The 54,606-nt window shown below is 65.5% G+C and carries 51 protein-coding genes and 1 pseudogene; 24 read left to right on the forward strand and 28 right to left on the reverse strand.

Translation table 11 applies throughout. The annotated features are described in order from the left end of the window. The 16 genes from ACVK00_RS33450 to ACVK00_RS33525 all read right to left on the reverse strand — a co-directional run. A partial coding sequence (locus ACVK00_RS33450) for a biotin carboxylase N-terminal domain-containing protein (RefSeq protein WP_456826987.1) occupies positions 1-182 on the reverse strand: 182 nt, incomplete at its 3' end. Positions 183-449: 267 nt separating this feature from the next. Further along, positions 450-1,451 carry a LysR substrate-binding domain-containing protein gene (locus tag ACVK00_RS33455; protein ID WP_228910548.1) on the reverse strand — a complete coding sequence of 334 codons (1,002 nt, stop codon included), beginning with the start codon at positions 1,449-1,451 and terminating at the stop codon, positions 450-452. A 431-nt stretch (positions 1,452-1,882) separates the two neighbouring features. After that, positions 1,883-3,376: an aldehyde dehydrogenase gene (locus ACVK00_RS33460; protein WP_284901246.1), complete on the reverse strand. Its 1,494-nt coding sequence runs from the start codon at positions 3,374-3,376 to the stop codon at positions 1,883-1,885. 16 nt (positions 3,377-3,392) lie between these two features. After that, positions 3,393-4,724, reverse strand: coding sequence for an NAD(P)/FAD-dependent oxidoreductase (locus ACVK00_RS33465; RefSeq protein WP_284901248.1), 1,332 nt, complete (start codon positions 4,722-4,724; stop codon positions 3,393-3,395). 6 nt (positions 4,725-4,730) lie between these two features. Next, on the reverse strand, positions 4,731-5,618 hold the full coding sequence (locus ACVK00_RS33470; protein WP_284901250.1) for a dihydrodipicolinate synthase family protein: 888 nt from the start codon (positions 5,616-5,618) through the stop codon (positions 4,731-4,733). Between the two features lie 160 nt (positions 5,619-5,778). Next, a complete protein-coding gene (glyA, locus tag ACVK00_RS33475) occupies positions 5,779-7,074 on the reverse strand; it encodes a serine hydroxymethyltransferase (protein ID WP_354123391.1) in 1,296 nt (431 codons plus the stop codon). Positions 7,075-7,211: 137 nt separating this feature from the next. Continuing rightward, positions 7,212-8,090, reverse strand: a complete 879-nt coding sequence (locus tag ACVK00_RS33480; RefSeq protein ID WP_354123390.1) for a glycine betaine ABC transporter substrate-binding protein — start codon at positions 8,088-8,090, stop codon at positions 7,212-7,214. Positions 8,091-8,242: 152 nt separating this feature from the next. Continuing rightward, positions 8,243-9,130, reverse strand: coding sequence for an ABC transporter permease (locus ACVK00_RS33485; protein ID WP_228910543.1), 888 nt, complete (start codon positions 9,128-9,130; stop codon positions 8,243-8,245). Continuing rightward, positions 9,127-10,416 (reverse strand): quaternary amine ABC transporter ATP-binding protein, encoded by a 1,290-nt coding sequence (locus ACVK00_RS33490; RefSeq protein ID WP_228910542.1) that lies wholly within the window; start codon positions 10,414-10,416, stop codon positions 9,127-9,129. Before ACVK00_RS33490 ends, ACVK00_RS33485 begins: the two co-directional genes overlap by 4 nt. A gap of 361 nt (positions 10,417-10,777) precedes the next feature. Next, positions 10,778-11,119 (reverse strand): hypothetical protein, encoded by a 342-nt coding sequence (locus tag ACVK00_RS33495; protein WP_435521300.1) that lies wholly within the window; start codon positions 11,117-11,119, stop codon positions 10,778-10,780. A 47-nt stretch (positions 11,120-11,166) separates the two neighbouring features. Next, complete coding sequence (locus ACVK00_RS33500) at positions 11,167-12,018, reverse strand: hypothetical protein (protein WP_284901257.1); 852 nt, start codon at positions 12,016-12,018, stop codon at positions 11,167-11,169. A gap of 474 nt (positions 12,019-12,492) precedes the next feature. Beyond that, positions 12,493-13,344, reverse strand: a complete 852-nt coding sequence (locus tag ACVK00_RS33505) for a 3-hydroxybutyryl-CoA dehydrogenase (protein ID WP_228910540.1) — start codon at positions 13,342-13,344, stop codon at positions 12,493-12,495. A gap of 38 nt (positions 13,345-13,382) precedes the next feature. After that, positions 13,383-14,576 carry a beta-ketothiolase BktB gene (gene bktB / locus ACVK00_RS33510; RefSeq protein ID WP_006754548.1) on the reverse strand — a complete coding sequence of 398 codons (1,194 nt, stop codon included), beginning with the start codon at positions 14,574-14,576 and terminating at the stop codon, positions 13,383-13,385. 48 nt (positions 14,577-14,624) lie between these two features. After that, positions 14,625-16,253 (reverse strand): 4Fe-4S dicluster domain-containing protein, encoded by a 1,629-nt coding sequence (locus ACVK00_RS33515; RefSeq protein ID WP_435521306.1) that lies wholly within the window; start codon positions 16,251-16,253, stop codon positions 14,625-14,627. 79 nt (positions 16,254-16,332) lie between these two features. Then, the gene (locus ACVK00_RS33520) at positions 16,333-18,123 is read right to left on the reverse strand and encodes an acyl-CoA dehydrogenase (RefSeq protein ID WP_228910537.1); all 1,791 of its coding nucleotides are present in this window, start codon (positions 18,121-18,123) and stop codon (positions 16,333-16,335) included. Between the two features lie 476 nt (positions 18,124-18,599). Continuing rightward, positions 18,600-19,517, reverse strand: coding sequence for a LysR family transcriptional regulator (locus ACVK00_RS33525; protein ID WP_284901262.1), 918 nt, complete (start codon positions 19,515-19,517; stop codon positions 18,600-18,602). 139 nt (positions 19,518-19,656) lie between these two features. Here ACVK00_RS33525 and ACVK00_RS33530 point away from each other — a divergent pair, with 139 nt between their 5' ends. Together ACVK00_RS33530 and ACVK00_RS33535 are read left to right on the forward strand one after the other, a co-directional pair. Then, a complete protein-coding gene (locus tag ACVK00_RS33530) occupies positions 19,657-20,421 on the forward strand; it encodes an SDR family NAD(P)-dependent oxidoreductase (protein ID WP_284901264.1) in 765 nt (254 codons plus the stop codon). 74 nt (positions 20,422-20,495) lie between these two features. Beyond that, on the forward strand, positions 20,496-21,200 hold the full coding sequence (locus ACVK00_RS33535) for a pirin family protein (protein ID WP_284901266.1): 705 nt from the start codon (positions 20,496-20,498) through the stop codon (positions 21,198-21,200). Positions 21,201-21,278: 78 nt separating this feature from the next. Here ACVK00_RS33535 and ACVK00_RS33540 read toward each other — a convergent pair whose 3' ends face one another. The 3 genes from ACVK00_RS33540 to ACVK00_RS33550 are packed head-to-tail and all read right to left on the reverse strand — an operon-like array spanning position 21,279 to position 23,418. After that, positions 21,279-21,875 carry an NADPH-dependent F420 reductase gene (locus ACVK00_RS33540; RefSeq protein WP_284901268.1) on the reverse strand — a complete coding sequence of 199 codons (597 nt, stop codon included), beginning with the start codon at positions 21,873-21,875 and terminating at the stop codon, positions 21,279-21,281. A 27-nt stretch (positions 21,876-21,902) separates the two neighbouring features. After that, on the reverse strand, positions 21,903-22,670 hold the full coding sequence (locus ACVK00_RS33545) for an SDR family NAD(P)-dependent oxidoreductase (protein ID WP_228910533.1): 768 nt from the start codon (positions 22,668-22,670) through the stop codon (positions 21,903-21,905). Positions 22,671-22,683: 13 nt separating this feature from the next. Then, positions 22,684-23,418 carry an SDR family NAD(P)-dependent oxidoreductase gene (locus tag ACVK00_RS33550; protein WP_284901271.1) on the reverse strand — a complete coding sequence of 245 codons (735 nt, stop codon included), beginning with the start codon at positions 23,416-23,418 and terminating at the stop codon, positions 22,684-22,686. Between the two features lie 106 nt (positions 23,419-23,524). Between ACVK00_RS33550 and ACVK00_RS33555 the strand changes: the two genes are divergently transcribed. The 5 genes from ACVK00_RS33555 to ACVK00_RS33575 all read left to right on the forward strand — a co-directional run bounded on the left by ACVK00_RS33555 (position 23,525) and on the right by ACVK00_RS33575 (position 30,195). Beyond that, the gene (locus ACVK00_RS33555; protein ID WP_284901273.1) at positions 23,525-24,466 is read left to right on the forward strand and encodes a LysR family transcriptional regulator; all 942 of its coding nucleotides are present in this window, start codon (positions 23,525-23,527) and stop codon (positions 24,464-24,466) included. 381 nt (positions 24,467-24,847) lie between these two features. After that, positions 24,848-25,438 carry a dimethylsulfoniopropionate lyase gene (locus tag ACVK00_RS33560; protein WP_354123415.1) on the forward strand — a complete coding sequence of 197 codons (591 nt, stop codon included), beginning with the start codon at positions 24,848-24,850 and terminating at the stop codon, positions 25,436-25,438. A 546-nt stretch (positions 25,439-25,984) separates the two neighbouring features. Further along, complete coding sequence (locus ACVK00_RS33565) at positions 25,985-27,586, forward strand: Re/Si-specific NAD(P)(+) transhydrogenase subunit alpha (RefSeq protein WP_175661096.1); 1,602 nt, start codon at positions 25,985-25,987, stop codon at positions 27,584-27,586. 13 nt (positions 27,587-27,599) lie between these two features. Then, positions 27,600-29,012 (forward strand): Re/Si-specific NAD(P)(+) transhydrogenase subunit beta, encoded by a 1,413-nt coding sequence (pntB, locus tag ACVK00_RS33570; protein ID WP_012371937.1) that lies wholly within the window; start codon positions 27,600-27,602, stop codon positions 29,010-29,012. 109 nt (positions 29,013-29,121) lie between these two features. Then, positions 29,122-30,195: an NAD-dependent epimerase/dehydratase family protein gene (locus ACVK00_RS33575; protein ID WP_284901278.1), complete on the forward strand. Its 1,074-nt coding sequence runs from the start codon at positions 29,122-29,124 to the stop codon at positions 30,193-30,195. 183 nt (positions 30,196-30,378) lie between these two features. Here the strand turns inward: ACVK00_RS33575 and ACVK00_RS33580 are convergent, their stop codons facing one another. Both ACVK00_RS33580 and ACVK00_RS33585 read right to left on the reverse strand, forming a co-directional pair. Next, complete coding sequence (locus ACVK00_RS33580) at positions 30,379-31,542, reverse strand: AraC family transcriptional regulator (RefSeq protein WP_284901280.1); 1,164 nt, start codon at positions 31,540-31,542, stop codon at positions 30,379-30,381. Continuing rightward, positions 31,542-33,176, reverse strand: a complete 1,635-nt coding sequence (locus ACVK00_RS33585) for an AMP-binding protein (RefSeq protein ID WP_284901282.1) — start codon at positions 33,174-33,176, stop codon at positions 31,542-31,544. The genes ACVK00_RS33580 and ACVK00_RS33585 overlap by 1 nt, the downstream gene beginning before the upstream one ends. A gap of 319 nt (positions 33,177-33,495) precedes the next feature. Here ACVK00_RS33585 and ACVK00_RS33590 point away from each other — a divergent pair, with 319 nt between their 5' ends. Continuing rightward, entirely contained in the window at positions 33,496-34,596 is a 1,101-nt protein-coding gene (locus ACVK00_RS33590) for an AraC family transcriptional regulator (RefSeq protein WP_284901284.1), read from the forward strand. 41 nt (positions 34,597-34,637) lie between these two features. Here ACVK00_RS33590 and ACVK00_RS33595 read toward each other — a convergent pair whose 3' ends face one another. The 4 genes from ACVK00_RS33595 to ACVK00_RS33610 all read right to left on the reverse strand — a co-directional run bounded on the left by ACVK00_RS33595 (position 34,638) and on the right by ACVK00_RS33610 (position 39,028). Next, a complete protein-coding gene (locus ACVK00_RS33595; RefSeq protein ID WP_284901321.1) occupies positions 34,638-36,131 on the reverse strand; it encodes a sensor histidine kinase in 1,494 nt (497 codons plus the stop codon). Continuing rightward, positions 36,131-36,850 (reverse strand): response regulator transcription factor, encoded by a 720-nt coding sequence (locus ACVK00_RS33600; RefSeq protein WP_011660683.1) that lies wholly within the window; start codon positions 36,848-36,850, stop codon positions 36,131-36,133. The genes ACVK00_RS33595 and ACVK00_RS33600 overlap by 1 nt, the downstream gene beginning before the upstream one ends. A gap of 312 nt (positions 36,851-37,162) precedes the next feature. Beyond that, a complete protein-coding gene (locus tag ACVK00_RS33605) occupies positions 37,163-38,200 on the reverse strand; it encodes a LysR family transcriptional regulator (RefSeq protein ID WP_284901287.1) in 1,038 nt (345 codons plus the stop codon). 84 nt (positions 38,201-38,284) lie between these two features. Continuing rightward, positions 38,285-39,028: an SDR family oxidoreductase gene (locus ACVK00_RS33610; RefSeq protein WP_284901288.1), complete on the reverse strand. Its 744-nt coding sequence runs from the start codon at positions 39,026-39,028 to the stop codon at positions 38,285-38,287. A 204-nt stretch (positions 39,029-39,232) separates the two neighbouring features. Between ACVK00_RS33610 and pdxR the strand changes: the two genes are divergently transcribed. The 3 genes from pdxR (at position 39,233) to ACVK00_RS33625 (ending at position 42,640) form a co-directional block, all read left to right on the forward strand. Further along, positions 39,233-40,732 carry a MocR-like pyridoxine biosynthesis transcription factor PdxR gene (gene pdxR / locus ACVK00_RS33615; protein ID WP_284901290.1) on the forward strand — a complete coding sequence of 500 codons (1,500 nt, stop codon included), beginning with the start codon at positions 39,233-39,235 and terminating at the stop codon, positions 40,730-40,732. Positions 40,733-41,021: 289 nt separating this feature from the next. Further along, positions 41,022-41,522 (forward strand): Ohr family peroxiredoxin, encoded by a 501-nt coding sequence (locus ACVK00_RS33620; protein WP_284901292.1) that lies wholly within the window; start codon positions 41,022-41,024, stop codon positions 41,520-41,522. 116 nt (positions 41,523-41,638) lie between these two features. Further along, entirely contained in the window at positions 41,639-42,640 is a 1,002-nt protein-coding gene (locus ACVK00_RS33625) for a bestrophin family protein (RefSeq protein WP_354123389.1), read from the forward strand. Positions 42,641-42,722: 82 nt separating this feature from the next. On the opposite strand, the gene ACVK00_RS33630 is transcribed toward ACVK00_RS33625, so the two are convergent. The 3 genes from ACVK00_RS33630 to ACVK00_RS33640 all read right to left on the reverse strand — a co-directional run bounded on the left by ACVK00_RS33630 (position 42,723) and on the right by ACVK00_RS33640 (position 47,262). Continuing rightward, on the reverse strand, positions 42,723-44,276 hold the full coding sequence (locus ACVK00_RS33630) for a DHA2 family efflux MFS transporter permease subunit (protein ID WP_284901296.1): 1,554 nt from the start codon (positions 44,274-44,276) through the stop codon (positions 42,723-42,725). 103 nt (positions 44,277-44,379) lie between these two features. After that, positions 44,380-45,705, reverse strand: a complete 1,326-nt coding sequence (locus ACVK00_RS33635) for an HlyD family secretion protein (RefSeq protein ID WP_284901298.1) — start codon at positions 45,703-45,705, stop codon at positions 44,380-44,382. A 39-nt stretch (positions 45,706-45,744) separates the two neighbouring features. Next, on the reverse strand, positions 45,745-47,262 hold the full coding sequence (locus ACVK00_RS33640) for an efflux transporter outer membrane subunit (protein ID WP_354123388.1): 1,518 nt from the start codon (positions 47,260-47,262) through the stop codon (positions 45,745-45,747). A 424-nt stretch (positions 47,263-47,686) separates the two neighbouring features. Here ACVK00_RS33640 and ACVK00_RS33645 point away from each other — a divergent pair, with 424 nt between their 5' ends. The 13 genes and pseudogenes from ACVK00_RS33645 to ACVK00_RS33705 all read left to right on the forward strand — a co-directional run bounded on the left by ACVK00_RS33645 (position 47,687) and on the right by ACVK00_RS33705 (position 54,422). Then, positions 47,687-48,187 (forward strand): Ohr family peroxiredoxin, encoded by a 501-nt coding sequence (locus ACVK00_RS33645; protein WP_284901324.1) that lies wholly within the window; start codon positions 47,687-47,689, stop codon positions 48,185-48,187. 179 nt (positions 48,188-48,366) lie between these two features. Continuing rightward, entirely contained in the window at positions 48,367-48,846 is a 480-nt protein-coding gene (locus ACVK00_RS33650) for a carboxymuconolactone decarboxylase family protein (protein ID WP_284901300.1), read from the forward strand. 4 nt (positions 48,847-48,850) lie between these two features. Next, positions 48,851-49,255 (forward strand): cupin domain-containing protein, encoded by a 405-nt coding sequence (locus tag ACVK00_RS33655; RefSeq protein WP_284901301.1) that lies wholly within the window; start codon positions 48,851-48,853, stop codon positions 49,253-49,255. A 378-nt stretch (positions 49,256-49,633) separates the two neighbouring features. Continuing rightward, a pseudogene (locus ACVK00_RS33660) lies at positions 49,634-49,792 on the forward strand (S-(hydroxymethyl)glutathione dehydrogenase); the annotation flags it as partial. A gap of 22 nt (positions 49,793-49,814) precedes the next feature. After that, on the forward strand, positions 49,815-50,390 hold the full coding sequence (gene gfa, locus ACVK00_RS33665; protein ID WP_166725426.1) for an S-(hydroxymethyl)glutathione synthase: 576 nt from the start codon (positions 49,815-49,817) through the stop codon (positions 50,388-50,390). Positions 50,391-51,294: 904 nt separating this feature from the next. Continuing rightward, a complete protein-coding gene (locus tag ACVK00_RS33670; RefSeq protein WP_006754718.1) occupies positions 51,295-51,498 on the forward strand; it encodes a cold-shock protein in 204 nt (67 codons plus the stop codon). Between the two features lie 244 nt (positions 51,499-51,742). Beyond that, complete coding sequence (locus tag ACVK00_RS33675) at positions 51,743-51,898, forward strand: hypothetical protein (protein ID WP_166725427.1); 156 nt, start codon at positions 51,743-51,745, stop codon at positions 51,896-51,898. 340 nt (positions 51,899-52,238) lie between these two features. Further along, positions 52,239-52,523: a hypothetical protein gene (locus tag ACVK00_RS33680; protein WP_006754720.1), complete on the forward strand. Its 285-nt coding sequence runs from the start codon at positions 52,239-52,241 to the stop codon at positions 52,521-52,523. Between the two features lie 46 nt (positions 52,524-52,569). Beyond that, positions 52,570-52,779 carry a hypothetical protein gene (locus ACVK00_RS33685; protein ID WP_284901308.1) on the forward strand — a complete coding sequence of 70 codons (210 nt, stop codon included), beginning with the start codon at positions 52,570-52,572 and terminating at the stop codon, positions 52,777-52,779. Between the two features lie 33 nt (positions 52,780-52,812). Further along, positions 52,813-53,025, forward strand: coding sequence for a 30S ribosomal protein S21 (gene rpsU / locus ACVK00_RS33690; protein WP_006754722.1), 213 nt, complete (start codon positions 52,813-52,815; stop codon positions 53,023-53,025). A 9-nt stretch (positions 53,026-53,034) separates the two neighbouring features. Continuing rightward, positions 53,035-53,241, forward strand: a complete 207-nt coding sequence (locus tag ACVK00_RS33695) for a hypothetical protein (protein ID WP_041491760.1) — start codon at positions 53,035-53,037, stop codon at positions 53,239-53,241. A 545-nt stretch (positions 53,242-53,786) separates the two neighbouring features. Further along, positions 53,787-54,002 (forward strand): hypothetical protein, encoded by a 216-nt coding sequence (locus ACVK00_RS33700; protein WP_081467260.1) that lies wholly within the window; start codon positions 53,787-53,789, stop codon positions 54,000-54,002. Between the two features lie 135 nt (positions 54,003-54,137). Next, positions 54,138-54,422, forward strand: coding sequence for a hypothetical protein (locus ACVK00_RS33705; RefSeq protein ID WP_284901317.1), 285 nt, complete (start codon positions 54,138-54,140; stop codon positions 54,420-54,422). Positions 54,423-54,606 lie beyond the last annotated feature (184 nt).

Consider the following 54,606-nt stretch of genomic DNA (forward strand, 5'->3'; position numbering starts at 1 on the left):
ATCGCGACCGTGCGGATGTTCAGCTCGGCGGCGGCACGCATCACGCGGATCGAGATTTCCGAACGGTTCGCGATCAGGATGGACTGGATGGGGGTAAGCATCACGGCAGCCATGGATAGTGAATGGTTGAATTGAACTCGCCGATGTGCCGTCCGCCATGCGCTCGCCTCACTGGGCGGCATGCAGATCCTCGCATCGGTCATTCGCGGTGGCATCGTCCCGGCTCTCGCCAGCCAACATGTTCGCCATATCGCGCGACAGCCGCTATCGACATCGCGACGGCGAATAGCATCCAGCCGACCAGCAGGAAATAAGGGACCGGCTCGCGGGCCGGTCGTCCAGCCGGTTCATTTCACTCGGAACGGCCGGTCAACTCATCGACATCGATCGAGAACGTCGCTCGTTGATGCAAAAAGCACGCCACATCGAATACCCGACGGGCCAGCCGGTTATTGCTCGATCTCGACGCCGGCATCGAGCCAGCCGCGCATCATCACGCCGACCTCGTCGTTCAGCCACTGCCGGAACTGCTGATATTCGGGGCGCGGCTGCGCATTCCGGTGCGTGATCAGATAGTGATGGCGATCGCGAAACACCAGCACGTCCTGTACCGGCCGCATCAGGATGCCCTGGTCGATCTGCCGGTGCACGAGGTGATGCCAGCCCAGCAGCGTGCCCTCGCCGGCCTCGGCCTGCGCGACGAGCAGCCGGTAGTCGTTGCTTTCCAGATACTTGTTCTCGATCAGCGTGTCGGTGCCGTCGCTCTGCTGGAACCAGTTGCGCCACACGCGCCAGTCGACGTGCTCGCACACCTGCGCGCGGCCGAGCATCGACAGGTTCAGGGTCGGACGCGACAGCAGGTCCAGCGGCTTCAGCGACCGGCCATGAAAGTGACGTTCGTGAAAGGCGGGGCTGCACACCGGATACACGATGTCGTGAAACAGCGGCTCGACTTCGAACTCGGGCTCGCGCGGCGGGTTCTTCGTGATGATCACGTCGGGCTCGATGAGCCCGTCGAGTTCCATGAAGTGCTCGGTGACGATCAGGTGCAGCCGGATATCCGGAAACTGCTCGCGAAATGCCGGCAACCGCGACGACAGCCAGAGCGCCGAGAACGTGTGCGACACGCAGATCATCAGCGCGTGCTTGTCGGTGCGGCGCACCGCCTCCGCCGCCTCGGCGATGTTCATGATCGACAGGTACGACGCGTTGTAGAGAATCCGCCCGGCATCCGTCAGCGCGATATGCCGGCCGGTCCGCTCGAACAGCGCGACGTCGAGCGAATCCTCGAGTTCCTTGATCTGCCGGCTGACCGCGGCCTGCGTCACGCACAGCACCTCGGCCGCCTGCGTGAAGCTCTCGTAGCGCGCCGCCGTCACGAAACACCGCAGCGCCCGAAGCGACGGCATCTGCGCGAGGAGTCGGTCTGCAAACAATTGCTTCTTCAACATGGCTTTCACTCTCAAAACGGAGGTCGGACGCGGCGCCGACGAACCCGTCGTCCGCAGCCCGCGTTGCCTGCGGGCCGTGTCATCGCAAACCTTTCAATTATCAGAATAGTGCAGCTTGCGAGTCAGCCGGGCGGCTGGCAACGATAACACCGCCGAAGCGGCGTCACGATGACGCTATTGTCGATCGATTGTGCACCGCATCGCCATTATCGGAAGCGATGAGGGGCAGTGCAAGGCGAACGGCGGACCGGCATACCCCGTCGGCCGCGCCGCCCCCCCGCACCGCGCATTTGCGCGGCGCACCACATGCCAGGCCGGCCCGTCATGGCAGGCGCCGGACGCACCGCCGTTGGTTGGCGCACGCAGTTGGCGCGCGTTGCGCCGGCCGGGCCGCGCGGGTCCGGCGTGCCACGCTGGCGCGGCGCGCGCGCTCAGTCGAGCTTCAGCCAGGTGGTCTTCAGCTCGCAATATTGATCGTGCGCGTAGACGGACTTGTCGCGCCCGCCGAACCCCGACTGCTTGAAGCCGCCGAACGGCGTCGACAGGTCGCCCTCGCCGAAGCAGTTCACCGTGACCGTGCCCGCGCGAATCCGCGCGGCGACCTTGTGCGCGCTGTTCACGTTGTCGGTCCACAGCGACGCGGCCAGCCCGTAGCACGTATCGTTCGCAGTCCGCACCGCATCGTCGACGTCGTCGTATTCGATGAAGCAGACGACCGGCCCGAACACCTCGTCGCGCGCGATGCTCATCTCCGGCGTCACCTGATCGAAGATCGTCGGTTCGACGAACCAGCCGCCCGTCTCGGCGAGGATCGCGCGTCCGCCGCATACCACGCGTGCGCCTTCCGCCTTCGCCTTCTCGATATGGCCGAGCACCTTCTCGTAGTGCTTCTGCTCGATCAGCGCGCCGAGCTTCACATCCGGATCGAGCGGATCGCCGGTCTTCCACCCGGCGAGCACGGCCTGGACCTTCTCCAGCAGTTCCGCCTTTCGGCTCGACGCAACGAGGATCCGCGAGCCGGCGCTGCAGTTCTCGCCCATGTTCCAGAACGCGGCCGCGACGGCCTGTTCCGCCACCGCATCGAGGTTCGCGACGTCCGGCAGGATGACCTGCGGATTCTTGCCGCCGCACTCGAGCACGACGCGCTTGAGGTTGGTGTCGGCCGAGTAGTGCAGGAACCGCTTGCCGGTCGCGGTCGAGCCGGTGAACGCGACGAGATCGACGTCCGGATGGCGGCCGATCGCCTCGCCGGCTTCGCTGCCGAACCCGGTGACGACGCTGAACACGCCCGGCGGCACGCCGGCCTCCAGCGCGAGATCGGCGATCCGCAGCGTCGACAGCGACGTCTGTTCGGCCGGCTTCACGACCACGCTGTTGCCGACCGACAGCGCGGGGCCAATTTTCCATGCGAGCATCAGCGCCGGAAAATTCCACGGCAGCACGGCGCCGACGACGCCGATCGGCTCGCGCGTGATCATGCTCACGACGCCCGCGCCGGACGGCGACAACGCGTCGTAGCGCTTGTCGGTCACTTCCGCGTGCCAGCGAATGCACGCGGCCGACTCGGGAATATCGAGCCCCAGGCATTCGCCGATCGGCTTGCCGGCTTCCAGCGCCTCCAGCAGCGCGAGTTCCTCCGCATGCTCGTCGATCAGTTGCGCGACGCGCAGCAGTACCGCCTTGCGGTGCGCGGGCGCGGCCTTCGACCAGACACCCGATTCGAACGCGTCGCGCGCGGCCGCGACCGCCCGGTCGACATCCCGCTCGTTGCATCGCGCCACCTCGGCGAGCACCTTGCCCGATGCGGGATTGAGCGTGGCAAACGTCTCGCCCGACGCCGCCGCGCTGCGTTGCCCCGCGATGAACGCGCGACCGTCGAGCGACAACGCGCTCGCCTTCTGTTTCCAGCCCTGATGGTTCGTCATGTCGTTTCCTCAATAATCAAAGCTCGGCACCGGCCGAGAACTCCTTGGCCCAGATCGTCGCCGACACGGCCAGGTCGACGATCGGTCGAACCGGCAGCGGACGCGGATGCGGCTGCTTCAGCAACTGCTGCACGAGACTGTTCGATTCGCCGAGCGCGTACTCGGCGATCAGCTTGCCGGAGGACGACCCGCGGCTCAGGCCGAGGCCGTTGCAGCCGATCGCCTCGTAGAGGCCGTCGTCGCGCTTGCCGAACAGCGCGCCGTTGTTGGCGGACAGGCACAGCGGCCCGCCCCACGTATATTCCAGCTCGACGCCGCCGAGCATCGGAAAGCGGCGCTCGAACGAGCGCTGATGCAGATGCCGCGACTTCGCGAGATCGGCCTGCGACACCTTCACGTCCGGCCGGAACGCGAAATGGTTGCGCACGCAAATGCGATCGGTGCCCAGGCGCCGCACCGTCGTGCCCATCGGGTCGGCCGGAATCAGCGACCACGAACGCGTGCCGCCGAGTTTCGCCACTTCGTCCGGGGTCATCGCGCGCGTGAGCGATGCGAACGTATAGACCGGCAGCAAGCCGTTCGAATGCATGCCGAAGGTCGCCGCGTACGCGTTCGTGCACAGAATCACCTGCTTCGCGACGATCTTGCCGCCGGCGAAATGCAGCACGCGCGTGTCGCCGCGATGCTCGATGCGCGTCACCGCGCTGAGCTCGAACACCGTCACGTTGTCCGGTTGCGTCGCCGCCAGGCCGCGCATCAGCGCGGCCGGCTGCGCCGTGCTGCAACCCGGCGTGAACAGCGCGCCCGTGTAGAAGTTCGTGCCGGTCACGGCCCGGATCCCGGCCTGGTCGAGCCATTCGAACGCTTCGCCGATGCGCGACAGCCCATCGGCGAAATGCGCGAGCGCGGCCGCGCCCTTCGGGTTGACCGACGCATGGAATTTACCGTCGTCGCGCCAGTCGCAATCGATGCCGAAGCGCCGCACGATCTCGCGCACATAGTCGATCCCGTGCCGCTGAAACCGCACATCGGCGCGATCCTCCTCGATGCTGCGCGAGTAGCTTTCGCTGCTGATGTCGTGCGGCAGGTCGACGAAGAATCCGGAATTGCGCCCGGCCGTCGTGCGGCCGATCCGATCGGCCTCCACGAGCGCGACGGACGCACCGGGCGCCAGCTCCGCGAGCCGGCGCGCCGCGCAAAGCCCGGTGATGCCCCCGCCGACCACCACCCAGTCGAACCGGCAGTCGGACGTGACGGTGCGGGCGTCCTGCGCGGGCGGCAGGCTCTCCCACCATCCGTTCACCCCGTCGGGCGCCGGAAACCGCGCGAATTCCAGATTCGAGCCCATGATGGATTACCGGCCGTCGCGCAGCAGCGGCTTCACGAGCTTCGCGAACGCGTCACGCTCATCGCCCGACAGCGCGCCGAGCGGTGCGCGGGCCACACCGACCGGCAGGCCGGCCAGCTCGCAACCGTAACGCACGTACTGAATGAACTTGCCGCTGCGTTCGAGCAGTTCGAGCACCGGCAGCAGTTGCGCCATCAGCTTGCGGCCGGTCGCGAAATCGCCGCGCTTCACGCAGGCGTCGAACAGGTCGGTGTGCGCTTCCGGCAGGAAGTTCGACGCGCCGCCGACCCAGCTGCGCGCGCCCCATGCGAAGAACTCGAGCGCCTGATCGTCCATCCCGCAGCTCAGCACGAGCCGGTCGCTGAAATGCGTCGACAGATGATGCAGATGCGCGATATCGCCGGTGCTTTCCTTCATCGCGACGAAGTTCTTGCGCTCGAGCAGCGTCGCGAGAATGTCGTCGCCGATTTCGGTGCCGGTGCGTGCCGGGAAGTTGTACAGCATGATCGGCATGTCGAGCGCGTCGTCGACCGCGAGCAGGTGCGCGAGCAATTCCTGCTGGGTCGGCTGCGCGTAGTACGGCGCGGCCACCAGCAACGCGTTCAGTCCCGCGCGTTTCGCCTCGCGCCCAAGCCGCAGCACTTCCTTCGTCGTCGTCGCGTTGATGCCCGCGGTCAGGAACGTCTTGCCGCCGGCCGCGGCGGCGACCGTGTCGAACGTGCGCACACGCTCGTCGAAGCTCAATGCGTAGTATTCGCCGGTCGTCCCGCCGATACCGAGGCCCGACACCCGGCCCGCGAGATCGGCCGCATGACGGCCCAGCAATTGATGATCGATTTCGCCGTCCGCGTCGAACGGGGTGACCAGCGGTGTGTGTACGCCCTCAAAGCTCATTTCGATTCCTCACTCAGGTGGATGCGCCAGGTTCCCGCCGTCGAGCGGGAAACCGGCAATTCGACAAAAACGTCGTCGGCGCGTCGCGGCATTCGTGCAGCCACGCCGACCGATTCGCTACGTGATCCGAACGATGTTGCGCGGCCGGACCGATGCGGTGTCAGGCGAACGCCTCCGCTTGCGCGTAAATGGGGAACTGGCTGCACAGATCGCGCACGCGGGTCCGCACCGACCGCTCGACCGCCTGGTCGCCGCTCGGATCGCGCTTGAGCGCCGCCAGCACTTCGACGATCATTTCGCCGATCTGCTCGAACTGCGCGGAACCGAAGCCGCGCGTGGTGCCGGCCGGCGTGCCGAGCCGGATGCCGGACGTGACCATCGGGTTTTGCGTATCGAACGGAATCCCGTTCTTGTTGCAGGTGATACCGGCGCGCTCCAGCGCCTTCTCGGCTTGCGCGCCGGTCATGCGCTGCGAACGCAGGTCGACCAGCAGCAGGTGGTTGTCGGTGCCGCCCGTGACGAGCGAGAGGCCACCGGCCGTCAGCACGCTGGCGAGCGTCTGCGCGTTGCGCAGCACCCAGTCGATATGGCGGGCGAACTCCGGGCGCAGCGCCTCGGCGAACGCCACGGCCTTGCCGGCGACGACATGCATCAGTGGGCCGCCCTGCAGCCCCGGAAATACTGCCGAATCGATCTGCTTCGCGACCTCGGCATGGTTCGTCAGGATGAAGCCGCCGCGCGGGCCGCGCAGCGTCTTGTGCGTGGTGGACGTCACGACGTCGGCGAACGGCACCGGGTTCTGATGCCGGCCGGCCGCGACGATGCCGGCGAAATGCGCGATGTCGACCATCAGCTTCGCATCGACGCTGTCCGCGATCGCGCGGAACGCGGCGAAGTCGAGCGCGCGCGGATACGCGGAGTAACCGGCGATGATCAGCTTCGGGCGATGCCGCTCGGCGAGCCGGCGCACGTCGTCGTAATCGATGCGCAGCGTGTCCGGGCTCACGCCGTATTGCACCGCGTTGAACCACTTCCCCGACAGCGCGGGTCGCGCGCCGTGCGTGAGATGGCCGCCCGCGTCGAGCGACATGCCCATCACCGTGTCGCCGGGTTTGACGAGCGCGAGCATCACCGCGCCGTTGGCCTGCGCGCCCGAGTGCGGCTGGACGTTCGCGTGCGCGGCGTCGAACAGTGCGCACGCGCGGTCGATCGCGAGCGACTCGATCCGGTCGACATGGTCGCAGCCGCCGTAGTACCGTCGGGACGGATAGCCTTCCGCATACGTGTTCGTCAGCACGGTGCCCTGGGCTTCCAGCACCGCCGCCGACGCGATGTTTTCGGACGCGATCAGTTCGATCTGGCTCTGCTGGCGACGCAGCTCCAGTGCGATCTCCGATGCGATCACCGGATCCCGGCTCTGGAGCGTTTCGGAAAAAAAGCGGGCGTTCTCGTTCACTTGGTGACTCCGCGGCGCGATTCGTGATGTGCTGCATGGACTGCATGAACTGCGTGTACCGCACACCGCAAGGCCGGTGCCCGCGTTGCGGCCCCGGCCGTCGGCATCGGTCGATGTGCGTCGCCGGTGGCGCGGCTTTACTGTTGCAGCCAGGCCTTCAGCTTCTCCGGATGGGCCTCGACGAACTTCTTCGCGGCCGTCGCGTAGTCATTCGTGCTGTTCCCTTCGAACTCGATCGCCTCGACGTCGGCCAGCGTCAGCTTCAGGTGCTTGAAGAACACGTCGGCGCGCGGGAACTTGCCTGCGAACTTCTTCGATGCGAACGCGTGGATCTGCTCTTCGCCGCCCAGCGTGCCCTTCGGATCCTTCAGGTAACGCATCTGCCACTTCTGGAACAGCCAGTGCGGGCTCCAGACCGTCGCGACGATCCACTGCTTCGACTGGTACGCCCGCGACACGCTCGCCAGCATGCCGGCCTCGCTCGACGCCTGCAGGTTGTAGCCGTCCAGGTTGTAGGCCTTGATGGTTTTCTCGGACGCCTGCATCAGCCCGCCGCCCGGCTCGATGCCCTGGATCGTGCCGTTCAGCTTGCTCTTGACATCGGGCTTGCTCAGGTCGGCGATCGACGACAGCTGCGATTCCGGAATGTAGGTCGGTACCGCCCAGCCGTTCCTGCCGCCGGTGTAGATGATGCCGACGTCATCCAGGTCGTTCTTGTACTTCGCGTAGTACGTCGCGTGCGTGACCGGCAGCCAGCCGCCAACCATGATGTCGAGATCGCCGCGGGCGACGCCCTGGTACTGGATGCCGATGTCGGCCTGGACGAACTGCACCGGCTGCTTGAGGTTCGTCTCCAGCACGTACTTCGCGACGTTGGCCACCGCGAGCACGTCGGCCCAGTTGGTCACGGCGATCTTGACCGGCTCGGCCGCCGCCACGCCCACACCGGCGCTGCAGGCCACCACCGTCGACACCGCAAGTTTCGCCAGAAGCGATTTGAACGTATGGGTATTCATCTAGTACTCCTTGTTAATCACGCGAGTCTTTCAAGGATGAGGAACGCCTCGATCGGCGTTTCTGGTCTCCACGCACTGCTACACCGGTTCTGCCGCGGCACCGTGGCCGCGGCGCTTCATCGTCCGTCAACTGCCTTCGACTGCTGTTTCGCTCAGGTGCGAGCCGCGCCCTGCGGGCCGGTCTTGCCTGCACGCGCGGCCGGTCGCGCCTTCTTTTTCTTCGCCTTCACGCCGAAGCTCTCCGTCAGCCGGTCCAGCACGATCGCGAGCAGCACGACGCCCAGCCCGCCTTCGAAGCCGATCCCGATGTCGAGGCGCTGGATCCCGCTCAGCACATACTCGCCGAGGCCGCCCGCGCCGATCATCGACGCGACCACCACCATCGACAGCGCCATCATGATCGTCTGGTTCACGCCGGCCATGATCGACGGCAGCGCGTTCGGCAGCTGGATCTTCCACAGCAGCTGCCAGTCGGTGCTGCCGAACGAGCGGCCGGCTTCGATCAGTTCCTCGCGGACCTGCCGGATGCCGAGTGTCGTCAGCCGCACGACGGGCGGCATCGCGAATACGATCGTCGCGATCACCGCCGGCACGCGTCCGAGCCCGAACAGGATCACGGCCGGGATCAGGTACACGAATGCGGGCATCGTCTGCATGAAGTCGAGCAGCGAGCGCAGGATCATGCCGATCCGGTTGTTGCGCGCCCCCCAGATCCCGAGCGGCACGCCGATCACCAGGCTGAAGAACGTCGCCGCGGTCACGAGCGCGAGGGTCGAGACCGTCTGCGCCCACAGGCCCATGTAGTGAATGACGAGCAGCGCGAGGCCGACGAAAATCGAGAACGCGATGCCGCGACGCCAGAGCGCGAGTCCGACCAGGATCACGACCATCGCGATGAACGGCACCGCGGCCAGGCCGTCTTCGAGCAGCTTCACGACCGCGCCGAGCCCCGCCGAGAACGTGTCGAAGCCAACGCGGAAATGCAGAAACAGAAAGTTGACGACATTTTCCGCAAACTTCCCGATCACCGACGAATTCATGCTGCCCTCCGTTGCATCATCTGCTTGAGTATCGTCCGGCAGGACACGACGCCCGCCAGTTGTCCCGCCGCGTCCGTCACCGGCACGTCGTGTTCCTGGGTCAGCGCGATCGACGCGAGCCGGTGAAGATCCGTATCGATCGAAACCGCGTTGAAGTCGTGCAGGAAGGCTTCGCGGATCGGTCGCGCACCGGAGCGGTGCAGCGTGGCGGGCGTGACGCAGCCCAGGTAATGGCCGGCCTCGTCGCACACGTAGCCGCATTCCGCGCCGCTGTCGATCAACTGGTTCAGGTAGCGCTCGGACGGCGTCCCCGCATCGCACCGGAGCAGCCCGCGCTCGATCGTCGTCATCAGGCTGGATGCCTTCAGGAAGCGCGACACGTCGACATTGCGGAAGAAGTCCTGCACGTACGCATCCGCCGGCGTCTGGATCAGTTCGGCCGGCGTGCCGACCTGGATCAGGCAGCCGTCCTTCATGATGCCGATGCGCCCGCCGATCTTCACCGCCTCCTCGATATCGTGGGAGATGAACACGATCGTGCGCTGCTCTTCCTTCTGCAGGCGCAACAGCTCGTTCTGCATTTCGAAGCGGATCAGCGGATCGAGCGCCGAGAACGCCTCGTCCATCAGCAGGACCGACGGATTCACCGCCAGCGCGCGAGCCAGCCCCACGCGCTGCTGCATGCCGCCGGACAACTCGCTCGGCAGCAGCTTCTCGTACGACCCGAGGCCGACGCGCTCCAGCGCGGCACGCGCCACCTCGTAGCGCTGCGCCTTCTTGATCCCCGCGACCTCGAGCCCGTATGCGATGTTGTCGATCACGGTCCGGTTCGGCAGCAGTGCGAACGACTGGAACACCATCGCCATCTTCTGGCGCCGCACGTCGCGCAGTTCCGGCGTCGACATCGGTGCGATGTCGCGGCCTTCGAGCACGACCTGCCCGGACGTCGGCTCGATCAGCCGGTTGAGCAGTCGAACCAGCGTCGATTTACCCGAGCCCGACAGCCCCATGATCACGAAGATCTCGCCGGCCCTGACGCTCAGGCTCACGTCGTTGACCGCCACCATGTTGCCGGTTTCCGCGAAGATCTCGTTGCGTCCGACACCGCGCTCGAGCAGCTCGATCGCCCGCTCGGGCTTCGGACCGAAGATCTTCGACAGGTGCTTGACGGTCAGGATGTCGGTTCCGGTCGCGATGCTCGACCGGGCGATCGACGGCGCACCGTCGGTATGGATTGCTCCGGGGGGAAGTACGTCGCCCGGCGCAAACGTCAGATTTGGGGCCATTCTGTCATCCCGACTAGCTGGTAATGGAAACCGCGAACTTCAGGCGAGTCGCCTTCGATTGCCCGCTTGCCGCGTGGGCTCGATGCGCTCCTGCGTTGGTTGACGGCGCTGATTCAGTGAATGCAGCGTATCAATCCAATTAGATCGGTCCCGATACATTTTCTGTGCGCTTTTCCATACCTTTGGTAATGCATCGAAAACGTGCGGAAAAGCGGGAATGGAGCGGAATGGTGCGAACGACACGGGCGAGCAATGCCGGCGCGGCTGCGCGGGGTTTCGCGGTGACTGCGGCACGGTGATGTACGCGGTGCGCGGGAGGGTGCGCTAGGGGAAAATCCCGACGGGGGGTGCGTAGGGGAAACTACCGATAAAAGCGGCGCGCGACGCAGGCTGATTGCGCGCGGCAGGCGCCCGACCGGGCGGACGGGGCGTTCCTGGCCGGCCTGCCCGCGGATGCGTCGGGAGAATTGGCGCCCGACACGACGCGTGCGCAGCGCAGTGCATTCGCGGCGCTGATGATGATCCGGATCGCCGCGGCCTCGCCGCATGTGATCACGTTACCGCCAAAGGCGGCGCGGCAGATTCTTGCGATGTTCAAGCGAACGCTGACGATATTGCCCCGGATCAGCGACGGCTTCGTTTTGCTCGTGAACCGGTTGACGATCGTGCGCGCTTCATTGGCAGCATTGAAAGAAGCGCGCATGACCCGCTCGATTTCATCGGCTTTGCACGAGCCACTCCGGCGTTTTCTTACTTCTGGCCGGCACTCGCCGATTGAGATACACCCCGACCGGTCAGCAACGCGTTGCGGAACTGGGGCACGAAGCTCATGAGCGCCTCGTCGATGCCCTTGATCGCGTTGGGCAAATCCTTTACCAGATCGGTATAGAACGGATAGACATAAGGGCCATCCGCCTTTGCGTCGTGAGCGGAGCTGATGCCTGCATTTTTGTTCACGCCGCCACCACCCGAAGTCGGGCTGAGATGAGTGGGGATCGGATAGAAGATATTTTGTGAAAAAACAGGTTCAAGCGTCTTCGCCGAAAAAATCCGGATCTGGGTATTGACCGATCGAACGTACGGCCAACCCAGTCCGTTGGCGCCATAACCCGTATTGGCCGGCGCAATGAGAATGGCATCGGCTCCCGTATAGGCGTCGCCCTTCAGTGTCGGATGCAGCCAGTCCCCTGCAAGCTTGGGCATGCCGGGCTGGGTGAGATCGATTTCCGTCACCTGGTAGCCTTGCGCCCGGAGTTCGCCTTCCAGCGCGTCGATGTACTTGCGGTTCAGCCCGGTATCGCCAAGCTCGCTCTTGACGAGACTATTGAAATCCTTGTTGGTACGAGCCGACATCGCCGTCGCCCCGCTGATCGCGCCGCCGATGGCGGCCGCCAACAGACCTACCCCAGGAAGCGGAACGATCACCGGCCCCCCGGCCGACACAGCAAAATACGTGGTTGGCCTCGACACATCGACCGCAATGGTCTTGATCGACGACATTTGTTGCGTGTCGAGTTCGAAAGGTTTCGATGCACATGCACCGAGCATCAAGCTCGACACAATGATCGCAACTGAACAGCGCCCCTGAATTTTCTTTTTCATTTGAATACTCACCGGTTCTTCATTCGATGTTGAAGCCCACAACGCTCTGCCGCCGCGTGATCGCCGATGGCATCGCGGCGCAACGCAGAGACCGCCGTCAGAAGCACGGCCGGACTGAAATCTCTATCGGGTATTTGCAGCAGATCATTGCACGGACGAAACCGTGAGACGGTCAAGAATTGTCACGGCATGCAATTGGCCTCCGCGGGCGAAAAAATAGCAGAGAGGGCATGCCCGGCAAACCACGATAAGGCGTCAATCGTCCCGCTTCATCGATCATTCAAATCGACGTGAACGGGAGACGAACGGGATAACTCACACGAGTCGCCGCGTCCGCGCGTGCCTTTCCTTCAACATCGCGCATACGCGTTCCCCGCGCTCCAAATAGAAAACGCGGATAACCAGCCGACACCGGACACGATCTCCGGCGCGGCTCGTCATCCGCGTTGATGCCCTGACCTGCGTTGCAGTACGTCAGCTGTAGTCGTACACCCCACGCCCCGTCTTGCGCCCCAGCCGCCCGGCCGACACCATCTCGCGCAGCAGCGGGCACGCACGATACTTCGTGTCGCCGAAGTCCTTCAGGAACACGTCCATCACCGCGAGGCACACGTCGAGCCCGACGAGATCGGCCAGCGCGAGCGGCCCGATCGGATGGTTCGCACCGAGCTTCATCCCCGCGTCGATCTCCTCGGCCGACGCGATGCCTTCGGCCAGCACGAAGAACGCTTCGTTGATCATCGGCACGAGGATCCGGTTCACGACGAAGCCCGGCGCGTTGCGCACGCCGATCGGCGACTTGTCGAAACGCTCGGTGAGCGCGCGCACCGCCGACGCGGTCGCGTCGCTCGTCTGCAGCCCGCGGATGATCTCGACGAGCGGCATCAGCGGCACCGGATTGAAGAAGTGCATGCCGACGAAGCGCGACGGCTCGGCAAGCAGCGCCGCGAGCGCGGTGATCGAGATCGACGACGTGTTGGTCGCGATGATCGCATCGGGCCGCGCGACCGACTCGATCTGCTTCAGGATGCGGCTCTTCAGCTCGACGTTTTCGGTCGCGGCTTCGATCACGATGTCGACCGCGGCGAGCTTCGCGTAATCGGTCGACGTCGTGATGCGCGCGAGCGCCGCGTCGCGTGCGCCGGCGGTGAGCTTCTCCTTCGACACGAGCCGCTCGAGGCTGCCCTTCAGCGCGGCGACGCCCTTGTCGAGCGCCGCATCGCTGACGTCGATCATCACGACGTTGAGTCCTGCAACGGCGGCGGTTTGCGCAATGCCGTTGCCCATGGTTCCGGCGCCCACGACGCCGACGGTTTCGATGGCCATGACGATTCCTGTATGTTCGGGTGCTGAGCGTTCGATTATCAGATGTTCTCGAAGATCGCCGCAATGCCCTGGCCGCCGCCGATACACATCGTCACGAGCGCATAACGCCCGCCGATGCGCTTCAGCTCGTACAGCGCCTTGACCGTGATCAATGCGCCCGTCGCGCCGATCGGGTGACCGAGCGAAATGCCCGAACCGTTCGGGTTGACCTTGGCCGGATCGAGACCGAGCTCCTGCGTGACCGCGCACGCCTGGGCCGCGAACGCCTCGTTCGCCTCGATCACGTCGAGATCGCTGATCTTCAGGCCCGCGCGCTCGAGCGCCTTCTGCGTGGCCGGCACGGGGCCGATGCCCATGTACGCCGGATCGACGCCCGCATGCGCATACGCGACCAGACGCGCGAGCGGCTTCACGCCCTGCGCACGCGCGGCATCCGCGCTCATCATCAGCACCGCGGCGGCCGCATCGTTGATCCCCGACGCGTTGCCGGCCGTCACCGTGCCGTCCTCCTTCACGAACACCGGCTTCAGCTTCGAGAAATCGTCCGGGCCCGCATCGTGACGCACGTGCTCGTCGGTGTCGAACGCGACCTCACCCTTCTTCGTGCGGATCGAGATCGGCAGGATCTGATCCTTGAAGCGGCCTTCGGCGATCGCGCGCGCCGCGCGACGATGCGATTCGAGCGCGAGCGCATCCTGCGCATCACGCGAAATGCCGTACTTGCGTGCGACGTTCTCGGCCGTCACGCCCATGTGGATCGTCTGGAACGGGTCGTGCAGCGCGCCGAGCATCATGTCGACGAGCTTGGCGTCGCCCATGCGCTGGCCGAAGCGCGCAGCCGGCACGGTGTACGGTGCGCGGCTCATGTTCTCCGAGCCGCCGCCGATCGCGACGTCGGCATCGCCGAGCATGATCGTCTGCGCGGCCGACACGATCGCCTGCAGGCCCGAGCCGCACAGACGGTTCACGGTCAGCGCCGGCGTGTGCTGCGCGACGCCGCCGTTGATCGCCGCGACACGCGCGAGATACATGTCCTTCGGCTCGGTGTTCACGACGTGGCCGAACACGACATGCCCGACCGCGTCGCCCGGCACGTTCGCGCGCGACAGCACTTCGCTCACGACCTTGGCACCGAGATCGGTCGGCGAGAAATCCTTCAGGCTTCCGCCGAAATCGCCGATCGCGGTACGGACACCGCTCACCACCACGACTTCCTTCGCTGCATTGCTCATCGTCTCACTCCGGTTCGTTCGCGCCCGCGGGCGCGGGGATGCGTTGCGTTACATGTTCGGGTAATTCGGCCCGCCACCGCCTTCCGGCGTGACCCACACGATGTTCTGCGTCGGGTCCTTGATGTCGCAGGTCTTGCAGTGCACGCAGTTCTGCGCGTTGATCACGAGCCGATCGCTGCCGTCGTCGTTCTTCACGAACTCATACACCGCCGCCGGGCAGAAGCGGGCCTCCGGCCCCGCGTACGTGCGCAGGTTCACGTTCACCGGCACGCTCGCATCCTTCAGCGTCAGATGCGCCGGCTGGTTCTCCTCGTGGTTCGTGTTCGAGATGAACACCGACGACAGCCGGTCGAACGTCAGCTTGCCGTCCGGCTTCGGATACTCGATCGGCGTGCATTGCGACGCGGGCTTCAGCATCTCGTGGTCCGCATGCTTGTGGTGCAGCGTCCACGGTACGTTGCCGCCCATCACCTTCTGCTCGAGCCCGACCATCAGCGTGCCCAGGTACAGCCCCTTGGCCATCCATTGCTTGAAGTTGCGCGCGCGGTACAGCTCCGTGTACAGCCACGATTGCTTGAACGCATCCGGGTACGCGTTGAGCTCGTCCGACTGACGGCCAGCCTGCACCGCGTCGAACGCGGCGTCCGCCGCCAGCATGCCGGTCTTGATCGCCGCGTGGCTGCCCTTGATCCGCGACGCGTTCAGGAAGCCCGCGTCGTCGCCGATCAGCGCACCGCCCGGGAACACCGTCTTCGGCAGCGACAGCAGGCCGCCCGCGGTGATCGCGCGCGCGCCGTACGACACGCGCTTGCCGCCCTCCAGGAATGCGCGGATCGACGGATGCGTCTTGTAGCGCTGGAATTCCTCGAACGGCGACAGGTACGGGTTCGTATAGCCGAGGCCCACCACGAAGCCGACCACCACCTGGTTGTTGTCCATGTGATACAGGAACGAGCCGCCGTAGGTATCCGACTTCAGCGGCCAGCCGGCCGTGTGGATCACGAGGCCCGGCTTGTGCTTCGCGGGATCGATTTCCCACAGCTCCTTGATGCCGATCCCGTAGGCCTGCGGATCGGCGTTCGCGTCGAGCTTGAACTTCGAGATCAGCTGGCGGCCGAGGTGGCCGCGGCAGCCTTCGGCGAACAGCGTGTACTTCGCGTGCAGCTCCATGCCGAGCTGGAAGTTCTCGGTCGGCTCGCCGTCCTTGCCCACGCCCATGTTGCCGGTGGCGACGCCCTTCACCGAGCCGTCGTCGTTGTACAGAATCTCGGCAGCCGGGAAGCCCGGGAAGATCTCGACGCCCAGGGCTTCCGCCTGTGCCCCAAGCCAGCGCGTGACGTTGCCCAGCGAGATCACGTAGTTGCCGTGGTTCTGGAAGTTGGCGGGCAGCGCCCAGTTGGGCGTCGTGACCGCGCTGTTCTCGGACAGGAACAGGAAGCGGTCTTCCGTCACCTCGACGTCGAGCGGTGCGCCGCGTTCCTTCCAGTCGGGGAACAGTTCGTTGATCGCGCGCGGATCCATCACCGCGCCCGACAGGATGTGCGCGCCGATCTCGGAACCCTTCTCGAGCACGCACACGCCGATCTCGGTGCCTTTCTCGGCGGCCAGCTGCTTGAGCCGGATCGCCGCCGACAGCCCGGCGGGGCCGCCGCCGACGATCACGACGTCGTATTCCATCGATTCGCGCGGGCCGTACTGCGCGAGCAAGTCCTGTGTGGTCAAAATCCTGTCTCCTCCTGCGCCCCGACCGTTACGGTCAGAACTGGTCTTCCGTCAACGCGAGCACGCTCTCGTTGCCCTTCGCGCCGACGATCGACGCTTCGAGCGCGCCGGCCTGCACGAGGACGTGTTCCGCATAGCATTGTGCGATCGCGATCTTCGCATCGTAGAACGCCGTGTCATGCGCGCGGTTCGCGTGCGCCGCCAGCAGCGCGCGCGCCATCTGCCATCCGCACAGCACCACGCCCGCCAGCTTCAGGTACGGCACGCTGCCGGCGAACACCGCGTTCGGGTCCTGCTTCGCGTTCGCGACCACGTAGTCCACCACCGACGACAGCGCGCGCGCGCCCTTCTCCAGCTGCGCCTTCATCGACGCGGCCGCCGCGCCGTCGAGCTTGCCGAGCGCCGCGACAGTGTCGCCGATCTCCGCGATCAGCGCCTTCGCGACCGCGCCGCCGTCGCGCAGCGTCTTGCGGCCGACGAGGTCGTTCGCCTGGATCGCGGTCGTGCCTTCGTAGATCGCCAGGATCCGCGCATCGCGGTAGTACTGCGCCGCGCCGGTTTCCTCGATGAAGCCCATCCCGCCGTGCACCTGCACGCCCAGGCTCGCCACGTCGTTCACCATCTCGGTGCTCCAGCCCTTCACGACCGGCACCAGATATTCGTAGATTGCCTGATGACGCGCCCGCGTCGCCTCGTCCGAATGGCGGTGGGCAATGTCGCTGTGCGCGGCAGCCACATACGCGAGCGCGCGAGCGCCTTCGGTCAGCGCGCGCATCGTGCCGAGCATCCGGCGCACGTCCGGATGATGGATGATCGTCACCGACTGCTTCGCCGAGCCGTCGACCGGGCGGCTCTGCACGCGCTCCTTCGCGAATTCCGCGGCCTTCTGGTATGCGCGGTCGGCCACGCCGATCCCCTGCATCCCGACGCCGAAGCGCGCGGCGTTCATCATGATGAACATGTATTCGAGGCCGCGGTTCTCCTCGCCGACCAGGTAGCCGATCGCGCCGCCGTGGTCGCCGTATTGCAGCACCGCCGTCGGGCTCGCCTTGATCCCGAGCTTGTGCTCGATCGACACGCAGTGCACGTCGTTGCGTGCGCCCAGCGAACCGTCGTCGTTGACCATGAACTTCGGCACGATGAACAGCGAGATGCCCTTCACGCCTTCCGGCGCGTTCGGCGTGCGCGCGAGCACCAGGTGGACGATGTTGTCCGCCATGTCGTGCTCGCCCCACGTGATGAAGATCTTCGTGCCGAACACCTTGTACGTGCCGTCGCCCTGCGGCTCCGCGCGCGAGCGTACCAGCGCCAGGTCCGAACCGGCCTGCGGTTCGGTCAGGTTCATCGTGCCCGTCCATTCGCCCGAGATCAGCTTCGGCACGTAGCGCTGCTTCTGTTCGTCGGTGCCGGCCGTCAGCAGCGCCTCGATCGCGCCGTCGGTGAGCAGCGGACACAGCGCGAACGACAGGTTCGATGCGTTCAGCATCTCGATGCACGGCGTCGCGATCAGCTTCGGCAGCCCCTGGCCGTCGTATTCGGTCGGATGCTGCAGGCCCTGCCAGCCGCCTTCGACGAACTGGCGGAACGCCGCGCCGAAGCCGGGCGTCGCCGTCACGACGCCGTCCTTCCAGCTGCTCGGGTTGCGGTCGCCCTCGACGTTCAACGGCGCCAGCACCTCGCCGCAGAATTTCGCGGATTCTTCGAGCACGGCCTGCGCCGTGTCGTAGCCGGCTTCCTCGAAGCCCGGCAACTGCGCAACGGTGTCGATGCCCGCGAGTTCCTTCAGCACGAACAGCATGTCCTTGACAGGGGCGTTATAGCTCATGGTCGATGTTCCAATCAGGCGTTGAATGAGGCGCGCGGCCCGGGCGGCTGCGGCAAAACCGGCCAGCGCCAGGCGACGTCGTGACCCATCGTACTGCCGCATCGGCGGTTTCCCATTGTCATATCCGGCCCACATGGTGACAAAACCGGCCACGGGATGCGCGGGGCGATGCCGGAAGCGGCCGGCCCGGAGCGGCTTGGCGGGTGTCGGTTTTCGGAGAAATAGCGGCCAATTGGCGTGCCGCCGCGGCGCGCGCTAGCGGGGTCGGAGTGCTCGAACCGGCCGATTCCGGCTCCGTTCGGTACCGACCGTCCGGAGAAACACGAACTCGCGCGGACGGGCAGCCACCTCCCTGGTCGACCTGATCGGCGAACCGGAAGTCGGCTGTTGACTGTCGGCCGCGCGATCGATTGTGTCCGCTTCGTTATCGTTGCATGAACGCAATGAAGCCCTTGACCAGACCACCTGCCACAAGGTCACTTCGGCCATCGCCAGACTGGATCGCTCAGATGTTCGGCGAAGTAGTCGGACAGCGCCGTCACCTTCGCGGCGCGCGCCCGCGCCGATGGCGTAACGAAATAAAGACCGCCCTTCGTCAGCGACCAGTCGGTGAGGATCGCCTCCAGACGGCCGTCGGCCAGATATTCGCCCGCGATGAACTCGGGCAGCTCGGCGATCGCAAGGCCATCGAGCAGCGTGGGCAACAGCGCATCGGCGTTCGTTACCCGCAGCGGGCCCGTCGGCATGACCGGCTCCTCGTCGCCCACGTCGTTCGTGAAGCGCCATACGGCGCTGCGCGCGCGATATGCGTACGAAAGGCAAGGACGATCCGCCAGCTCGCGCGGATGCGTGGGTCGCCCTTCGCGCCGCAAATATTCCGGCGACGCCACCACGAATTGCGTGACGGCGCACAGCCGCCGCGCAACCAGCGACGAATCCGGCAGCGCGGCGATACGCAACGCGGCGTCAAATCCATCGGCGATCAGATCGACCGACGCATCCGATAAATGCAGGTCGATCGACACCTCCGGATAGGCGCGAAAGAAGCCCGGCAGCAACGGCGCGACCCAGCGCAGCCCGAACGACATCGGCACAGCCAGACGCACCAGCCCACGGGGCTGCACCGACATCTCGCGCGCCGAGCTTTCCGCCTCCTCGGCTTGGCGATAGATCTCGCCGGCTTGCTCGCTGATCGTCCGACCGAACTCGGTGAGAGAGAGCTGGCGCGACGTGCGATTGAAAAGTCGCGCGCCTAGCCGGTCCTCCAGACGGGCCACACCGCGCGAGACGGTGGCGACGGACACCCCGGTCGCGCGCGCGGCAGCCGCAAACGACCCGTGCTCGGCCACCTTCGCGAACATCGCGAGCCCCTCGAAATCAGGCAGTTGCGCCATTTCTCCTCATCTTTGCATATCTGCAACGTTTGATTGCGATTAATTCTATTTCGAAATGATCGAGCCGTCGATATTCTCCTCACATCGCAGCACGCAACAGCGTCGCGAACACCCCTGACCTAACGAAAGGAGCAATACCATGGCACGCAAACTCGACAACAAGATCGCACTCGTCACCGGCGCAACCAGCGGCATCGGTCTTGCCACCGCCCAACGTTTCGCGGCCGAAGGTGCGCACGTTTATCTCACGGGCCGGCGCCAGGTCGAACTCGATGCCGCCGTGACGGGCATTGTCGAAGCCGGCGGAAAGGCGACCGGCGTCCGTTCGGATTCCACCCGGCTCGATGAGCTTGACGCGCTGTATGAGCAAATCAAGAAAGAGCACGGGCGCCTGGACGTGCTGTTCGTGAACGCCGGCGGCGGTTCGATGCTGCCGCTTGGCAGCATTACCGAGGCGCACTACGACGAAACCTTCGACCGCAACGTGAAGGGCGTGCTGTTCACGGTGCAGAAGGCACTGCCGCTGCTCGCCGATGGCGCCTCGGTGATTTTGACCGGCTCGACCGCGGGCAGCTCGGGTACCGCTGCGTTCAGCGTGTATTCGGCTTCGAAGGCGGCAGTGCGTGCCTTTGCACGCAGCTGGATTCTCGACCTCAAGGAGCGCCATGTCCGCGTGAACACGATCAGCCCGGGCGCGACTCGCACGCCCGGCCTGCTCGATCTCGCCGGTGACGATGCGACTCAGCGCCAGGGGCTTGCCGATTACCTGGCTGCCCAGATCCCGATGGGGCGCCTTGGCGAGCCGGGCGAGATCGCGAGCGCGGCACTGTTCCTGGCCTCGGACGACGCGAGCTTCGTGAACGGCATCGAATTGTTTGTCGATGGCGGCCAGCAACAGATCTGAGCGTGGCTCGGGTGCGGTGGACGCGTCTTCGACGATCGCACGCCGCGCCCGGCATACGCGTACCGAGTCCCGTCATGATTGAACGACGCGCTTTTCTTGCGCTTGCCGCGATCCGGCGCGGCGGTGTCGACGTCCGCCAGCATTTCAGCGTGAGCGAATCCGGGCACGGAGAAGCGCCGCTCGGTCCCCTCCTCGTGTGGAACGACGTCGAGTTCGCGCCGCACTCGGGCTTCGGCCTGCGTGCTCACCGCGACGTCGAGATCGTCACGTGGGTACGTTCGGGCGCAATCACGCACGAAGACGACGCGGGCAATCGCGCGCGCCTGGTCGCCAATTCCGTCCATGTGATGAGTGCCGGCGCGGCGCTCCATTGCGCAGAGCGCAACGAGGAAAATGTACCCGCGCGGCAATTCCAGATACGGCTACGTCCGCGCACACCGGCCAGTACGTCGCGCTGCGCGACGCGCGTCTGTTCGCTCGGATGTCGCGAGAGCCGATTCGTTACGCTGGCGAGCGGCGATCCGGAGGATGTCCGCGCCGGCGCATTGCCCATTCACGCCGACGCACGGATGCGTATCGCGACGCTGCGCGAAGGCACGGCGATGCGGCACGCTTTGCCGCTGTCCGGTTCTGCCTATCTGGTTGTGGAACATGGGCGAGTGGACGTGGGGCACATCACGCTGGCGCGACGCGACGGCCTCACCATTCGCGATGAAACGTGCGTTACGTTGAGAGCGAAAGACGACACGGATGTCGTGATTGTCGAACTCTTGTGCTAGGACAGGTGCTTCATCAGCGCGCGCCGCGCCAGCGTTCAGTGTCATTTCCGGCGGAAATATCCGGAAAACGGTTGGTCCTCAGTCGAACGTGATCAAGTCCTTGAAGATCAGTTGTCCCCAGTTATTTCCGAGCGCGTGCACAAGCAGCCCACCGTCCGAAAGCCCACCCAGTTTGATCGGCGCGAAACCGAGTTTTTCCGCAAGCGCGCCAATCTCCGCTGCGGCGCCGTCATCGTCGCTCGCCAGGAACACGACCCTCCTGCCCCCATGTATGGCCGGGTCCTGGCCGAGGACGGCGGCAACCAGATGATTGAAGCCTTTCACCAGCCTGGCTCCGCTGAACGCGTTCGCGACGAAAGCAGAGGACGGAAGACCGCCCAGTTCCTCGAGCGGGGCCTGCGTGTTCATCGCGTCGATCACGGTCTTCCCCTTCCAGTCGGGCAGCGCTTTTGCGACCTCCGGGTGCGACTCGAAACGGACAGCCAGAAAGATGATGTCCGCCTTGACGGCTTCCGCCAGGGTTTTGGGAATGATCGTGGGGCCGATCGCGGCCGCATCGGCCGCAAAGCGTTCCGGGTCGCGCGTGGTTGCAACGGCCACTTCGATGCCGTTGCGGGCGAACGCCTTGGCAAGTGCGTGGCCGATCTTGCCGAAGCCAATGATTGCGTAACGCATATGTTTCTCCTTCGTTTCTCGGCGCGGTCAGAGCTTGTAACCGCCGCTTGCTTCAATCGTCTGGCCGGTCACCCAATGGCCATCATCGGAGGCCAGGAACGCCACGACGGCGGCGATTTCCGAAGGCTCGCCAAAGCGGCCCAACGCGATCTGGGCCTCGGCCGCCTTGACGAGTTCGGGATTCTCCCGAAAGGCGGCGTTCGCATCCGTTCGCGTGAAGCCCGGCGCAACGGCGTTCGCGGTGATGCCACGCGGCCCCAGCTCGATGGCGAGCGTATGGGTCAGCGTATTGATGGCGGCTTTCGCCATTGAATAGACGGGCGCTGCGGTCACGGGCTTCGTGGCGGCAGCGGAAGAAATGTTGATGATGCATGCACCATCGGCGAGACGATCCAGCGCGGCCTGAATGATGAAGAACGGCGCGCGGGCGTAGACGGCCATCAGCGTGTCCCAGCTTTCCGGCGTTGCGTCCTTGAAGCCAAGCCAGCCGGTATTGCCGGCGTTGTTGACCAGAATGTCGAGCGCTCGGCTGCCGTTCCGCTGGGTAAACTCGTCGTCGAGTCTCTCGAACAAAGCCGGGACGGTCGCCGGCTCAACGAGATCCGCGTGGATCGCGAACGCGGTGCCTCCCGCTTTCTCGATGGCTGCAATTGCTTCGTCCGCGCCGGATTTGCTGGCGTTGTAGGTGAGCGCGACGGTCGCACCGTCCTTTGCAAGGCGTTCGGCGATGGCGCGGCCAATGCCCCGCGATGCCCCGGTCACGAGTGCTGTTTTGCCCTTCAGGGATTGAGTCATTTGATCCTTCTCCTCAGAGTTGTGCCAGGCCACCGTCAACGGCGACCTCGCTGGCGGTCATGAAGCTGCTGTCCGACGACGCAAGAAAGGCCGCCACCGCGCCGATCTCGGCCGGATCGGCCATACGCTGGAGCGGGGTCATCGCCCCGTAGGCCTTCTGCCCCTCTTCGCCCAGCGCTTCCTTGGCCAGTTCGGTCGCCGTCGCCCCGGGCGACAGTACGTTTACCCGGATGCCGGTGCCCTTCAGGTCCTCCGCCCAAGTCCGCGCGAGGTTGCGCACTGCTGCCTTGCTCGCGCTGTAGGCCGTGAATCCTGGGGCTCCCGTGGTGCCGGCGCTCGACCCGGTCAGGATGATCGAACCACCTGCGCCCATCAGCGGCAGCGCCTTCTGGACCGTAAAGATCGTCCCCTTCACATTGGTGTCGAAGGTGTCGTCAATGTGCTCGGCGGTGATCTGGCCGAGAGGCAGCGGGCTTCCCGCCCCGGCGTTGGCGAAGACGATGTCGAGGGTTCCGCGCTCCGCCTTGACCGCCGCGTAGAGCCGGTCGAGATCGGTCGGATCGCAGACCGATCCCTTCACCGCGCGGGCATTGGGCCCAAGGTCGGCCACCGCAGCGTCGAGCGCTTCCTGCCGGCGGCCGAAGATGAAGACGAAGGCGCCCTCTTCAATGAAGCGTCGTGCCGCGGCGCGGCCGATGCCGGTAGCGCCACCGGTGATCACGGCGGTCTTTCCATTCAGTCTGTTCATGTCATGCACCCTTCGAAACAAAAGCGAGAAACTTGATTCTGGGGCTCTTGATTCATGAAGCCAATTGACTGAATATCTATAAATACCATCTACTTTCTAGATAGATATGCTGGACAACGTCACCATCAATCAACTTCGGGCCTTCGTCGCCGTGTGTGACCAGGGAAGCTTTTCCGGGGCGGCAAGAGAACTGAGGCGGGCGCAGTCGGCGATCAGTCACGCGATCAACGCGCTCGAGAATGCCTTTGACGTGATGCTGTTCGAGCGAAACACGCGCAAAGCGACGCTCACGGCAGCAGGCCGCAGCCTCCTGCCGGATGCGCGGGGGGTGATTGCGCGCACCGAGGAAATGAAGATGCGCGCGGTGGCGATTGCTGAAGCCGGTGTTCCGCAGGTCTCGGTCGCCGTGGATACCTATTTTCCGCGTGCGCACCTGATCGAATGCCTGCGCACCCTGCAAGCGGACTTTCCGACGGTCGCGATCAATCTGCGCATGACGACCATGCAGGGCGGCGAGCGCCTGGTGCTCGACGGCACGTGCGCATTGGCGGTAACGATCACCGATGTGCCGGAGCTGAGCCAAGACTCCATCGAGCGGCACCATTTATGTGACGCGCAAATGGTGACCGTCTGTGCGCCATCGCATCCGCTCGCGGCAATCAAGGGGCCGATTCCGCGGGAGGAATTTGGCCGGCACATCCAGCTCGTCGTCACGGACAATCAGCCCGATGCGGAAAAGACCCAACAGGGGGTCGCCGGTGAACGCCAGTGGTGGGTGAATGATCTCGGCGCGAAGCACGATCTGCTCAGGGGAGGCTTGTGCTGGGGGCACATGCCGCGCCATCTGGTCGAGGAAGACCTCGCGAACGGATTACTTGTCGAACTCCAACGGCGCGCGTGGCACATGCGCGCCCTCACGTTCATGATCTCCCAGCGGCGCGGCTACTCGTTTTCCGAAAGCGAGACACGGCTGGTCGAACTCCTTGGCCATCGTCATCCCGTCCCGAAGGGTGGCAAGGCCAAGGTCGGCGTGACGCGCGGTCGCTGACGGATTTGCCCGGCGACGCTGCGCGAACCGCGACGTGAGCACCGGCCGAATCCGTCGCGTTGCGGCTGCTTCTACTGCCTGGCAAACCGGCATCAACCACGCTGCCATTCGTCGCAGGTTCCTCGCGATCGCATCTCGACGCGTGTTTCAGGAACAGAGGCGGTGACACAATGATCGCGGTCTGAGCAGTGGGCTGCTTGAATCCGGAATGCGACCATTGGCATCAACATGGTTCACCGGGCCGCCCCACGGAAATCCGCAAAGAACCCACTACATGGCGGCCGGCGCCAAATCGGTCGACCTTTTTCGCCGTCCGGGCCCGCGCGTTTCTGCGTAGACTTTCATCTGATCAGGCCACATGACCGGGGAGCAGCGACGAAGATGAATGAACGCCCGAAGCCCATCGCGGATTTCGTCCGGATCGCCGCCGGACTGTTCCAGTCGGACAAGCTTCCCCCTGCCGCGCGCGCGTTCGCGCCGCGAGTATTCGCCCGGTTGCAGCAGCCGTCGGATGACGGCAAACGGCTCGCGGTGCGATACCCCGCATGCGAATGGCTCGACCCAGCGCTCGAGTCGGTCGCGCGCGTCGACCCGACGTTCGTCACCGTCGCGCAGCTGATCAAGTCGCTCGAGCCCGTGATCGGATGGTCGCGTCGCACGTCGGGAAAGAACGGCAGTCCGAACTATATCGACGGGCACGTGAACGGAATGATCTGCGGGCCCGGCGGCGCGGAGAGCCGCGACGACATCCAGCTCGGCTTCTCGTTGATGATGCCCAATGTCAGATATCCGGATCATGGTCACGCGCCGGAGGAAGCGTACGTGCTGATGACCGCCGGTGAATTCCGGCAGCAAAACGGCGCGTGGTTTGATCCCGGGATCGGTGGCGGCATCCACAACCCGCCGGGAGCGCTGCATGCGATGCGCTCCGGCGACGCACCGTTCCTCGCGATCTGGTGCCTGCTGAATTGATCTGACGAGCGACGCGATGTGCCAACGGCGCCGCCTGTGGTCAGCGGTCAGCCATTGGCCTACCGGCCGGTCGGGATCGCTTCAGGCCGCTATTGAAAGGAGCATATGCGTTTCGGGGTCGACCAGATTTTGTCCGGCAAACATGTGAACGATTCCACGCCGAGGACCGCCGAGGGGAGCCGGCCATGGGATCCGGCAAAGGAACCCTGTTATGGGGAAACCTATCCGGGGCCGCCGAGCGCAGGCCGGCTCGAGCCACCACGCCGCACCGCGAAAGCGGCAGCGAGCCTGGCTCGTCAACACCCGTTCGGCCGACGCGATATTGCTCGCGCGTGGATAAAACGCAACAGTAGAACGGACGACGAGCTCGATGCGCTCCTCCTCGATCGCGCCGTCGTTATGAGGCATACTCTATTCGCGCTCAGCGAACGATCGTTCTTTTTTAAACGCAAGCCGTCGCGCGCGCCACTAAACAAGCACATGATTCTGTTACCTTGACGCACCGGCCCGCGCGCAATGCAATGGCCATCACCCATCTTTCACACTATGACACTACAGATTGGGATTCCTCTGGAGACAGCCACTGGCGAACGGCGCGTTGCGACCGTACCCGAAGTGGTCGAGAAACTGATCAAGCTGGGGTTTTCGGTGGCCGTGCAAAGCGGCGCCGGCGCCGGCGCGAATTTTGACGACGATGCGTATCGCGCGGCCGGCGCGAGCATCGCCGCCTCGGCGGCCGAGCTCTGGTCCGGCAGCGACATCGTGTTCAAGGTGCGCCCGCCGAGTGCCGACGAAGTCGCGCTGATGCGCGAGGGCGGCACGCTGATCGGCTTCGTGTGGCCGGCGCAGAATCCCGAACTGATGCAGCAGCTGGCCGCGAAACGCGCGACGGTGCTCGCGATCGATTCGCTGCCGCGCACGCTGTCGCGCGCGCAGAAGATGGACGCGCTCACGTCGATGGCCGGCATCAGCGGCTACCGCGCGGTGATCGAGGCCGCGCATGCGTTCGGCCGCTTCCTGAACGGCCAGGTCACGGCGGCCGGCAAGGTCCCGCCGGCCAAGGTCTTCATCGCCGGTGCCGGCGTCGCGGGCCTCGCCGCGATCGGCACGGCCGCGAGTCTCGGCGCGATCGTGCGCGCGAACGACACGCGCGCCGAGGTGGCCGATCAGGTCAAGTCGCTGGGCGGCGAGTTCGTCAAGGTCGACTATGAAGAGGAAGGCTCGGGCGGCGGCGGTTACGCGAAGGTGATGAGCGAAGGCTTCCAGCAGGCGCAGCGCGCGATGTACGCGCAGCAGGCCAAGGACGCCGACATCATCATCACGACCGCGCTGATCCCCGGCAAGCCGGCGCCGAAGCTGATCACCGCCGAGATGGTGCAGTCGATGAAGCCCGGCAGCGTGATCGTCGACATGGCCGCCGAACAGGGCGGCAACTGCGAACTCACGGTGCCCGGCGAGGCGGTCGTGCGCCACGGCGTGACCATCGTCGGCTATACGGATCTCGCATCGCGCCTGTCGCGGCAGTCGTCCACGCTGTACGGCACCAACCTGCTGCGCGTGATCGAGGAGCTGTGCAAGGCCAAGGACGGCACGATCAACGTCGACTTCGACGACGACGCGATCCGCGGCCTCACCGTCATCAAGGAAGGCAACATCACCTGGCCGCCGCCGCCGATCAAGCAGGCGGTCGTCGCACCCAAGCCCCCGGCGGCCGCCCCTGCCGCGGCCGCACCGGCGAAGTCCAAGGGCCACGGCCACAGCGGCGAGCCGATGTCGGCCAAGGCGCTCGCGATCGTGTTCGCGATCGGCGCACTGGCGTTCCTGCTGGTCGGCCAGTTCGCGCCGGCCAGCTTCCTGTCGCACTTCACGGTGTTCGTGCTCGCGTGCTTCGTCGGCTACATGGTGATCTGGAACGTCACGCCGTCGCTGCACACGCCGCTGATGAGCGTGACCAACGCGATCTCGTCGATCATCGCGATCGGCGCGCTCGTGCAGGTCGCGCCGCCGCTGGGCGAGCTGGCCAATGCCGGCGACCGTCCGTCCGGGCTGATCCTGGGTCTCGCGGTGGGCGCGCTGACGCTCACGGCCGTCAACATGTTCGGCGGCTTCGCGGTGACGCGTCGCATGCTGGCGATGTTCCGCAAATAAGGGGACGACAACAATGACTTCCAACCTGACTACCGTCTCCTATATCGGCGCCGCGATTCTGTTCATCCTCAGCCTCGGCGGGCTGGCCAATCCCGAGACCGCGCGCCGCGGCAACCTGCTCGGCATGATCGGCATGCTGATCGCCGTGCTGGCCACCGTGGCCGGTCCGCGCGTGTCGGCCGCGGGCATTCCGTACGTGATCGCCGCGCTGGTCGTCGGCGGTGCCGTCGGCCTGTACGCCGCGAAGAAGGTGCAGATGACGCAGATGCCGGAACTGGTCGCGCTGATGCACAGCCTGGTCGGTCTCGCGGCCTGCCTGGTCGGTTTCGCGAGCTATATCGATACGTCGCTGCAGCTCACCGGCGCCGAGAAGGCGATCCATGAAGTGGAGATCTACGTCGGCATCCTGATCGGCGCGGTCACCTTCGCGGGCTCGATCATCGCGTTCGGCAAGCTGTCCGGCAAGATCGGCGGCAAGCCGCTGCTGCTGCCGGCACGGCACTGGCTGAACCTGGCCGCGCTGCTGATCGTGATCTACTACGGCCGCGCGTTCCTGCATGCGGAAACCATCCAGGACGGCATGCTGCCGCTCCTCGTGATGACGGTGCTCTCGCTGCTGTTCGGCGTGCACATGGTGATGGCGATCGGCGGCGCGGACATGCCGGTCGTGGTGTCGATGCTCAACAGCTACTCGGGGTGGGCCGCGGCAGCCACCGGCTTCATGCTCGGCAACGACCTGCTGATCGTGATCGGCGCGCTGGTCGGCTCGTCCGGTGCGATCCTGTCGTACATCATGTGCCGCGCGATGAACCGCAACTTCATCAGCGTGATCGCGGGCGGCTTCGGCAGCGGCGCGGGCGCACCGGCGGCCGCCGGCGGCGCCGCGCAGCCGGCCGGCGAGGCGGTCGCGGTGAGCGCGATGGAAACGGCCGAGCTGCTGCGCGAAGCGAAGCGCGTGATCATCGTGCCGGGCTACGGGATGGCTGTCGCGCAAGCCCAGCACACGGTGTTCGAACTGACGAAGCTGCTGCGCGAGAAGGGTGTGGACGTGCGTTTCGCGATTCACCCGGTCGCGGGCCGCATGCCGGGCCACATGAACGTGCTGCTGGCCGAAGCGAAGGTGCCGTACGACATCGTGCTCGAAATGGACGAGATCAACGGCGACTTCCCCGAGGCCGACGTGTCGATGGTGATCGGCGCGAACGACATCGTGAATCCGGCCGCGCAGGACGACCCGTCGAGCCCGATCGCCGGCATGCCGGTGCTGGAAGTGTGGAAGGCGAAGACGTCGATCGTGATGAAGCGCAGCATGGCGTCCGGCTATGCGGGCGTCGACAATCCGCTGTTCTACAAGGACAACAACCGCATGTTGTTCGGGGATGCGAAGTCGATGCTCACTGAAATCTTCGGCGCACTGAAAGCCTGAGTGCGGCCTCGCGCGCGGAGCGGGCAGCCAGCCGCTCCCGCGCCGCGCCGCCTCCCCCGGCAGCAACAAGGCGGCATCATGTTCGACATCGTCCGTCACGGAACCCAAGATGATGAATATCGATACCGACCTGCCGGTGATGGTGACCGGCGCAACCGGCTACGTCGCGGGCTGGCTCGTGCAACGGTTGCTCGAAGCCGGCGTGACGGTGCATGCTGCCGTTCGTAATCCTGACGATCCCGACAAGCTCAAGTATCTGCAGCGCATCGCGGCCGGCCAGCCCGGCACGATCCGCTATTTCCGTGCCGACCTGCTCGAACCGGGCTCGTATGCGGACGCGATGGCCGGTTGCGGCACCGTGTTCCATACCGCATCGCCGTTCACCATCACGGTTCGTGATCCTCAGAAAGAACTGGTCGACCCGGCGCTGCTCGGCACGCGCAATGTGCTCGACACGGTGAACCGCACGCCGTCGGTCCGGCGCGTCGTGCTGACCAGCAGCTGCGCCGCGATCTACGGCGACAACGCCGACCTCGACGCGGTGCCGAACGGCGTGTTCACCGAGGCGAACTGGAATACCAGTTCGTCGCTGACGCACCAGCCCTATTCGTATTCGAAGACGGTGGCCGAGCGCGAAGCATGGCAGATCGCCGGCGCGCAGCAGCGCTGGCGTCTCGTCACCATCAATCCGTCGCTCGTCATCGGGCCGGGCATCAATCCGTACGCGACGTCGGAGAGCTTCGAGATCGTCCGGCAGATGGGCGACGGCACGATGAAAATGGGCGTGCCGGATCTCGGCATGGGCGCGGTCGACGTCCGCGATGTCGCCGACGCGCACCTGCGGGCCGCGTTCCTGCCGGACGCGAACGGCCGCTACATCGTGTCGGGTCACAACACGAGCCTGCCGGCGATGGCGGCGACGCTGCTCGAACGGTATGGCGCCGACTATCCGATCCCGCGGCGCATCCTGCCCAAATGGCTCGTGTGGTCGATCGGCCCGCTGGTGAACAAGGGCGTGACGCGCCGCGTCGTCGCCCGCAACGTCGGACTGCCGTGGCGCGCCGACAATGCCCGCAGCCGCAACGAACTCGGGATCCACTACCGCCCGCTCGCCGAGTCGATGAACGACTTCTTTCAGCAGCTGATCGAAACCGGACAATTGCGGCGAGGAACCGCTTCCTGATTTCACCGGGCCGGCAGGTCCTGCCGGTCGGCCCCGGCGTACACGTCGACGAACGGCTGCCGCACGCCGGGTATGTCCGCATGTGGCGCACGCCGGACGCACGATGATTCGTGCGCCAACGGGAGCCGTCCATGGGATCGCACGAAGGATGCCGGTTATGGGAGCGGGGTTGAAGCAACCGCGCTACGCGCGGCGCCGGTAAGTCCCCGGCGTGCTCCCCGTCCAGTGCCGGAATGCGCGATGAAACGCGCTCGGATCGTCGAAGCCGATATCGGCGCCGATCGCCGCGATCGTGTCGACCGTGTCGGTGAGCCGCTGGATCGCGATGTCGCGCCGCAGTTCGTCCTTGAGCGCCTGGAACGTCGTGCCTTCGGCGGCCAGGTGGCGGCTCAGCGTGCGCACCGAGCAATGCAGATGCTCGGCCGCCTCGTCGATCACCGGCAGGTCGGGCAGCGCCGCCGACAGGTATTGCCGCACGCGATGGCACACGAGCTGTTCGCTGAACGATTCGAAGATCCAGTCGCCCGGCGCGCGCGCGAGGAACTTGCGCAGGTTGCGCTTGCTCTGCCGGATCGGTGCGTCGAGGTAATCGGCGCTGAAGCGCATCAGCGTGCGTTCGCAGTCGAACTGCACGGAGCCGGAGAAGAAGTACAGGTGTTCGACCGCATGGCGCGGCCGCGGACACGCGAGCTCGATCTGCAGCAGCGGGATCTTCTGCCCGATCAACCAGGAACACACGCCATGCACGAGCTTGAGCATCAGCTCCTGGCCGAGCGCGCCGATCGGGCCGACGGCCGGGTTCGGCCGCAGCAGCACCTGCGCGACCAGGCCATCGCGCTTCGATTCGACGAAGAAGTCGTCGAGCAGGATATGGAAGAACTGGCCGAAACGATGCAGCGCCGTTTCGAGGTTGCGCGCATCGAGCAGGCTCAGGCACAGGTACTTCAGCGTGCCGCCGCGCAACGGGCGCGAGAAGATGCCCGGCATCTCGTCGTCGAGGTCGATCGCGAGCGTGCGGTACAGCGTCGAGAACTGCTCTTCCGTCACGCGCGCATGCGGCTCGCCGAGCAGCTCGAGCGGTATGCCGGCCCCGCGCAGGTAGCGCTCGACCACGTCGCGCTGCGCACCCGCGCTCGCCAGAAAACCGTTGACGAGCGAGATCGGCACCGTCGCGCTCGGCGACGGCAGCGCACGCCCGGGCTGGGCGGAAGGTGAGTCTGAACCGGTCATCGCGTCCCCGTCGGTCGAACCGCCCGCATTGTACTTGAGCGGCCCGGACCGGACTGTCGGGGCTTTCGCCGGCACGCCGGCCCGCACGTCGGCAGCCGCGCGGCGCGTCGGCGCCATCAGTCCGCGCGGCTGAGTTCCCGGCGCAGGATCTTGCCGACCGTCGACTTCGGCAGCCGGTCGACCAGGCGGATCAGCTTCGGCACCTTGTACGCAGCGAGGTTCGCGCGGCAATGCGCGACGATCTGCGCGTCGGTCAAGGCCGCGTCCGGCGCGGGCACCACGAACAGCTTGACGGCCTCGCCGGTGCGCTCGTCCGGCACGCCGATGCATGCGCATTCGGCGACGCCCGCCAGCGCGGTCGCCACCGCTTCCACCTCGTTCGGGTACACGTTGAAGCCCGACACGATGATCATGTCCTTCTTGCGGTCGACGATCTTCAGGAAGCCGGCCGCATCGAACACGCCGATGTCGCCGGTGCGGAAGTAGCCGTCCGCGGTAAACGCGGCCGCGTTCGCCTCCGGCTTCTGCCAGTAGCCGCCCATCACCTGCGGCCCCTGCACGCAGATCTCGCCCGCTTCGCCGATCTCAACCTCGCGATCCTGGTCGTCCAGCAGCTTCACGTCGGTCGACGGCAGCGGCAGGCCCGTCGTGCCCGTGAACACGTCGATCGACTGCGGGTTGAACGTGACCACCGGCGACGTCTCCGACAGCCCGTACCCTTCGCGAATGAAGTTGCCTGTGATCGCCTTCCAGCGCGCGGAGATCACGTCGATCACCGCCGCGCCGCCGCCGGCCGACAGCTTCAGCCGCGACCAGTCGACTTCGTTCAGCCGCGGATGGCCGGCGAGCCCCGCATACAGCGTATTGACGCCAACGAACACCGACGGTCGCGCGGCCTTCAGCACGTCGATGAAGCCGTCCATGTCGCGCGGATTCGCGACGAGCCAGTTCTCCGCGCCGATCGCGAAGTAGGACAGGAAGTTCACCGTCAGCGCGAAGATGTGATACAGCGGGATCGCCGTGACGATGACCTCCTCGCCCGGCCGCCGCGAATCCGGCACGATCGCGCCGAACTGCGCGATGTTCGCGACCAGGTTGCGATGCGACAGCGCGGCGCCCTTCGACAGCCCGGTCGTGCCGCCCGTGTACTGCAGCAGCAGCAGATCGTCGCCGCCAAGCGCGACCGGCTCGACCGCGAGCGATTCGCCCGCGGCAAGCGCATCCGCGAGTGCGATCGAGCCCGGCGGCAGCGCGTCGCACGCGCCGGCCGGCGCATCGACGACGCCGAGATCGCCGCGGCCCACGCTCAGCACGGTTCGTATGCGCGTCCTGCCGACCACGTCGGCGAACGTGCCCATCGATCCGCCGCATACCACGGCCACTTCGACGCCCGCGTCGTTGAGCTGATGTTCGAGCTCGTGCGCGGTGTAGAGCGGATTCACGTTGACCTGGATCGCGCCGATCCGCGCGAGCGCGACGAACACCACCGGAAAGGCGAGCACGTTGGGCAGCATCACGGCCACGCGGTCGCCCTTGCGTACGCCCGCGACCTGCTGCAGGTACGCGGCCAGCGCGGTCGACAGGCGGTCGACGTCGGCGTAGCTGAGCGTGCGGCCGAACGCGCGGAACGCGGGGCGCTCCGCGAAGCGGCGCATCGCGTCGTCCAGCAGCGCGGTTACGGAAGGATGGCGATCGGCATCGATCTCGGCGGGGATCGAGCCATACGAGCCGATCCAGTGTCTCTTCGTCATGTTCTGCTCCTCGGGGGACGGCGCCGGGCAGCGCCGTTCGCACAGCGACCCGCGCACCGTATGGGCAAAGGCCGCCGCCTGACCGGCGACTATCGCCCGCCAACGCGGCCTTGAAAATGATCCTGGCGGTCGAAAAGATGATCGAAACGGACACGCGGGCGCGCGGCGGCCCGCCTGTCGCCGCTTCCGCCCGTGCATCGGTCATGCCGTGTCCGGCCGTGCATACCGCTGCGCATCAGGGTGAACCCTATGGTGCCCGCGCGCGTTCCGGCGCAGAATCGCGCACCGGAACGATATCGAATCGGACGCAGAACCCGCCATGCCACGCAGCGCACTCTTGAAACCGACGGCCACCGGCCCCGCCTCGCTGCCGGACGCCCCGCCCGCCCAGGCGTCGCGCGAGAAGCGCTTCTCGCCGGCCAAGCTGGCCGTGCTCGTCGGCGTCGCCCAGGAACTCGGCCTCGATCCGGCCGCCGTGCTGGACGGCACCGGCCTGTCGCCGGACGCCGTCACCGATCCGTTCACGCTCACGTCGTCGCGGCAATTCCTGACCGCCGCGCGCAATGCGGTCGGCCGCTACGACGGCACCGATCTCGGCGTGCGCGTCGGCCGCCGGCTGCATGCGTCGAGCTACGGGATGTACGGCTACGCGATGCTGTGCTCGGAATCGCTCGCGCATGCGTTCGATTCGGCCGTCAAATATCACCAGCTCGCGAACGGGATGCTCGCGATCCGCTGGGTCGAACAGGGCGACACCGCGTCGTGGCTGTTCCCGGATCCGCACGAAGCCGCGCTGCCCGAGCCGGACCTGCCGCTGTACCGCTTCCTGATCGACATGCAGTTCGCGCTGCACGTGACGGTCATCAAGGACGTGATGGGTGCGTGGTGCGTGCCGGCCCGCGCGCAGTTCGCGCAGCCGCGGCCGGCGCACGCGGCGCAACTCGCCGACGCGCTCGAATGCCCGATCGCGTTCGACCAGCCGCACCATGTGTTGAGCTACCCGGCCGCGTGGCTCGCCCGCGCGCCGCAGCTCGCGAACCCGATCACCGCCGCGCAGGTGTCGTCGCACTGCGCGCGCCTGCTCGACGAACTGCGCAGCCAGGCCGGCGTCACGCGGCGCGTGTACCAGGAACTCACGCGCACGCCCGGGCAGTTCCCGGACATCGACGCGATCGCCGACACGCTGTGCATGACGTCGCGCACGCTGCGCCGCAAGCTCGACGCCGAAGGCACGTCGTACAGCGAGCTGCTGACGAGCGTGCGCAAGGCGCTCGCGATCGACTACCTGAGCACCACGACGCTCAGCACCGAGGACATCGCGCTGACGCTCGGCTTCAGCGATGCGGTCGGGTTCCGCCACGCGTTCAAGCGCTGGACCGGCACGACGCCGAGCGACGTGCGGCGCAAGCGCGGACGGTAAGCGCGCGGGCACATCGCCGCCGGGTTTCAGCACCGGCGGGTTCAATGCGTTTCACCGGGCGCCGGATGCGCGACCGGCAGCGCGAACTCGAACACCGCGCCGCGTCCGTCCCGATCGACGAGCCGGATCCCGCTGCCGTTGAGCACCAGCATCCGGTGCACGATCAGTAGCCCGAGCCCGCCGCTCGTCGCCGCGCCGCCGCTCATCGGCCGCTGCGGCCGCTGAAACAATCCTTCGCGCCGCGCCTGCGGAATCCCTTCTCCGGTATCCGACACGGTCACCACCACGCGATCGTCCTGCGGCGTCAGCGCCACTTCGACTTCGCCGTGCTGCGGCGTGTGCCGCAATGCGTTGTCGAGCAGGTTGGTCAGCACGCGCTCGATCATCCCGAGATCGGCCGAGACGACCGGCACGCGCGGCGGGATCCGCGCATGCAGCGCGATGCCGCGCGACTGCGCGGCCAGCTCGAACTTCTGGAACACGTCCTGCACGAGATCGACGAGCGAGAACGGCTCGCGCTCGGCCTGCACGCCGCCCGATTCGAGCCGTGCGAGTTCGAACAGCGCCTGCGCGAGCCGGCCGACCTTCGTGCTCTGCGCGAGCGCGATCGACAGGTAGCGGCGGCGCTCGGTCTCGGCGAGCGTGTCGGACTTCAGCGACAGCGTCTCCAGATAGCCGTGCAGCGACGTCAGCGGCGTGCGCAGGTCGTGCGAGATGTTCGTGATCAGTTCGCGCCGCTGCTGGTCCTGGCGCGTCAGCGCGCGCCACTGGTCGCCGATCCGGTCGGCCATCTGCGCGAACGCGGATTCGAGCACCGCGATGTCGTCGCCGCGCCGCCCCGGCGGCGAGCGCGGCACCGGCGGCTGCGTGTCGGGCGCGCCGTTCGCGTCGAACCGGCGCATCGCGTCGGTCAGCCGGCGCAGCGGGCGCGTGATGAAGCTGAACGCGGTCAGGCCCGCGAGCAGGCCGAGCAGCGCGACGACCGCCATCGACCACAGCGTCGTGCGCAGCACGTTGCCGGCGTCGACGCGCGCGACCAGTTGGTCGTGCGCTTCACCGAGCAGCACCACGTAGATGTAGCCGGACGGCGGCTGTCCCGGGCGCTGCAGCGGCGCGGCGCTGAACACCTTGCGCGCGTCGGGGCTGCGCGGGTCGTCGCCGAGGATCGGCAGCGGGTCGCCCGCGATGAAGCGCTGCACCGGCGCGAGATCGACGCGGTCGCGCTTCACGTGGCCCGGCGGCGCGTCGTCGCCCTCGATGCGCCCGGCGTTGTCGAGCAGGTACACCTCGACGCTCGGGTTCACGCCCATCAGCTGGCCGAACAGCGTGCGCACGGCGTCCGGGCGCAGCCCGTTCGCGTCCATCAGCGGCGTGCTGCTCGCGATGTGCGCGGCGAGATCGCGCGACAGGCCCTGCACGACTTCCTTCTCGCGCATGTCGTTCGCGCGGATCTGCAGCCATGCCGACGCGCCCGAGCACGCGAGCAGCAGCACCGCGAACACGCACGACAGCCGCTGGGTGAGGGTCAGTTTCATCATGCGTCCCGCTGGTCCGGCGCGGCGAGCTTGTAGCCGCGTCCCCATACGGTGAGGATCCGCACGGGCTCGGCCGGATCGGCCTCGACCTTCGCGCGCAGCCGGTTGATGTGGGTGTTCACCGTGTGTTCGTAGCCTTCGTGCTGGTAGCCCCACACCGCGTTCAGCAGGTCCATCCGCGAGAACACCTTGCCCGGATGCCGCGCGAAGAAATACAGCAGGTCGAATTCGCGCGGCGTGAGGTCGATGCGCGTGCCGTCGACGCTCGCTTCGCGCGCGATCGGGTCGATCGACAGGCCGGCGACGTCGAGCGTGCCGGCGTCGATCCGCGAATCGCGCGCGAGCGCGTCGACGCGCCGCAGCAGCGCCTTGACCCGCGCGACGAGTTCCAGCACCGAGAACGGTTTCGCCAGATAGTCGTCGGCGCCGAGCTCGAGGCCGAGGATCCGGTGCACCTCGCTCGAGCGCGCGCTGGTGATGATGATCGGCGTGTAGCGCGCCATCGCGCGGGCGCGCCGGCAGATTTCCAGGCCGTCGACGCCGGGCAGCATCAGGTCGAGGATCAGCGCGTCCCAGTTGCCCTGTTCGAGCAGGCGCAGGCCTTCCGTGCCGTCCGCGCTGTGCACGACTTCGTAGCGCTCGTCGCGCAGGTGCAGGCTCAGCACGTCGGCGATGTCGGCGTCGTCTTCGACGATGAGGATGCGTTTGGGGTGGTCCATGGCGGTCGGCGGCGGCACGTCGGTTGGGGGCTCACGGTCGGTGCGAAGTTGGGTTCCGGCCGCCCTCTCCGGGCCGGCAGGCCGGCCTGCCGGGGAAGGCGAATGGCGGCAGCAACGCCGCGCTGTCGCCATTGTGCAAAATTTTGCCGGCGACAGGGGTCACAATTCGTTTAAGTTTGAATCGCGCCCGTGATGTGAGCCAATGCCGGCAAGGCTATCCGACCCAGCCCCGGAGGATCCGAAACGCGAAACGTACGCCCGGCTTCCCGCACTGCGATGCGATTGGACGGCCGCCCGTCCGTCACGCATGCTTCAAGCCGCCAGCCCCGCCGGCGAAACCACCTGCACATCCGGATTGAACCGGGTCATGCAATTGAGATCGAGCGCGCGAATCTGCTCGGTCATGAAGTCGACGAAGATCCGAATGCGCGTCGGAAGATGCTGCCGGCTCAGATAGCAGATGTAGTGGCCGCGATCCTCCGGCACATGCTTCTCCAATGCGACGACGAGCTCGTTCGACGCGAGATGGTCGCGGATCTGGTAGCCCGCCATCTGCGCGATGCCCGCTCCGTTCAGCACCGCACGCAACACCAGATCCGTGTCGTTGAACGTGAGGCGCGACGTCGGCAGGTACTTCTGCGCGCGGCCGTCGACATTGAACTCCCATTCGAACACGCGACCGCTCGCAAAGCGGAAATTGATGCACTCGTGCCGGTCGAGGTCGTCGATGCGCTGCGGGAGGCCATGCCGCGCGACATACGACGGCGCCGCGCAGAGCGCCATCTGCATCGGAATCAGTTGCCGGGCGATGATGCTCGAATCCTCGATGCGCCCGTTGCGGAACGACACGTCGATTCGCTCCGACACCAGGTCGATCGGCCGGTCGTCGAGCAGCAGATCGATGATGATGTCCGGGTACGCGTGCGCGAACTTTTCCAGCAGCGGCGCGACGATCTTCCTGCCGAACCCCACGGCCGAGCTGATGCGGATGAGGCCGCGCGGCGGCCCCTGCCGCAACTCCAGCATGTCGTTCATGGCTTCCACGATCTGCGCCACGCCCTGATGGCAGTTCTCGAAGAATCGCTGGCCTTCGCACGTCAGTTCGGTCGTGCGCGTGGTGCGCTGGAACAGGCGCGTGCTCAACTGCGCCTCCAGCTTCTGCACGTTCCGGCTCACGGCCGGCCGTCCGACGCCGAGCCGTTCGGCGGCCTTGGTGAAGCTCCCCTCGCTCGCCACTGCAACGAATGCAAGGATGCCTGCATAGCTCGCACCGAAGCTCGCGGACATCGCATCGGCGCGACCGGTCAGTTCGCGACGAATGCCATGCTCCGATGGTTCCGAATGATTCATTTCCGTTGCCCCCAAGAGATGCCGATCATTCCGATTGCCCGCCGCCGGCGGGCGCCCGCGAGCCGCCGCACGTGCGCGTGCGAATCAGCGCGCGGCGAGCCACTGGTCGAGACCGATGCGGCCGAGCCGCGCGGCCCCGAGCGGCACCAGCGATTTTTCCTCGACGCGGCCGCCGTAGTAGCGGGCGTCGCGATCGATCACCACCGCGCGCGTGTCGCCGATCGACTTCAGATAGCGGGCGACGATCTCCGCGAACGGCGCGCGATCCGGGCCCGCGACCTCGATCGCACCGTTCTGCGGCGCGGCGAGCGCCGCCTGCGCGACGAATGCCGACACATCTTCCGCGGCGATCGGCTGAAACAGTCCGTCGCCGATGCGGACCGTGCCGTCTTCCGTGCCGGTATCCGCGATGCCGCCGATGAATTCCATGAATTGCGTCGCGCGAACGATGGTGTACGGAACGCCCGCCGCTTCGATCGCCTGTTCCTGCGCGACCTTGGCCGCGAAATAGCCGTTCTCCGGCATGCGGTCGCAGCCGACGATCGACAGCGCGACGTGATGGCGCACGCCGGCGGCCACTTCCGCCTTGCCGAGATTGCGTGCCGCCGTGCGGAAGAAGTCCAGCACCGCCTGCGGCTCCCATGACGGCGCATTCACCACGTCCACGACGACGTCCGCGCCGGTCAATGCGTCGGCCAGGCCTTCGCCCGTGATGATATTGACGCCGGTGCTCGGCGACGCAGCCAGCGCCTGATGGCCGGCTTCGCCGAGCAGCGTGACGACACGCGAGCCGATCAGGCCCGAACCACCGATGACAACGATCTTCATCGCAAAATCTCCTGACGAATGGATTGCATTGGACTGCTAGAGGTACGCGACGGCGCTGGATCCGATGAAAGGCGGTCGTCACCTCGCATCACGTGTCTCAATTGTGGAAGAATCATGTCCTATCCATAAGTGCCAAGAATCGTCGATCGGACTGGTCCATACGGCATCTGTTCCTGTCCCGTTCGCGTTACCCGAGAGACCGTGATGTCTGCGCAAACGCCCCCGCTGGCCATCGAAATCGACCGGCACCACCAGTTGCCGGTCTATCTGCAGATTTGCGAGCGGTTCAAGGCCGCGATCGCCGCCGGTCATCTGCGCCCCGGCGATCGCGTGCCCGCGCTGCGCGGCCTGGCGACGCAACTGAACACAGCGCGCGGCACGGTTGAACAGGCTTACACGATCCTGGTCGACGAGGGCTATCTGCAAATGCGCGGCGCGGCGGGCACGTTCGTCGCGCCGTCCCTGCCGGCTTCGCTGACGCAGCCGCCGCCCGCGCGCGCCGAACACGCCGACCCGCAGCGTGCGTCGGTCGCCTCGGACGACACTCCGCCGCCACGGCGAGCGCAGCCGATCGCCGTCGCGCTGAGCGGCGAGCCGCGCCCGCTGCAACCCGGGCTTCCCGCGCTCGATGCGTTTCCGCGCAAGGTCTGGCACCGGCTCATATCGCAGCGCGCGCGCAGCAGCGAACGCGCTCTGCTCGGCTACCCGAATCCGGCCGGTTACCGGCCGCTGCGCGAACACATCGCCACCTATCTGACGCTGTCGCGCGGCGTCACCTGCGTGCCGGAACAGGTGTTCGTCACCGGCGGCTACCGCGCCACGCTGGAACTCGTGCTGCGCAGCCTCGCGCGGGCGGACGAGCGCGTGTGGTTCGAGGATCCCGGCTATCTGCTCGCGCGCGGCTTCCTGTCCGAGACCGGCGTACAACTCGTCCCCGTGCCGGTGGACGCCGACGGGATCGACGTCGAGCGCGGCATGCAGCTCGACGCGCAGGCACGCTTCGCGGTGGTGACGCCGTCGCATCAGAGCCCGCTCGGGCATACGCTGTCGCTGTCCCGCCGCATCGCGCTGCTCGACTGGGCCGAGAAAATGTCGGGGTGGATCGTCGAGGACGACTACGACAGCGAGTTTCGCTATCTCGGCCGCCCGCTGCCCGCGTTGAAGAGTCTCGACCGGCGCGATCGCGTGATCTATTGCAGTACCTTCAGCAAGGCGATGTACCCCGGTTTGCGGCTTGCCTACGCGGTCGTGCCGGAGCGCGCCGTGGAGCGCGTCGAACGCGTGGCATGCAGCATGAATGCCGGTTCGCCGCCGCTCCTGCAGGCGGCGCTGGCCGATTTCATCGAACAGGGGCACTTTGCCCGGCATCTGAAGCGCATGCGCGCGCTGTACGGCGAGCGCCGCATGCTGATCGTGCACGCATTGCGTCAGGCGTTCGGCGAGCGGCTGATCGTCGAATTGCCGGTGGGCGGCATCCAGTTCGCGGTGCGATTCACCGACGGGCCCGATGGACCGGTCGACGACGTCGCCGTCGCTGCACGCGCGCGCGACGCCGGGCTCGCGGTCGTGCCGCTGTCGATCTGGTATACGAACAGCCACACGCCGCTCACGCCGCGCGGCCTCGTCATCGGGTTCGCGAACATCGTCGACGCGGACGAAGCGCAACGTCACGCAAACACGCTGCGCGCCTGTCTCGACCGCTGACGCGCGGCGGGGTCGCGCGTCAGTGCCCCGATTGGTGTCCGACGGGAAACATTGAATCGCCCGCGACGGCCATACCGTCGCCCGGTGCGCTCCGCTAGCATGGAGGCGTCCTTCTCCGTGGACGAACCCGGATTCGGGCTGCACCGGAAGATCGCCGCATTCCGCATACGATCGTTCGCTCCACCTGTTCGTGAAGACGCCATCTGCCCGGGCGGTGCAGCCCCCTTCGCAACACGCTTCGACACACGAACGACGGGGATCGAAGCGTCGCTGAACTCGAGCACGCATCATGAACGACAACAAGCTGCAGGCCCCTCCGCTTTCCCTCCTCGACAGGTATCGGGGCCGGGATTTCCAGCCGCTCTATACGACGAGCGTCACCGTGTCCGGTGGCGAGACGGGACACGGCCGCGCATCCGGCGTCGTGCGCTCGGACGACGGGAACCTCGCCGTCGATCTGCGCCTGCCCACCGAGTTCGGCGGCCCCGGCAACGGAACCAACCCCGAGCAATTGTTCGCGGCGGGCTTCGCCGCGTGCTTTCACGGTGCCCTGAATCTGCTCGAGCAACGCGCCGGCATGGAACCCGCCGATACGGTCGTGGAGGTGCGGGTTTCGTTCGGCCGCGATCCGATGGACGGCGGCCATGCATTGCTCGTCGACGTCCAGGTCCGGATGCCCGGCGTGGATCGAAGCATCGCGGAAGAACGGGTGCGAGCCGCGGAGCGCCTGTGCCCGTACGCAAAGATGGCCAGACAAGGCACCGTCAATATCGTGACCGTCGTCGACTGACGCGACGCCCGTCGGGCGGTAGCGGCACCTGTCCGCTGAAGACCTTCGTTGCTGCTCCCTCGCGCCTGACCGCTGCGCGTTCCGGGACACGCTGAGTCCTCGATGAGGCAAATGAAATGCATCTCGGAAAATCGTACAAGCTGTCGGAATTCCTGATCTGGACGCGCTGGAACATCTACCAGCTCTTCGTCTTCGGGACTGTGCCGGTCATTCTGTACAAGTTCCTGTGCGTCACATGGTTGTCGATCCCGCTGACGATCGTGGTTCTCCTCGGAACCGCGACGTCGTTCATCGTCGGCTTCAAGAATGTCCAGACGTACAACCGGGCAACGGACGCGCTGGACATCTGGACCGAAATCGTGAGCAAGAGCCGTCGCTGGGGCCAGCTCGCGCGCGATTTTGCCGACGACGAGGCGATTTCCCGAACGCTGATCGATCGGCACCTTGGATGGTTGACCGCGCTGCGATATGACCTGCGTCGCCCGCGGATCTGGGAAAGCACGAGCAAACGCTACAATGCGGAGTACCGCCGGTTCTATCGCGTGCCGGAGTGGGAACAGGACATCAAGGAAGTGTTGCCGAAATACCTGTCACCGACTGAAACGGCACAGGCGCTCTCTTCTGCGTCCATCGCAACCTTCGTGCTGAACCTGCAATGCAGTGCGCTCAAGACGCTTCACGCGGCCGGTCAGCTGAATACGAGCTTCTACATGGAGCTTCACAAGACGATCGGCGATTTCATCGCGCTCCAGTCGAGATCGGAACGTTTCAAGAACTTCCCGTATCCGCGACAGTACGCGACCGTCAGCTCGCTGTTCGTCCGGTTCTTCTGCCTGTCCCTTCCATTCGGTCTTCTGAACGAATTCAACCGGTTGAACGATAGCGTGAGCGGCTTCATGCACGGCAACATGGTATGGCTGGTGGTGCCATGCAGCGTCGCGGTATCGTGGATGTATACATCGCTCGATCAGGTCGGCGAAGGCACCGAGAATCCGTTCGAAGGCGGTGCGAACGACGTTCCCATTTCGACGCTGTGCAGCACGATCGAGCGCGATCTGAAAGCGATGCTCGGAGAACCGGCCGGCCACCCGTGCGGCCACACGATCATCGCGCTATAGGGAACCGGGCGTCTTCTCGCTGGCATCGGGCCGAAGGCAGCGCACGCCCGATCACCTCCGTACGATTCCCGGCGGGCCTCGTTCAGTGCCCACCGCCCGCCATGCCACCACCGCCCCTGGCGGGCTTGGTGAGCCAGACCAGCGGGACGATCACGATGAAGATGATCGACGACAACCAGAAGATATCGTTCAGCGCGAGCATCGCGGCCTGTGCATTCAGCGTGCGTTCGAAGAACGTCGTGGCCTGATCCGCGCCGCCGCCGAGCGTCGCCTGCAGTTGGGCGATGGCACTCGCATAGGCCGGGTCGTTCACGCTCGATTGCTCGGCGAGCCGGGCATGATGCAGGATCGTCCGGTCGTTCCATCCGGTCGAGATCAACGACGTGCCGACGCCGCCCGCGAATACACGCACGAAATTGGACAGGCCGGCGGCCGCCGGGATGCGCTCGGGCGTCAACCCCGACAGAATGATCGCGGTCAGCGGCGTGAAGAAGAGCGCCATCGGAATACCCTGCAACAGGGTCGGCAGCACCAGCGTATAGGGGTCGACGCCCGTCGTGTAATGCGAGCGCATGAAGAACACGCCTGCAAAGCCCAGGAACGCCAGCGTCGCAAGCACCCGCGCATCCGACTTCGGCATGATCTTCGCCATCAATGGCGCCAGCAGCACGGCAAAGATCCCGAGCGGCGCCGTCACGAGTCCGGCGTCCACCGATCGATAGCCGAGATAGCCCTGAATCCATTGCGGCAGGATCACGAGATTCGAGAAGAACACCGCGTACGCGACCGAGATCGCAATCGTGCCGCCGCGGAAATTGCGCAACGCGAAAAGGCGAATGTCGACGATCGGGTTCCGCTCCGTGAACTCCCAGATCAGGAAGAACAGGAAACTGATGGCGGCGATGACGGCAAGCGTGCAGATCACGGGCGAACTGAACCAGTCGAGGTCCTTGCCTTTGTCGAGCATGATCTGCAGCGTCGCGACCCACACGATGAGCGACATCAGGCCGACCTTGTCGATCGGGACCTTGCGCACCTGCGTCTCGCGGTCGCGATAGATCATCCACGTGACGCCGGCCGCGAACAGGCCGACGGGAATGTTGATGTAGAAGATCCACGACCAGCTGTAGCTGTCGGTGATCCAGCCGCCCAGCGCAGGACCGGCGATCGGGCCGACCGTCGCGGTCATCGACCATAGCGCGAGCGCGGTGGCGCTTTTCGCCTTCGGATACGAACCGAGCAGGATCGCTTGCGACAGCGGAATCAGCGGCCCCGCGACGACGCCCTGCAAGACGCGTGCGGCGAGCAGCATGAGCAGGTTCGGCGCGACACCGCACAACCACGACGAAAACACGAACAGCACGATCGCGGCCACGAACAGCCGGATCTGCCCGATGCGCTGCGTGAGCCAGCCCGTCAGTGGAATCGCGACGGCATTGGCCGCGGAGAACAGCGTGATCACCCACGTGCCTTCGTCGACCGAGACGCCGAGGTTGCCCGAGATGGTCGGAATCGCGACGTTGGCGATCGACGAATCGAGCACGTTCATGAACGTCGCGAGCGCGACGGCGAGGGTCGCAAGGATCAGCTTTGCGCCCGTCAGCGGCGGCGGTGCGGGTTGGGTTGAGGAATGCATCTCGCTTCCACTCCGGAGTAACGACCGCGCCGGCGTATCGAGCCGGCCGGTCAGACGATGGGATCGACCGGCGCGCGACAGTCACGCGCACCGGGTCGACGGTTCAACTGGCGCGCGGCGTCGTGCCGCGTGTGTCGCGCGTGTCACGTGTGTCGTGCCTGGCGGAAGCCGCCGGCGATCCGACATGCCCCGTCGCCCCCGCCTGCCCGATGACGACGTTTCGCGCGATGATCTTCTGGATCTCGGCATCCGCCTGTGCGCCGTATTCGGCAAACACGTTCGTGCGATACGACGTGTTCATCGCCGCGCCGAGCTGCGGGCCCGTGTCGTCGCGCGTATCCACATCGACATCCATCGACAGTCCGATACGCAGCGGATGCGCGTCGAGTTCCTTCTGGTCGAGCTGGATGCGCGCGGGCAGACGCTGAACGATCTTGATCCAGTTGCCCGTCGCGTTCTGCGCGGGCAAGCTCGCGAATGCGCTGCCCGTGCCGGCCGAGAAGCCGACCACGCGGCCGTGGTACTCGACCTTTCCGCCGTACACGTCGGCCGTCAACGTGACGGGTTGACCGATGCGCATGTTGCGCAGCTGGCTTTCCTTGTAGTTCGCATCGACCCACACGCCGTCGAGCGGCACGATCGCCATCAACGGCATGCCGGGCGACACGCGCTGGCCGACCTGAACCGAACGCTTCGCGACATAGCCGGTGACGGGCGCGGGCAGGACGTTGCGCGCGTACGCCAGATACGCGTCGCGCACTTTCGACGCGGCCGCCTGCACGTTCGGGTGCTGGTCGATCGTCGTGCGGGCGGTCAACGCGCGGTTGGCTTGCGCCTGCTGACGCGCGGCGTCGAGCGCGGCCCGCGCGGCCGCCACGGTGTCGCGCGCGTGCGCGATGTCTTCGGCCGACACGGCTCCCGGGTCGGCCACGGCCACGCGGCGGCGCAGATCGTCCTGGGCACGCGCGAGATCGGACGCCTTCTGGGCGACGTTCGCCGCATACAGGTCGTCGTTCACGTAAAGACTGCTCACCTGCCGCACGGTCTGCCCCAACGCCGCTTCGGCGTTGCCGAGCGCGACTTTCGCATCGGCGTGGTCGAGCGTGACGACCGGATCGCCCGCCTTCACGATCTGCGTGTCGTCGGCATTCACCGCCACGACGGTGCCCGCCACCTGCGGCGTCAGTTGCACGAGATTGCCGCTGACGTAGGCGTCGTCGGTGGATTCGTGATAGCGCGCAACCGTCAGGTAGTACACGCCATACGCGATCGACGACGCGACGACCGCCGCCGCGAGCAGCGCCAGCAGCAAGCGGCGCCGTCGCGTCGCGTCTTCGCTTGCGACCTCGTCGCCTCCCTGCGGCGACGGGGCATGATTCACGCGTGCGGTTTCGGCCGGCTTGCGAACCAGCGGGTTGATTTCACTCATTTCAATTCTCCAGGCAAATTCGATGAATCGAACCGCCGCTCAGCGCGCGGCGACAGCGGGCACGGCCGCTGCGGGCACCTCGGCACGTGCCGCGGCCCCCGAGCCGGCGAACGACGTATCGACGAAACCGCCACCCAGCGCGGACGCCAGCGCGATCTGACGATCGCGGCGGTCCATGCGCAGATTCGCGACGCCCTGATCGGCGGAAAGCGCGTTGACGTCGGCGTTCAACACGGTCAGTTGATTCGTGAGACCGGCCTGGTACTGAGCAAGCGCGAGCGCGGCAGCTTTCAGCGCGGCTTGCTGCGCAGCCTGCGCATCGTCCAGTTGCGCGTCCGTCGACCGCACGCCGGCGATTTGCGTCGCGACCTCGCTCAACGCGGTGACGAGCGCCTGGTTGTAGGTCGCGACCGCGTAGTCGAAGTCCGCGTAGCGGCCCTTCAGTTGCGCGCGAAGCGCACCGGCGTCGAAGATCGGCAGGTGGATTGCCGGTCCGACCGACGCGGTGCGGCTCGCTGCCGTGAGGAAGCGCCCGAAGCCGAATGCATCGAGTCCGATCGCGGCGCTCAGGTTGATGTCGGGATAGAACTCGGCCTTCGCTTCCTTCACGTCGTGTGCGAGCGCATCGACGCGCCACCGGGCGGCCACGATGTCGGGGCGCCGGCTCACGAGATCCGCGGGCAGATTGTCGGGGAGGCGAACCTCGCTGCCGCGGCCGAGCATCGGGCGCGCGATCTGCAGGCCGCGATCGGGGCCCGCACCCATCAGCGCGGCGATCTGATAGCGCGTCGCGAGAATCCGGCCGTCGAGCGATTTCAGCGACGCGCGGCTCGTCGCGAGATTCGCGCGGGCCGTCTCGCGCTCGACCTGCGTGTCGAGCCCGGTCGCGATCCGGCCTGCGGCGATGCGATCGATCCGCTCGCGCTGATCGATCTCCTGTTGCGCGATGTCGTGCAACAGGTACAGGCGGGCAAGCTCGTTATAGGTGCGCGCGATCGACGTCGTGAGCGTCAGCCTGACCGTTTCCGCGTCGGCGCGGCTCGCCTGAAGCGCCGACACCGACGCCTTCAGCGCCTCGCGCTTCTTGCCCCAGAGGTCGAGTTCGTACGAAGCGCCGAGGATGCCGCGGTTCTCCGTCTGCCACGATCCGCCATACGGCGGCGGAACAAGCGCCGTTCCGGAGAATTGCTCGCGTGTGAGCGCATAGCTGGCGTCGATGCGCGGCATCGTCCCCGCTCGCGCGGATTCTCCATAAGCCTGCGCGGCGGCCACGCGCGCCCGCGCCTGATCGAGTGTCGGGCTGTTTTTCAATGCCTCGTCGATCAATGACTTCAACTGCCCGTCGCCGAACTGGTCGGCCCAATCCGCGGTGGGCCAATGCCCTTGCTCCAGCGGAAGGCTCTGTTGCGTCACGTACTGCCGTGGATCGGTCATCGCTGCATCGCCGTGAATGCCGGCGTAATTCGCGCATGCCGACAACCCGATCGCGACGATGGCCGGCACACCGGTCTTGCGCAGGTTCGACGTGAGACGTCCAACGATTGAAAGCATGTCCATTGATCGTCTCCTTACAGGGCGCCATCGAAAACCGGATGCCTCGACCGCGTTGCCGTGCCGGAATACTAGGAGCCGCGTTGATGCGCAGGTAGACCTGCATCGGAACACTTTCCCGTTCCTCATCGGCACCAATCGGTCGCGCCACCGCAGTCGTGGAAAGATCAATGCGTCCGAGCGCCCGTCGTTGTCGCCGTATTGGTACGGATTGGGCAACACCATGCATCCCGAGCCGATCTGGTCCGGCGGCGCGTCTTTACCTAGCATGCGAGAGCGCGTCGGAGGCCATCGTTCGAACGAGGGTCACGGGGATCGCCTTGCTGGCAAGGCCTGCATCCTTGCGCCGATGCGCGTCGACGCACCACGCACCGTCCGGACACGCAAGGTTCGGAACGTTCGCGTTCGCCGATTACAGACCGGGAGAGATATGGAGAACGAGAGGTTGCAACCTCCGCCGCTGACACTGCTCGACAAATACCGGGGGCGGGAATTCGCCCCGCTCTACACAACGACGGTCACCGTCTCCGGAGGCGAAGCCGGGCACGGCCGTGCTTCGGGCGTCGCGCGATCCGACGACGGCTGTCTCGTCCTCGATCTGCGGTTGCCGACCGAGCTCGGTGGCCCGGGCGGCGGGACCAACCCCGAACAGCTTCTTGCCGCCGGCTACGCCGCGTGCTTTCACGGCGCGCTGAGCCTGCTCGCGCAACGCGAGCGAATCGACATTCGCGACGCCACCGTGGCCGTCGAAGTGACGTTCGGTCGTGATCCGATGGATGGCGGATATGCGCTGACCGCCAACGTCACCATCCGCATGCCGGGTGTCGACCGGCAGGTCGCGGAACGTCTTGTCCGCGACACGGAGCGCCTGTGCCCCTATACGAAGATGGCGCGGCAGGGCATCTGCAATGTTCTCGCCGTGTCGACGTGACTGAAGCTCGCCGACATACGTGGCGGACGATTGGTGCCGAGGAGACAACAGAGTGCGCACGCCCCCGATACTACTGGCCCGCGAGACCCGCGATTACGATGGCTGCCAAGCGGGTCGTGCGATCGATCGCGATACGCAGGGCCGGCAGTACCCGCTTCCACAAATCAGGAGAACGGATCATGACGCAACGTATCAACTACTTTCAGCAATCGCCGGAATTCACCAAGAAACTCGTCGAGCTCGACGGGTTGTTTCAAAAGACGACGATCGAAGTGCCGGTCCGCGAGCTCGTCGAGATTCGCGCATCGCAACTGAACGGGTGCGCGTTCTGCGTCGACATGCACGTCAAAATGGCCCGGATCCACGGCGAGCGCGAACTGCGCATGCATCACGTCGCGATCTGGCGCGAGTCGACGCTGTTTTCGCCGCGCGAGCGCGCCGCGCTCGCATGGACCGAAGCCCTGACGCATCTTTCGTCGGATGGCGTGCCGGATGATCTCTACGAACGCGTGCGCGCCCACTATTCCGAGAAGGAGCTGTCGGATCTGACCTTCCTCGTCGGTGCGATCAACTGCTGGAACCGGCTGAATGTCGCGTTCCGCATCGTGCCCGGATCGTTCGACAAGACGTTCGGGCTCGACAAGGCCAACCTGGAGTAACGACATGAAACGCATCATGCTTACTCTTGCACCGCTTGCGCTGTCGCTGCTGATGCCCGTTCAGCCGGCCGCCGCCGCACCTCAAGCCACGGTTACAACGCTGACCACGGAGCCGTTGCCCGAGTATCCGGGCAAGGAGGCCGAGATGATCGTCGTGGATTATCCGCCCGGCAGCGTCGATCCCGTTCATCGTCACGACGCGCACGCATTCGTCTATGTGCTCGACGGCAGCATCGTGATGGGCCTGAACGGTGGGAAGGAGGTCACGCTTCACGCCGGCGACACATACCACGAAGGCCCGAAGGACATCCACACGGTCGGACGAAATGCCAGCAGCACGAAGCCGGCAAAATTCGTCGTGTTCATGATCAAGAACCAGGGTGCGCCGATCCTCACACCCGTGAAATAGCGGGATCATCGTCGTGGCCCGGCTACGCCGGGCCCGCGCCGCCTGCTCAGCGTACCGGAAGCCCGCTCGTCGGCCCGGTACGCAGGCTGTGCGGCGCATACGGCTCCATGCAGCCATATGCGCCGCCGCATCACGGTGCGTCATCAGAGACGTCGAGGTCTTTCCTCAGGTAACCCTCGTTCGCCCCGCACATCGCCGGTATACTCCCCACCAGTATCCGTCATATACTCCCCCCCAGTTTCAGACCAACCACGAGAGGCGATCTAAAAGGCGCAGAATCGGGGCAGGTTCTTGCGCGCGCACACGTCGCGCAAAAGGGCAGATCGATGCGCTCGCGCGTGCCGGAGCAACGCGCCAAGTGCGGATCGATTTGCCGGCAAGGGCTGCTCGCAACTGCCCGGCATGGTCGAGGACGCAATGAACGGCAAGGTCGAGCTTGCGCCGTTCGTGACACACGCGAAATCGCTCTCCGAAATCAACGAAGCATTCGCTCCGATACGCAAGGGGAAGTCGATCCGAGCCGTCGTTCACCAGTGAAGCATCGAAAAGGAGCATGAACATGTCCGTCGCCATTCATCCCGCCGTCGATCGCGGCATTCAAAAGGGCGCCGCCGATTTCGCGGGCGGTACGCTGCGCTGCCTGTGCACGCAGGATCCGGTCGAGGTTCGGGTCGATGCGCAGGTCGCATTCAATCACGCGTGCGGCTGCACGAAGTGCTGGAAGCCGGCCGGCGCGCTGTTTTCCGTCGTGGGCGTCGTGCCGCGCGACAAGGTCACCGTGACCGCACATGGCGAGAAACTGCGCGTCGTCGACGACAAGGCGTTGATTCAGCGCCATGCCTGCTCCGCATGCGGCACGCACCTGTTCGGACGCATCGAAAATGCCGACCATGCGTTTTACGGGCTGGATTTCATTCATACCGAACTGTCGCCGGATACCGGCTGGGACGGGCCCGGTTTCGCTGCGTTCGTGTCGTCGATCATCGAGAGCGGCACGCCGCCGTCGTTGATGGCGGACGTGCGCGACACGCTGCGCGGCAAAGGGCTGGAACCCTACGATTGCCTGAATCCGCCGCTGATGGATGCGCTGGCAACGCAAACGGCGAAAGCCAAGGGGACATACCGGGAGGCTTGAGTTCATCGTCACGGCCGGCGCGCGGCGGGAAGCTGCGCGTCGTGCCCCCTCGTGGGGCTCGCGAACGCCGCGGTGCCGCGTTCCAGGGCACTGACCACCGCGGCCTCCAATTACGACAGCGTTTTCGATTCCGGCTCGTCCTCGACGAGCAGCACGCACCGGACGGCCCTTCTCTCCTTCGCACCGACCAGGACCTAATTCTCGGGCGCCGATGGAAGCGGAATCCAGTGCGTATACCCGGACTGCGAGTCCGCCACGTCCTCGAATCGCGCGACGACCGCGAATCCTCCGTGAGTCCACGCCAACACGTTAAGCGCCTGATCGGCATCAAGACGCGTCGGACAGTGTTGACTCGTCCTGATCCAATTCTGGCTTTTGCGTGCGCCCTGCCATCCATCCCATGCAGCGGCCACCCGTGTGCCCCTGACGTAGCCGTCCTGGTCACGGACCCGGTTGACGACGTCGGCGCGATATTCGCTTGGCGTATCGCGAAACCACCATTGCTTAAACAGCTCTCGTTCGGTTCTCACAGACGCCTCCCAACACAGTTTTGCGTCAAGCTCATTACGCAGAGTGAGCCGTCGCTGATTTCATCAGACGTCGAGCATTTGTTATTCCCGCGTCACGGCTCCCGTCATCGCAACAACTTGTGCGTCTGGGGACTGACGACGCCCAAACTGGCCCGAAATCCGTCGGGAACGAACGAGGGTCGTGTTCCGCTCTTGACCGAAAACGCTTGACACCTATGTCGCCGCCGCGTACTGTCGGCCGTGAAGTATTCAAGAAGCGCGACTGCTGCTCATCATCGACCGCGAACTGCGGTATTCGTTGTCCTCTCCCTCCTTGATTATTTTCCCGCGTCCATTCGTGGCGCATCCGTTCGTCTATTCTCAGGAGATCTAATATGGATACCGGTACTGTTAAGTGGTTCAACGACGGCAAGGGCTTTGGCTTCATCACGCCCGACAAGGGCGGCGACGATCTGTTCGCTCACTTCTCCGAAATTCGCGGCGACGGTTTCAAGACGCTCGCCGAAGGCCAGAAGGTCAGCTACGAGACCAAGAGCGGCCCCAAGGGCCTGCAGGCAGCGAACATCACCCCGCTGTAACCGTCTCAAGCCTCAATTCGCGCAAGGAGCGACGCGTTGCCGCCGCTCCTTGTGTCATGCATGGCTTCGCGGCGCCACACGTCTCGATGCCGGCCCGACTGGTCCGTCCGCTTCGCAGGGAGACATTGAACCTGCGTGCAGGCAGATGCCCCCGCATGGTGCGCGTGTTCGACCGCGCATGTGCGCTCGGCTCGGACCAGCCATCCTCGCAGGATCGCGCACGCGACGCAGCAGGAGAATTTCCATGACCCAATATCAGTCTCGCGGCAACAAGGCGCCTCCGCGTACCAAGCAGCCCGCGATGTTGCCCAAGCTCGGCACGGCATTGAACTGGGTGCCGCCGAAAGAATCCTCGATCACGAAACCGCAGCAAAAAAAGCGCCCGACGTCGGCGCAATAGCGACCGAGAGCGCGGCTGCACAAGCAGCAGCGGCTGTCGCGCAACCTGTTGCAGTGCGAGGCGAAGCCGGTCACGATCCGTCACCACGCGCCTGCCGGGTTGCAGGATGTAATACGGAATAAGTTGGAGGCCCGGCGAACGATGCGCGTATGATGGGCTTATCCGAGCGATCATCAGCCCTCCGAACGCTCCCCTCCACCACCGCGCGCTTGTTGCATCCCCCTCCGCCGCGCTGCAATTTTGTCCCTTTCACCCCCGCCGGCCCGCCCGACAATGGACGGATATCGGCCGGACGAGTTCGACCGTGCTTTTCGCCACGGCCGAACGACAGGAGTTTGTCATGAGCATGCATTCCTACCGTGGATTCGAGATATATCCACTGATTTACCCGCACGTACCGGCAGCGAATGGTGCTCCGCACAACTACGACGCCGGCTTCGACGCAGCAGTCAGGATTTGTCTTCGCGGTGCGACGGACACACAGACGCAAAGCCAGACTTACCGGCTTCGCGATAACGGGCCGTTCGGTACTGCCGGTGACGCACGTCGTGCATCGGTGCGCTATGCCGAGAACATCATCGACGACAATCGCGAAACACACGCGTTCCTATCGAACGCAGGCTGAGGCGGCTACCCCGCCGATGCGATGCGTCGGCAATCTGGAGAGCAACATGGTCATTGACGAACTACTCGCATTGATCGGACGGCACGAGGTTGCGTGGGCCGACACGATCTCGCTGGCCGGAATCTCTGATTCGGCACTGTGTCATCAGCAAGAGTTGCAAATGTACGGCGCAATACGCGCGCTCTCGATGGGTGCCGGACACTCGGAATTCGAGTCCGACGAGATAGCGAGCGCCGTCATGACACGACTCGGCTAATTTCTTATTCGAACGTTCTCAAACAGGGCAACCATGACAACCGTCACACTGAAAGTCAACGAACCTATCGATGTCGCACTGCGCCGATTCCGCCGTGACATCGAGAAAACCGGGTTGATTCGCGAGCTACGCAGCCGCACCGGCTATGAAAAGCCGACGACGGAACGCAAGCGCAAAAAAGCCAGTGCCGTTGCCAGGCAGCGTCTGCGCGCGAAGCGCATGTTGCCCCCGCGCAAAATGTACTAGGAGCGCATCGTGTCCAACCTGCCGGCCGACGCCCCACCGTTTTTCCCGTTGACGAAATGCCAGGTGGATTTCGATCGACAGAAAGACATGGTGACGCTACTGCCGAGCTTCTATGCGTTCGGCTGTGAGTACACCAGCCGCGGCCTCCTGATCGGCCGGGACGATGCCTTCAAATTGATTGCAGCCATCGAGAAAGCGCTCAGCGTTCAAGGCTGAGCCGGCGCGGACGCTTCACAAGCATCAAAAAGCAGAAGACCAACCATGCGCGTCGCGACCCGGTACGTGGACTTGCTCTGTTTCCTTGTTGCCCTTCAATTGGTCACCAAAAGGAAAACGCGCGAATGGTTGTCACCCTTTCAGCTCGTGGAATCACTGCAGGCATGGCTGATCGTCCACCGCGCGAAATGCGAGTGGCGCGATCGTGTCTGGATAGGGCACGCGTCTCTTCAGATCGCGAAGGCCGTCCACTCCGTGGACGATCCTGCGCGCCCGGAGCGGCTTCCTGGCGTTGAAGACGACTCGACAGCCCGCCACCGAGGCGTGCTCGCCAATCGGTCGGGCCTGCGGATAAAGTGCATTCGGTACCTTCGAGAGCATGTCTGATAGTGGCTGCGCGCGCACGGGGACGAACCAAAGCGGGTGGGTGAGTTACCGATCCGGTCAGGCAGCCGGCCGGATCACGAAAAGCTCTTTCCGGGCACCCGCCTTCACCGGACTCGTCGACCACGTAGCCCGCGACAACCCTAAACCTGGAGGAGCCCATGCTCTTCAATTCGACACGGTTCCGAATCGATCCGACACCACGCAGGGCCGATGGACAGTACATCGCACATGCGAGGATTACCACGTTACTCGTCGACGGAGATGAGCGGCAGGTCCTCTGCAGCGGCGATCTGGCTGCCTTCGAACGCCGCGACGATGCAGTTGCGCACGCAGCGAAATGGGGGGAAGGTTGGTTGACCGCACAATTTGGCTGAAAATGGGAAAGTCGGCGCACGCACGTGAAGCACGTAGCTGACGGCCGCTTCCTTCCACATCGATAGCCCCACGCAGACGGCCCGGTTGGAAGAAGTCCGATTTGCCAACGCCATCCGAGACGAAGCCACACCGCGATGATCAATGACCCAACGTCCATCCCCCACTACCTTGTCCTGCTGAGCGGCTGGCAGCCCTATGTGCTGGATATGGAGCGCATCGTCATCCGACGGGAAGCCAGTCGGTTGTTGCTGGCGTTCGCACGGACGCGCGGAAAACTCGAGCGTATCGACGGTGACGAATGGAACATGTTTTCCGACGCACAAAACCTGTCGACACTCGAGCGTGGGCAGGCGCGGTTCTACGCACTGGTAAAAGGGACCGAAACCGAGCATCAGCTGCGGTTGCTCGCCGTTCTCTGAAATTCGATTTCCGAGTGGGGCACGGCGCGGTGAGATTCGACCGCGCTACCTGAATACCGATCGTTCCATTCACCGCACGCAAGGCGCAGCTTGACGTCCTCACCCGCCTAAAGGCAGGTGATTCCCACACCTGGCGATGCACGTCCGCATCGGAGAATGTTCAGCGCAGCGTTGATATCACGAT

The organism is Burkholderia sp. PvR073 (assembly GCF_054055695.1).

Excerpts from the sequence above, each read along its gene's own strand:
- pdxR (WP_284901290.1), top strand. The coding sequence starts at position 39,233 with ATGTCTGCGCAAACGCCCCCGCTGGCCATCGAAATCGACCGGCACCAC.
- gfa (WP_166725426.1), top strand. The coding sequence starts at position 49,815 with ATGTCCGTCGCCATTCATCCCGCCGTCGATCGCGGCATTCAAAAGGGC.
- ACVK00_RS33635 (WP_284901298.1), bottom strand. The coding sequence starts at position 45,705 with ATGAGTGAAATCAACCCGCTGGTTCGCAAGCCGGCCGAAACCGCACGC.
- ACVK00_RS33700 (WP_081467260.1), top strand. The coding sequence starts at position 53,787 with ATGCTCTTCAATTCGACACGGTTCCGAATCGATCCGACACCACGCAGG.
- ACVK00_RS33550 (WP_284901271.1), bottom strand. The coding sequence starts at position 23,418 with ATGAACAGACTGAATGGAAAGACCGCCGTGATCACCGGTGGCGCTACC.
- ACVK00_RS33465 (WP_284901248.1), bottom strand. The coding sequence starts at position 4,724 with ATGGGCTCGAATCTGGAATTCGCGCGGTTTCCGGCGCCCGACGGGGTG.
- rpsU (WP_006754722.1), top strand. The coding sequence starts at position 52,813 with ATGACAACCGTCACACTGAAAGTCAACGAACCTATCGATGTCGCACTG.
- ACVK00_RS33490 (WP_228910542.1), bottom strand. The coding sequence starts at position 10,416 with ATGGCCCCAAATCTGACGTTTGCGCCGGGCGACGTACTTCCCCCCGGA.
- ACVK00_RS33485 (WP_228910543.1), bottom strand. The coding sequence starts at position 9,130 with ATGAATTCGTCGGTGATCGGGAAGTTTGCGGAAAATGTCGTCAACTTT.
- ACVK00_RS33650 (WP_284901300.1), top strand. The coding sequence starts at position 48,367 with ATGACGCAACGTATCAACTACTTTCAGCAATCGCCGGAATTCACCAAG.
- pntB (WP_012371937.1), top strand. The coding sequence starts at position 27,600 with ATGACTTCCAACCTGACTACCGTCTCCTATATCGGCGCCGCGATTCTG.
- ACVK00_RS33530 (WP_284901264.1), top strand. The coding sequence starts at position 19,657 with ATGGCACGCAAACTCGACAACAAGATCGCACTCGTCACCGGCGCAACC.
- ACVK00_RS33460 (WP_284901246.1), bottom strand. The coding sequence starts at position 3,376 with ATGACGAACCATCAGGGCTGGAAACAGAAGGCGAGCGCGTTGTCGCTC.
- bktB (WP_006754548.1), bottom strand. The coding sequence starts at position 14,576 with ATGAGCAATGCAGCGAAGGAAGTCGTGGTGGTGAGCGGTGTCCGTACC.
- ACVK00_RS33645 (WP_284901324.1), top strand. The coding sequence starts at position 47,687 with ATGGAGAACGAGAGGTTGCAACCTCCGCCGCTGACACTGCTCGACAAA.
- ACVK00_RS33580 (WP_284901280.1), bottom strand. The coding sequence starts at position 31,542 with ATGGCGCCGACGCGCCGCGCGGCTGCCGACGTGCGGGCCGGCGTGCCG.
- ACVK00_RS33630 (WP_284901296.1), bottom strand. The coding sequence starts at position 44,276 with ATGCATTCCTCAACCCAACCCGCACCGCCGCCGCTGACGGGCGCAAAG.
- ACVK00_RS33545 (WP_228910533.1), bottom strand. The coding sequence starts at position 22,670 with ATGACTCAATCCCTGAAGGGCAAAACAGCACTCGTGACCGGGGCATCG.
- ACVK00_RS33495 (WP_435521300.1), bottom strand. The coding sequence starts at position 11,119 with ATGCGCGCTTCTTTCAATGCTGCCAATGAAGCGCGCACGATCGTCAAC.
- ACVK00_RS33575 (WP_284901278.1), top strand. The coding sequence starts at position 29,122 with ATGATGAATATCGATACCGACCTGCCGGTGATGGTGACCGGCGCAACC.
- ACVK00_RS33525 (WP_284901262.1), bottom strand. The coding sequence starts at position 19,517 with ATGGCGCAACTGCCTGATTTCGAGGGGCTCGCGATGTTCGCGAAGGTG.
- ACVK00_RS33585 (WP_284901282.1), bottom strand. The coding sequence starts at position 33,176 with ATGACGAAGAGACACTGGATCGGCTCGTATGGCTCGATCCCCGCCGAG.
- ACVK00_RS33535 (WP_284901266.1), top strand. The coding sequence starts at position 20,496 with ATGATTGAACGACGCGCTTTTCTTGCGCTTGCCGCGATCCGGCGCGGC.
- ACVK00_RS33520 (WP_228910537.1), bottom strand. The coding sequence starts at position 18,123 with ATGAGCTATAACGCCCCTGTCAAGGACATGCTGTTCGTGCTGAAGGAA.
- ACVK00_RS33590 (WP_284901284.1), top strand. The coding sequence starts at position 33,496 with ATGCCACGCAGCGCACTCTTGAAACCGACGGCCACCGGCCCCGCCTCG.
- ACVK00_RS33670 (WP_006754718.1), top strand. The coding sequence starts at position 51,295 with ATGGATACCGGTACTGTTAAGTGGTTCAACGACGGCAAGGGCTTTGGC.
- ACVK00_RS33655 (WP_284901301.1), top strand. The coding sequence starts at position 48,851 with ATGAAACGCATCATGCTTACTCTTGCACCGCTTGCGCTGTCGCTGCTG.
- ACVK00_RS33680 (WP_006754720.1), top strand. The coding sequence starts at position 52,239 with ATGAGCATGCATTCCTACCGTGGATTCGAGATATATCCACTGATTTAC.
- ACVK00_RS33540 (WP_284901268.1), bottom strand. The coding sequence starts at position 21,875 with ATGCGTTACGCAATCATTGGCTTCGGCAAGATCGGCCACGCACTTGCC.
- ACVK00_RS33625 (WP_354123389.1), top strand. The coding sequence starts at position 41,639 with ATGCATCTCGGAAAATCGTACAAGCTGTCGGAATTCCTGATCTGGACG.
- ACVK00_RS33620 (WP_284901292.1), top strand. The coding sequence starts at position 41,022 with ATGAACGACAACAAGCTGCAGGCCCCTCCGCTTTCCCTCCTCGACAGG.
- ACVK00_RS33555 (WP_284901273.1), top strand. The coding sequence starts at position 23,525 with ATGCTGGACAACGTCACCATCAATCAACTTCGGGCCTTCGTCGCCGTG.
- ACVK00_RS33705 (WP_284901317.1), top strand. The coding sequence starts at position 54,138 with ATGATCAATGACCCAACGTCCATCCCCCACTACCTTGTCCTGCTGAGC.
- ACVK00_RS33480 (WP_354123390.1), bottom strand. The coding sequence starts at position 8,090 with ATGAATACCCATACGTTCAAATCGCTTCTGGCGAAACTTGCGGTGTCG.
- ACVK00_RS33685 (WP_284901308.1), top strand. The coding sequence starts at position 52,570 with ATGGTCATTGACGAACTACTCGCATTGATCGGACGGCACGAGGTTGCG.
- ACVK00_RS33515 (WP_435521306.1), bottom strand. The coding sequence starts at position 16,253 with ATGGAATACGACGTCGTGATCGTCGGCGGCGGCCCCGCCGGGCTGTCG.
- ACVK00_RS33470 (WP_284901250.1), bottom strand. The coding sequence starts at position 5,618 with ATGAGCTTTGAGGGCGTACACACACCGCTGGTCACCCCGTTCGACGCG.
- ACVK00_RS33675 (WP_166725427.1), top strand. The coding sequence starts at position 51,743 with ATGACCCAATATCAGTCTCGCGGCAACAAGGCGCCTCCGCGTACCAAG.
- ACVK00_RS33640 (WP_354123388.1), bottom strand. The coding sequence starts at position 47,262 with ATGGACATGCTTTCAATCGTTGGACGTCTCACGTCGAACCTGCGCAAG.
- ACVK00_RS33565 (WP_175661096.1), top strand. The coding sequence starts at position 25,985 with ATGACACTACAGATTGGGATTCCTCTGGAGACAGCCACTGGCGAACGG.
- ACVK00_RS33455 (WP_228910548.1), bottom strand. The coding sequence starts at position 1,451 with ATGTTGAAGAAGCAATTGTTTGCAGACCGACTCCTCGCGCAGATGCCG.
- ACVK00_RS33600 (WP_011660683.1), bottom strand. The coding sequence starts at position 36,850 with ATGGACCACCCCAAACGCATCCTCATCGTCGAAGACGACGCCGACATC.
- ACVK00_RS33605 (WP_284901287.1), bottom strand. The coding sequence starts at position 38,200 with ATGAATCATTCGGAACCATCGGAGCATGGCATTCGTCGCGAACTGACC.
- ACVK00_RS33595 (WP_284901321.1), bottom strand. The coding sequence starts at position 36,131 with ATGAAACTGACCCTCACCCAGCGGCTGTCGTGCGTGTTCGCGGTGCTG.
- ACVK00_RS33610 (WP_284901288.1), bottom strand. The coding sequence starts at position 39,028 with ATGAAGATCGTTGTCATCGGTGGTTCGGGCCTGATCGGCTCGCGTGTC.
- ACVK00_RS33505 (WP_228910540.1), bottom strand. The coding sequence starts at position 13,344 with ATGGCCATCGAAACCGTCGGCGTCGTGGGCGCCGGAACCATGGGCAAC.
- ACVK00_RS33560 (WP_354123415.1), top strand. The coding sequence starts at position 24,848 with ATGAATGAACGCCCGAAGCCCATCGCGGATTTCGTCCGGATCGCCGCC.
- ACVK00_RS33500 (WP_284901257.1), bottom strand. The coding sequence starts at position 12,018 with ATGAAAAAGAAAATTCAGGGGCGCTGTTCAGTTGCGATCATTGTGTCG.